The 55359-nt window shown below is 68.2% G+C and carries 58 protein-coding genes and 1 tRNA gene (2 of these 59 running past the window's edge); 21 read left to right on the top strand and 38 right to left on the bottom strand.

The genetic code is table 11. The annotated features are described in order from the left end of the window. Positions 1 to 37, top strand: partial view of a 4-hydroxybenzoate 3-monooxygenase gene (locus KIH31_RS12070; protein WP_214427389.1) — the end only. Its footprint begins 1151 nt before the window's first position; only the last 37 of its 1188 coding nucleotides appear in the window; its start codon lies beyond the left edge, outside the window; the stop codon is at positions 35 to 37. An 86-nt stretch (positions 38 to 123) separates the two neighbouring features. On the opposite strand, the gene KIH31_RS12065 is transcribed toward KIH31_RS12070, so the two are convergent. From KIH31_RS12065 to KIH31_RS12035, 7 genes are all read right to left on the bottom strand, one after another. Beyond that, positions 124 to 1221 (bottom strand): LGFP repeat-containing protein, encoded by a 1098-nt coding sequence (locus tag KIH31_RS12065; RefSeq protein WP_214427388.1) that lies wholly within the window; start codon positions 1219 to 1221, stop codon positions 124 to 126. A gap of 183 nt (positions 1222 to 1404) precedes the next feature. Continuing rightward, entirely contained in the window at positions 1405 to 2457 is a 1053-nt protein-coding gene (locus tag KIH31_RS12060; protein WP_214427387.1) for a Gfo/Idh/MocA family protein, read from the bottom strand. Then, entirely contained in the window at positions 2454 to 3365 is a 912-nt protein-coding gene (locus tag KIH31_RS12055; RefSeq protein WP_214427386.1) for an aldose 1-epimerase family protein, read from the bottom strand. The genes KIH31_RS12060 and KIH31_RS12055 overlap by 4 nt, the downstream gene beginning before the upstream one ends. After that, the gene (gene araA, locus KIH31_RS12050) at positions 3362 to 4897 is read right to left on the bottom strand and encodes an L-arabinose isomerase (RefSeq protein WP_214427385.1); all 1536 of its coding nucleotides are present in this window, start codon (positions 4895 to 4897) and stop codon (positions 3362 to 3364) included. Before araA ends, KIH31_RS12055 begins: the two co-directional genes overlap by 4 nt. A 40-nt stretch (positions 4898 to 4937) precedes the next feature. Continuing rightward, a complete protein-coding gene (locus KIH31_RS12045) occupies positions 4938 to 5618 on the bottom strand; it encodes an L-ribulose-5-phosphate 4-epimerase (RefSeq protein ID WP_214427384.1) in 681 nt (226 codons plus the stop codon). Continuing rightward, entirely contained in the window at positions 5615 to 7348 is a 1734-nt protein-coding gene (gene araB / locus KIH31_RS12040) for a ribulokinase (RefSeq protein ID WP_214427383.1), read from the bottom strand. The genes KIH31_RS12045 and araB overlap by 4 nt, the downstream gene beginning before the upstream one ends. Positions 7349 to 7510: 162 nt before the next feature. Beyond that, the gene (locus KIH31_RS12035) at positions 7511 to 8530 is read right to left on the bottom strand and encodes a LacI family DNA-binding transcriptional regulator (RefSeq protein WP_250545927.1); all 1020 of its coding nucleotides are present in this window, start codon (positions 8528 to 8530) and stop codon (positions 7511 to 7513) included. Between the two features lie 184 nt (positions 8531 to 8714). On the opposite strand from KIH31_RS12035, the gene KIH31_RS12030 reads away from it, so the two are divergent. Next, a complete protein-coding gene (locus KIH31_RS12030) occupies positions 8715 to 9965 on the top strand; it encodes a D-arabinono-1,4-lactone oxidase (RefSeq protein ID WP_214427382.1) in 1251 nt (416 codons plus the stop codon). A 67-nt stretch (positions 9966 to 10032) separates the two neighbouring features. Here the strand turns inward: KIH31_RS12030 and KIH31_RS12025 are convergent, their stop codons facing one another. The 3 genes from KIH31_RS12025 to KIH31_RS12015 form a co-directional block, all read right to left on the bottom strand. Next, positions 10033 to 10335 (bottom strand): GNAT family N-acetyltransferase, encoded by a 303-nt coding sequence (locus tag KIH31_RS12025; protein ID WP_250545926.1) that lies wholly within the window; start codon positions 10333 to 10335, stop codon positions 10033 to 10035. A 40-nt stretch (positions 10336 to 10375) separates the two neighbouring features. Next, on the bottom strand, positions 10376 to 10999 hold the full coding sequence (locus KIH31_RS12020) for an alpha/beta hydrolase (RefSeq protein WP_214427380.1): 624 nt from the start codon (positions 10997 to 10999) through the stop codon (positions 10376 to 10378). Positions 11000 to 11219: 220 nt separating this feature from the next. Further along, entirely contained in the window at positions 11220 to 11861 is a 642-nt protein-coding gene (locus tag KIH31_RS12015) for an NADPH-dependent F420 reductase (RefSeq protein WP_214427379.1), read from the bottom strand. A 338-nt stretch (positions 11862 to 12199) separates the two neighbouring features. On the opposite strand from KIH31_RS12015, the gene KIH31_RS12010 reads away from it, so the two are divergent. From KIH31_RS12010 to KIH31_RS11980, 7 genes are all read left to right on the top strand, one after another. Further along, the gene (locus tag KIH31_RS12010; RefSeq protein ID WP_214427378.1) at positions 12200 to 12574 is read left to right on the top strand and encodes a cupin domain-containing protein; all 375 of its coding nucleotides are present in this window, start codon (positions 12200 to 12202) and stop codon (positions 12572 to 12574) included. Between the two features lie 226 nt (positions 12575 to 12800). Beyond that, positions 12801 to 13058, top strand: coding sequence for a DUF6458 family protein (locus KIH31_RS12005; protein ID WP_214427377.1), 258 nt, complete (start codon positions 12801 to 12803; stop codon positions 13056 to 13058). 254 nt (positions 13059 to 13312) lie between these two features. Further along, entirely contained in the window at positions 13313 to 14101 is a 789-nt protein-coding gene (locus tag KIH31_RS12000; RefSeq protein ID WP_214427667.1) for a DeoR/GlpR family DNA-binding transcription regulator, read from the top strand. After that, positions 14098 to 15048, top strand: coding sequence for a 1-phosphofructokinase family hexose kinase (locus KIH31_RS11995; protein ID WP_214427376.1), 951 nt, complete (start codon positions 14098 to 14100; stop codon positions 15046 to 15048). The genes KIH31_RS12000 and KIH31_RS11995 overlap by 4 nt, the downstream gene beginning before the upstream one ends. Positions 15049 to 15068: 20 nt before the next feature. Then, positions 15069 to 17111, top strand: coding sequence for a fructose-specific PTS transporter subunit EIIC (locus tag KIH31_RS11990; RefSeq protein ID WP_214427375.1), 2043 nt, complete (start codon positions 15069 to 15071; stop codon positions 17109 to 17111). Positions 17112 to 17136: 25 nt separating this feature from the next. Beyond that, complete coding sequence (gene ptsP, locus KIH31_RS11985; RefSeq protein ID WP_214427374.1) at positions 17137 to 18855, top strand: phosphoenolpyruvate--protein phosphotransferase; 1719 nt, start codon at positions 17137 to 17139, stop codon at positions 18853 to 18855. A gap of 15 nt (positions 18856 to 18870) precedes the next feature. Continuing rightward, positions 18871 to 19149, top strand: a complete 279-nt coding sequence (locus tag KIH31_RS11980; RefSeq protein WP_214427373.1) for an HPr family phosphocarrier protein — start codon at positions 18871 to 18873, stop codon at positions 19147 to 19149. A 107-nt stretch (positions 19150 to 19256) separates the two neighbouring features. Here KIH31_RS11980 and KIH31_RS11975 read toward each other — a convergent pair whose 3' ends face one another. Then, entirely contained in the window at positions 19257 to 19469 is a 213-nt protein-coding gene (locus tag KIH31_RS11975; RefSeq protein WP_214427372.1) for a hypothetical protein, read from the bottom strand. Positions 19470 to 19643: 174 nt separating this feature from the next. Between KIH31_RS11975 and KIH31_RS11970 the strand changes: the two genes are divergently transcribed. After that, positions 19644 to 21191 carry an MFS transporter gene (locus KIH31_RS11970; protein WP_214427371.1) on the top strand — a complete coding sequence of 516 codons (1548 nt, stop codon included), beginning with the start codon at positions 19644 to 19646 and terminating at the stop codon, positions 21189 to 21191. A 166-nt stretch (positions 21192 to 21357) separates the two neighbouring features. On the opposite strand, the gene KIH31_RS11965 is transcribed toward KIH31_RS11970, so the two are convergent. From KIH31_RS11965 to KIH31_RS11930, 8 genes are all read right to left on the bottom strand, one after another. Then, positions 21358 to 22116, bottom strand: coding sequence for an SDR family oxidoreductase (locus tag KIH31_RS11965; protein ID WP_214427370.1), 759 nt, complete (start codon positions 22114 to 22116; stop codon positions 21358 to 21360). A 4-nt stretch (positions 22117 to 22120) separates the two neighbouring features. Further along, positions 22121 to 23170 (bottom strand): acyl-CoA desaturase, encoded by a 1050-nt coding sequence (locus KIH31_RS11960; RefSeq protein ID WP_214427369.1) that lies wholly within the window; start codon positions 23168 to 23170, stop codon positions 22121 to 22123. Positions 23171 to 23245: 75 nt separating this feature from the next. Then, positions 23246 to 24088: an amino acid ABC transporter permease gene (locus KIH31_RS11955; protein ID WP_214427368.1), complete on the bottom strand. Its 843-nt coding sequence runs from the start codon at positions 24086 to 24088 to the stop codon at positions 23246 to 23248. Further along, positions 24085 to 24732 carry an amino acid ABC transporter permease gene (locus tag KIH31_RS11950; protein ID WP_214427367.1) on the bottom strand — a complete coding sequence of 216 codons (648 nt, stop codon included), beginning with the start codon at positions 24730 to 24732 and terminating at the stop codon, positions 24085 to 24087. The genes KIH31_RS11955 and KIH31_RS11950 overlap by 4 nt, the downstream gene beginning before the upstream one ends. Before the next feature lie 7 nt (positions 24733 to 24739). Next, positions 24740 to 25711, bottom strand: coding sequence for a glutamate ABC transporter substrate-binding protein (locus tag KIH31_RS11945; RefSeq protein WP_214427366.1), 972 nt, complete (start codon positions 25709 to 25711; stop codon positions 24740 to 24742). 150 nt (positions 25712 to 25861) lie between these two features. Next, complete coding sequence (locus KIH31_RS11940; RefSeq protein WP_214427365.1) at positions 25862 to 26419, bottom strand: hypothetical protein; 558 nt, start codon at positions 26417 to 26419, stop codon at positions 25862 to 25864. A gap of 136 nt (positions 26420 to 26555) precedes the next feature. Next, the gene (locus KIH31_RS11935; protein ID WP_214427364.1) at positions 26556 to 27431 is read right to left on the bottom strand and encodes an NAD(P)H-hydrate dehydratase; all 876 of its coding nucleotides are present in this window, start codon (positions 27429 to 27431) and stop codon (positions 26556 to 26558) included. After that, entirely contained in the window at positions 27415 to 28155 is a 741-nt protein-coding gene (locus KIH31_RS11930; protein WP_214427363.1) for a histidine phosphatase family protein, read from the bottom strand. The genes KIH31_RS11935 and KIH31_RS11930 overlap by 17 nt, the downstream gene beginning before the upstream one ends. A gap of 60 nt (positions 28156 to 28215) precedes the next feature. Between KIH31_RS11930 and KIH31_RS11925 the strand changes: the two genes are divergently transcribed. Then, entirely contained in the window at positions 28216 to 28608 is a 393-nt protein-coding gene (locus tag KIH31_RS11925) for a hypothetical protein (RefSeq protein WP_214427362.1), read from the top strand. A gap of 31 nt (positions 28609 to 28639) precedes the next feature. Here the strand turns inward: KIH31_RS11925 and KIH31_RS11920 are convergent, their stop codons facing one another. After that, on the bottom strand, positions 28640 to 28939 hold the full coding sequence (locus KIH31_RS11920; protein ID WP_214427361.1) for a DUF4193 domain-containing protein: 300 nt from the start codon (positions 28937 to 28939) through the stop codon (positions 28640 to 28642). A 122-nt stretch (positions 28940 to 29061) separates the two neighbouring features. Beyond that, positions 29062 to 30423 carry an ABC transporter substrate-binding protein gene (locus KIH31_RS11915; RefSeq protein ID WP_214427360.1) on the bottom strand — a complete coding sequence of 454 codons (1362 nt, stop codon included), beginning with the start codon at positions 30421 to 30423 and terminating at the stop codon, positions 29062 to 29064. Between the two features lie 155 nt (positions 30424 to 30578). On the opposite strand from KIH31_RS11915, the gene KIH31_RS11910 reads away from it, so the two are divergent. Together KIH31_RS11910 and KIH31_RS11905 are read left to right on the top strand one after the other, a co-directional pair. Beyond that, positions 30579 to 31577 (top strand): carbohydrate ABC transporter permease, encoded by a 999-nt coding sequence (locus KIH31_RS11910; protein ID WP_214427359.1) that lies wholly within the window; start codon positions 30579 to 30581, stop codon positions 31575 to 31577. Then, a complete protein-coding gene (locus tag KIH31_RS11905; protein WP_214427358.1) occupies positions 31577 to 32530 on the top strand; it encodes a carbohydrate ABC transporter permease in 954 nt (317 codons plus the stop codon). Before KIH31_RS11910 ends, KIH31_RS11905 begins: the two co-directional genes overlap by 1 nt. Positions 32531 to 32536: 6 nt before the next feature. On the opposite strand, the gene KIH31_RS11900 is transcribed toward KIH31_RS11905, so the two are convergent. The 3 genes from KIH31_RS11900 to KIH31_RS11890 form a co-directional block, all read right to left on the bottom strand. After that, positions 32537 to 33097 (bottom strand): cysteine hydrolase family protein, encoded by a 561-nt coding sequence (locus KIH31_RS11900; RefSeq protein ID WP_214427357.1) that lies wholly within the window; start codon positions 33095 to 33097, stop codon positions 32537 to 32539. A 116-nt stretch (positions 33098 to 33213) separates the two neighbouring features. Next, a complete protein-coding gene (locus tag KIH31_RS11895; RefSeq protein ID WP_214427356.1) occupies positions 33214 to 33489 on the bottom strand; it encodes an SHOCT domain-containing protein in 276 nt (91 codons plus the stop codon). A gap of 96 nt (positions 33490 to 33585) precedes the next feature. Beyond that, positions 33586 to 33658, bottom strand: a tRNA-Lys gene (locus KIH31_RS11890). Positions 33659 to 33781: 123 nt separating this feature from the next. Here KIH31_RS11890 and KIH31_RS11885 point away from each other — a divergent pair. From KIH31_RS11885 to KIH31_RS11870, 4 genes are all read left to right on the top strand, one after another. Then, positions 33782 to 34429 (top strand): hypothetical protein, encoded by a 648-nt coding sequence (locus KIH31_RS11885; RefSeq protein ID WP_214427355.1) that lies wholly within the window; start codon positions 33782 to 33784, stop codon positions 34427 to 34429. A gap of 281 nt (positions 34430 to 34710) precedes the next feature. After that, the gene (locus tag KIH31_RS11880) at positions 34711 to 35328 is read left to right on the top strand and encodes a DUF47 domain-containing protein (protein ID WP_214427354.1); all 618 of its coding nucleotides are present in this window, start codon (positions 34711 to 34713) and stop codon (positions 35326 to 35328) included. A 1-nt stretch (position 35329) separates the two neighbouring features. Beyond that, positions 35330 to 36343 carry an inorganic phosphate transporter gene (locus tag KIH31_RS11875; RefSeq protein ID WP_214427353.1) on the top strand — a complete coding sequence of 338 codons (1014 nt, stop codon included), beginning with the start codon at positions 35330 to 35332 and terminating at the stop codon, positions 36341 to 36343. A gap of 67 nt (positions 36344 to 36410) precedes the next feature. Then, positions 36411 to 37142, top strand: coding sequence for a DUF72 domain-containing protein (locus tag KIH31_RS11870; protein WP_214427352.1), 732 nt, complete (start codon positions 36411 to 36413; stop codon positions 37140 to 37142). 74 nt (positions 37143 to 37216) lie between these two features. Here KIH31_RS11870 and pstB read toward each other — a convergent pair whose 3' ends face one another. The 4 genes from pstB to pstS form a co-directional block, all read right to left on the bottom strand. Next, entirely contained in the window at positions 37217 to 37996 is a 780-nt protein-coding gene (pstB, locus tag KIH31_RS11865; protein ID WP_214427351.1) for a phosphate ABC transporter ATP-binding protein PstB, read from the bottom strand. Between the two features lie 49 nt (positions 37997 to 38045). After that, entirely contained in the window at positions 38046 to 39158 is a 1113-nt protein-coding gene (pstA, locus tag KIH31_RS11860) for a phosphate ABC transporter permease PstA (protein WP_214427350.1), read from the bottom strand. Beyond that, a complete protein-coding gene (gene pstC / locus KIH31_RS11855; protein ID WP_214427349.1) occupies positions 39159 to 40091 on the bottom strand; it encodes a phosphate ABC transporter permease subunit PstC in 933 nt (310 codons plus the stop codon). 149 nt (positions 40092 to 40240) lie between these two features. After that, positions 40241 to 41362: a phosphate ABC transporter substrate-binding protein PstS gene (gene pstS / locus KIH31_RS11850; RefSeq protein WP_214427348.1), complete on the bottom strand. Its 1122-nt coding sequence runs from the start codon at positions 41360 to 41362 to the stop codon at positions 40241 to 40243. A 270-nt stretch (positions 41363 to 41632) separates the two neighbouring features. On the opposite strand from pstS, the gene KIH31_RS11845 reads away from it, so the two are divergent. From KIH31_RS11845 to disA, 3 genes are all read left to right on the top strand, one after another. Continuing rightward, positions 41633 to 42763, top strand: a complete 1131-nt coding sequence (locus KIH31_RS11845; protein ID WP_214427347.1) for an aromatic acid exporter family protein — start codon at positions 41633 to 41635, stop codon at positions 42761 to 42763. Between the two features lie 57 nt (positions 42764 to 42820). Further along, the gene (radA, locus tag KIH31_RS11840; RefSeq protein WP_214427346.1) at positions 42821 to 44233 is read left to right on the top strand and encodes a DNA repair protein RadA; all 1413 of its coding nucleotides are present in this window, start codon (positions 42821 to 42823) and stop codon (positions 44231 to 44233) included. Positions 44234 to 44324: 91 nt separating this feature from the next. Then, positions 44325 to 45401: a DNA integrity scanning diadenylate cyclase DisA gene (gene disA / locus KIH31_RS11835; RefSeq protein WP_214427345.1), complete on the top strand. Its 1077-nt coding sequence runs from the start codon at positions 44325 to 44327 to the stop codon at positions 45399 to 45401. A 75-nt stretch (positions 45402 to 45476) separates the two neighbouring features. Here the strand turns inward: disA and KIH31_RS11830 are convergent, their stop codons facing one another. Next, positions 45477 to 46151, bottom strand: a complete 675-nt coding sequence (locus KIH31_RS11830; RefSeq protein WP_214427344.1) for a DUF4232 domain-containing protein — start codon at positions 46149 to 46151, stop codon at positions 45477 to 45479. Positions 46152 to 46250: 99 nt separating this feature from the next. Between KIH31_RS11830 and KIH31_RS11825 the strand changes: the two genes are divergently transcribed. Next, positions 46251 to 47225 carry an A/G-specific adenine glycosylase gene (locus tag KIH31_RS11825; protein ID WP_307857650.1) on the top strand — a complete coding sequence of 325 codons (975 nt, stop codon included), beginning with the start codon at positions 46251 to 46253 and terminating at the stop codon, positions 47223 to 47225. Between the two features lie 32 nt (positions 47226 to 47257). On the opposite strand, the gene dhaM is transcribed toward KIH31_RS11825, so the two are convergent. The 9 genes from dhaM to lysS all read right to left on the bottom strand — a co-directional run. Next, entirely contained in the window at positions 47258 to 47977 is a 720-nt protein-coding gene (gene dhaM, locus KIH31_RS11820; RefSeq protein WP_214427343.1) for a dihydroxyacetone kinase phosphoryl donor subunit DhaM, read from the bottom strand. After that, positions 47974 to 48609, bottom strand: a complete 636-nt coding sequence (gene dhaL / locus KIH31_RS11815) for a dihydroxyacetone kinase subunit DhaL (protein WP_214427342.1) — start codon at positions 48607 to 48609, stop codon at positions 47974 to 47976. The genes dhaM and dhaL overlap by 4 nt, the downstream gene beginning before the upstream one ends. A gap of 2 nt (positions 48610 to 48611) precedes the next feature. After that, positions 48612 to 49613, bottom strand: coding sequence for a dihydroxyacetone kinase subunit DhaK (dhaK, locus tag KIH31_RS11810; protein WP_214427341.1), 1002 nt, complete (start codon positions 49611 to 49613; stop codon positions 48612 to 48614). A gap of 433 nt (positions 49614 to 50046) precedes the next feature. Beyond that, positions 50047 to 50223 (bottom strand): CsbD family protein, encoded by a 177-nt coding sequence (locus KIH31_RS11805; protein WP_214427340.1) that lies wholly within the window; start codon positions 50221 to 50223, stop codon positions 50047 to 50049. Between the two features lie 165 nt (positions 50224 to 50388). After that, on the bottom strand, positions 50389 to 50898 hold the full coding sequence (locus tag KIH31_RS11800; protein ID WP_214427339.1) for an amino-acid N-acetyltransferase: 510 nt from the start codon (positions 50896 to 50898) through the stop codon (positions 50389 to 50391). Between the two features lie 149 nt (positions 50899 to 51047). After that, entirely contained in the window at positions 51048 to 53534 is a 2487-nt protein-coding gene (locus KIH31_RS11795) for an ATP-dependent Clp protease ATP-binding subunit (RefSeq protein WP_214427338.1), read from the bottom strand. A gap of 362 nt (positions 53535 to 53896) precedes the next feature. Beyond that, positions 53897 to 54223, bottom strand: a complete 327-nt coding sequence (locus KIH31_RS11790; RefSeq protein ID WP_214427337.1) for an Lsr2 family protein — start codon at positions 54221 to 54223, stop codon at positions 53897 to 53899. Positions 54224 to 54335: 112 nt separating this feature from the next. Further along, positions 54336 to 54479 carry a hypothetical protein gene (locus KIH31_RS11785; protein WP_214427336.1) on the bottom strand — a complete coding sequence of 48 codons (144 nt, stop codon included), beginning with the start codon at positions 54477 to 54479 and terminating at the stop codon, positions 54336 to 54338. A 74-nt stretch (positions 54480 to 54553) separates the two neighbouring features. Further along, positions 54554 to 55359: the 3' portion of a lysine--tRNA ligase gene (gene lysS / locus KIH31_RS11780; protein WP_214427665.1), read on the bottom strand. 646 nt of this gene lie beyond the right edge of the window; the window shows 806 of its 1452 coding nt (coding positions 647-1452); its start codon lies beyond the right edge, outside the window; its stop codon occupies positions 54554 to 54556.

The following is a 55359-nucleotide window of genomic DNA, read 5'->3' as shown; positions in this document are numbered from 1 at the left end:
TCTGGCCGAGGCGTACACCGGCTGGCCCTCCGCGTAAGGAGCCTTTGAACCGGACACGCGAAAGGCCAGTTCTGGCGGGCTAGGGACTGACAAAGCCGCCGGAACTGGCCGTTCGCGGAAGCGTTACGGTGCCGGCGTCGCCGAATCCGTCGGGGCGGCGGTGGCCGTCGGGTCCGCCGTCGCCGACTGCGTCGGGGACGCGGTCGCCGTCGCGGTGTCAGTCGCCGTGGCCGTCGGGCTCGGCGATGCCGGAGCGTCCACCGGCGGCAGGTCGGTGCCCAGGATGACCTTGACTCCACCCGAACCGACCTCAACGCGTCCGCCCTCGTAATCCTGGACCAGCCCGGCAGTCGCCGACTGGTACGGATCCGTCGTCGGCAGCCCGAGGCCTTCGCGGTTGCGGCAGTCCTGGCACTGGCACGGGAAGGTGATCACGTGGGCCCCGGTGGCAGCCGACCACGTCATCCAAGTGTTCTGAAACGCCTGGAAGAGCGCGTCATCCGGTCCGCTGGATCCGGTGCCGCTCTGGATCGGGATTGCCGAGAAGAGCGCGAAGCCGTGCACGTTCACGCCGCCAAACGACTGGTACTTCTTGTACAGCTCCCCGGTGACTTCGTGGGCCCGGTGGTCGTTGCGGATATCGGGTGCGGAGCTCCAGGTGAGGATGCCGTGCTCGAACGTCTGGGTGACGACGGCAGCCGAAATCGAAGGATTCGCGGCGTAGGGCACCTTCACGGTGATCTCGCCCGACGTCGGGTACCCCAGCACGCCCTTCTCAGCACCCAATTGCGCGTAGCGTGAGCGGATCCCGCCGAGCACCGCGTGCGCACCGTGTCCGCCCGCCCAGTAGATGAAACCGCCCTTGAACTGCTGGTACACGCCGCCCGCCAGCTTGATTTCCTCGGTCAGCGGAAGGCCGAGTCCGCCGGCCTCGGACCCTTGGGTCCGGTACTCAGCCAGGATGCCGCCATGCACGCTGTGCGCCCCGGTCGCCGCGGACCAATAGACGGAGCCGTAGCGGAAGTTCTGGACCCGTCCTGTCCTGCCGCTGTACTCGTTCGAGATGGGTGCGCCGAGGGTGCCGGCGGTCGTCAGGTAGCGAACGCCGATGGCACCGCCGGTGCGGTAGGTCGCCGCATCCGCGGGGCCGGCCGCTGCGAGGGAACAGGCCGCCAGGGCCAGGGCGGCCATAGCGACTGAGAGATTGCGCTTGAGCGACACTGCGTGAGCCTCTGTTTTCTGCAGCGTCGCGCGCTGCTGCCAAGAACCGGTGTTGTGTCGGGATCGACCCGGCCGAGACAGCTGCCTCGCCTTATTTTGTTTCCCCCGGCAACAGAATACGGACGGGCACAGGCGAATTGGGTAACGAAACGGCACCAGTTTGGCGGCCCGGTGCCGGGTGGCCTATTCGAACGAGTATTTGAGGCCGAGGGCGGCGCGCCACGCGTCCAACAGGCGCAGGTTTGCGAGCGTGTCCTCCGGCGTCATCCGCGGCACGTCCGCGGAACCGCCCGACGCCAGGGAGGCGGCGGCCGCTGCGACGGCGTCGGCTTCGCGGGCGTATTCGGATCCGGCGTCAGCCTCGAGCACCTGCTGGGGTTCGCCGACCCGGCGGACAGTGATCCGGGTGGGTTCCTCCGGCTCCACCACCCAGGGCGTGTGCATCCGGATCATGCCTTCGGAGCCGTAAACCGTCACTCCCTCCTCGTCGGAGAGCCCGACGCCGCAGCGCACGTGCGCGGTGATGCCGCCGTCGAACTCCAGCGAAGCCACCGCCCACTCGTCGACACCGGTGTCCCCAACGTAACCGCTGCCGGCGAACCGCACCGGCTCGCGCGGCCCCCCGAGCGCCGCCGAGGCCACCAGCCGCGCCATGGAGACGGGGTAGCCGCCCACGTCGAGGATCCCTCCGCCGGCGAGCGCCTCGTCGAACAGCCGGCCGGTGCGCAGCGGGACCTGGAAGGAGAAGCTCGCGTCAATGTGCTGCACCGCTCCGACGGCGCCGGACGTGAGAAGGTCCAGCAGGACGTCGACCTGCGGGTGGAACCGGTACATGTAGCCCTCGAGCAGCACCACCCCGTGGCGCCGCGCGGCTTCCACGGCGGTGCGCGCGGTAGCCTCGCTAACCCCCAGCGGCTTCTCGCAAAGCACATGCTTGCCCGCTTCGGCGGCCTTGACGGTCCACTCGACGTGATGGGTGTGCGGCGTCGCGATGTAGACGGCATCGACGTCGGGGGCAGCGAGAAGCTCCTCGTAACTGCCGAACGGCACGACACCTGCCCCGAACTCTTGGGCAAACGCAGCAGCCTTGGACAGCTCCCGGCTTGCGACGGCGTGCAGCCGGCCGGTGCTGCTGTACGCCAGCTGCGCCGCGAAGCGCCGCGCGATCGTGCCGGCGCCGAGCACCCCCCAGCGCAGCGGAGCGGCCGCGGAGTGAGCCGTCCCCGGCGCACTCACGACGGAACCCCGAAGATCCGCCAGTCCGCCTCGTGCGTGGCCCCCGGCTCCAGCCGGACCAGGTCGGTGCCGCTGTTGAAGGCGTCCGGCGGGCAGGTCATCGGTTCCACGGCAAGCCCGATCCGGTTGTTCGGCAGCGGCGGCTTCTTGTCCGCGGTGTGCACCTGCAGCCAGCGGCAGGCGCCGTCCCAGGCCATGCCCACCCCGGTCCCGGACGGGTCCATGACCGTCAGCGAGGCGCGGCCGGCGTCGTCGAACGCGATGTCGGTGAAGGCGTGGTCAATTTCTGTCGCCCCGATGGCGCGCGGCACCCGGAAATCGAACTCGTGTCCCTCGACGGGCCGGGTCCGGACCGGCAGCAGCCGGTCCGGGGTCACCTCCAGGAAGGTCCGCGCCGGAACCTGCAGCGTCCAGTCGTCCAGCGGCGCCGGCCCTGCGAGCAGGTAGGGGTGCGGGCACACACCGTACGGCGCCGCCTCCGTCCCGGTGTTCGTCGCCGCCACACCACCGTGCAGCCCGTCCTCGCCCAGCCAGTAGTGCGCCGTCAGGCGCAGCGCGAAGGGGTAGCCGGCTGTCGGCTCGATGGTGCAGGAGAGCACCACCGACGTGTCGTCCCTGGCTTCCAACCCCCAGTCCTGGCTGAACGCGAAGCCGTGCAGCGCGCAGCCGCGCTCCTCCTCGTTCACCGGCACCTGGTAGTCGGCGCCGTCAAAGGAGTACCTGCCGTCCCGGATCCGGTTGGGCCAGGGCGCGGCGATCACGCCGCGGTAGTCCGGGATCGGCCCGCCCTGGGGGAACGGAACCACGAGGTCCCGGCCCTGGAAGGTGAGCCTGCGCAGGGCCGCCGCGCGTTCGGTGACGACGGCGGTGTAGTCCCCTGCCCGGATCTCGTATTCAGTGGCGCTCACAGTCCTCCAGCCAGCTTGTAGTAGGCCTGGTTCCAGCGGATTTCCTTCTTGAACTGGCCCAGCGTCGTGTCCTCGTCGATCAGCAACAGTTCAGTCTGCGCCATCTCGGCGAAGTCCTCAAAGGCTTCCGCGCCGACGGCGGTGGAGAGCACCGTGTGGTGGGCGGCGCCGGCGGTCAGCCAGGCGGCGGCCGACGTGGCGAAGTCCGGCTTCGGCTGCCAGAGGGCGCGGGCCACCGGCAGGTTCGGGAGCGGCTCGTCCAGGGCGACGACGTCAACCGAGTTGGCCACGAGCCGGAAGCGGTCACGCATGTCGGAGAGTGCGACGACGACGCCGGCCCCCGGATCCGTGTCGAACACCAGACGCACCGGGTCCTCCTTGCCGCCGATGCCGAGCGGGTGGATTTCCAGGCTGGGCCGCGAGGTGGTCAGCGAGGGGCACACCTCCAGCATGTGAGCGCCGAGGATCTTCTCCGAGCCTGGCACCAAGTGGTAGGTGTAGTCCTCCATCAGGGATGCGCCGCCGGGCAGGCCCGAGCCCATCACCTTGGCGGCGCGGACGAGCACGGCGGTCTTCCAGTCGCCCTCGGCTCCGAAGCCGTAGCCGTCCGCCATCAGCCGCTGGACGGCGAGGCCCGGCAGCTGGCGCAGCGCACCGAGGTCCTCGAAGGACGTGGTGAACGCGGCGGAGCCGTTCGCCTCCAGGAAGGAGCGCAGGCCCAGCTCGATCCTGGCGCCGTAGCGCAGCGAGTCGTGCCGGTCCGCGCCCTTGCGCAGCTCCGGAACCACGTCGTACAGCTCCTCGTACTCCGCGACGAGGGCGTCGACGTCGGCCTCCGAGGCCGCGTGCACGGCGTCGGCGAGCTCGTTGACGGACCAGGTGTTCACGGAGACACCGAAGCGCAGCTCCGCCTCGGTCTTGTCCCCCTCGGTGACGGCCACGTTGCGCATGTTGTCGCCGAAGCGGGTCAGCTTCAGGCTGCGGACGGCGGCCCAGCCGGCGGCGGCACGCTCCCAGACGCCGACCTGGCGCGCGACCTCGGGGTTGGACGCGTGCCCGACAACTGTCTTGCGGGGCACGCCGAGCCGGGCCTGGATGTAACCGAACTCGCGGTCGCCGTGTGCGGCCTGGTTCAGGTTCATGAAGTCGAAGTCGATGTCGGACCAGGGCAGCTCCACGTTGGCCTGCGTGTGCAGGTGCAGCAGCGGCTTGCGCAGCGCGTCCAGGCCGTGGATCCACATCTTCGCCGGCGAGAACGTGTGCATCCAGGCGGTGACGCCGATGACGTTGTCCGCCGCGTTGGCCTCCAGCGCCGTGCGGCGGATTGCGTCCGAGTCGGTCAGCACGGGCTTCCAGACCAGGCGCACCGGTACGTCGGAGGCCGCGTTGAGGGTGTCCGCGATCTGCCGGGACTGGTCCGCGACCTGCTTGAGGACCTCCTCGCCGTAGAGGTGCTGGCTGCCGGTGAGGAACCAGACCTCGTAACCGTCAAGGGAAAGGGATGCTGCGTTGGTCGAGGCTGCGCTGCTCAAAGTTGTCTCCTGGAAAGTGGACGAGCTGAAACGGGTCCGGCTACTGGCCGTAGACGTTCTGGTAACGGGCGTAAAGCGAGGCGATTTTGTCCGGCTCGATGGGCCGCGGCTCGCCGAGCTGGCGGGAAACGTGCACGGTGCGTGCCACTTCCTCGCACATCACGGCGGCCTTGACCGCGGCACGGGCGTCCTTGCCGATGGTGAACGGGCCGTGGTTCTGCATCAGCACCGCCGGGGAGTTCGAGTTCTTCAGTGTCTCCACGATGCCCTGGCCGATCGAGTCGTCCCCGATCAGGGCGAACGGTCCGACCGGGATATCCCCGCCGAACTCGTCCCCCATCATGGTCAGCACACACGGGATGGGCTCGGCCCTGGCTGCCCAGGCGGTGGCATACGTCGAATGGGTGTGCACCACGCCGCCGACCTCGGGCATATGGCGGTACACATAGGCGTGCGCGGCGGTGTCCGACGACGGCGCGAGCGCCGGGTTGCCCCAGCCGCCGTCGGCCGGGACGCCGTGCAGGTCCGTGACCACGATCTGCCCCGGGGTGAGGTCGTCGTAGGACACCCCTGACGGCTTGATGACCATCAGGTCCTCGCCGGGAACACGGGCCGAGACGTTTCCGGCCGTCCAGACGACCAGCCCGTAGCGGGTCAGCTCGGAGTGCAGGGCGCAGACCTCGGCACGCAGCCGGGCGACCGTTTCCAGCAACGCGCTCATGCGGAGACCTCCACGCCGGCCGCCTTGCGGATCGCGTCGCGCTGGATGGCCTTGAGCCGGTGCATCACGTCGTTGCCTCCGCGGCCGAAGTAGTCGTGCAGCGTGGTGTACTCCGCGAACAGCGCGTTGTAGGCCTCCACGTTCTCCGGGACGGGCGTGTAGACCTCGGCGGGCGCGCTGCCCATGGCGTGCGACGCCGCCGTGACGTCCGGATAGGCGCCCGCGGCGACGGCGGCGTGGATGGCCGACCCGAGGGCCGGAGCCTGGCTCGAGCCGACGGTGGACAGCGGCAGGCCGGTAACGTCCGCGTAGATCTGCATGAGCAGCTTGTTCTTCACCAGGCCGCCGGCGATCACCAGCTCCTGCACCGGAACGCCGGAGGAGTTGAACGCCTCCACGATGGTACGGGTGCCGAAGGCGGTGGCCTCCAGCAGGGCGCGGTAGGTGTCCTCGGGCTTGGTGGCGAGGGTCTGGCCGACGACGACCCCGGAAAGCTCGTGGTCCACCAGCACCGAGCGGTTGCCGCTGTGCCAGTCGAGGGCGATCAGGCCGTGCTCGCCGATCTGCTGCCGCCCGGCCAGCTCGGTGAGGTACTCGTGGACGCCGATGCCGCGCGCCGCGGCTGCCTCCGAGTAGGCCGCGGGGACGCCGTTGTTGACGAACCAGCCGAAGATGTCGCCGACGCCGCTCTGGCCGGCTTCGTAGCCCCAGCGGCCGTCGAGGATGCCGCCATCGACGACTCCGCACATGCCCGGCACATCGCTGAGTTCCGCCCCGTTCATCACGTGGCAGGTTGAGGTGCCCATGATCGCGACCATCTGGCCCGGTTCCACTGCCCGGGCCGCCGGCGCGGTGACGTGGGCGTCGACATTGCCGACCGCGACGGCGATGCCTGCGGGCAGGCCGGTCCATGCCGCGGCCTCCTCGCTTAGCCGGCCCGCGGGCGCCCCGAGATGGCCGATGCGGTGCTCAACCTTCGCGGAGACGAAGTCCTTGAATTCGGGGTTCAGCGCCGCGAGGAAGTCCTCGGACGGGTAACGGCCGTCCTGGTAGATGCCTTTGTAGCCGGCCGTGCAGGCGTTGCGGACATAGTCGCCGGTGAGCTGCCAGACGATCCAGTCCGCCGCCTCCACCCAGTGCTCCATCGCGCCGTAGACCTCCGGGTCCTCCTCCAGCAGCTGCAGCCCCTTGGCGAACTCCCACTCGGAGGAGATCAAACCGCCGTAGCGGGGCAGCCAGGCTTCGCCGCGCTCGGCGGCGAGCCGGTTGATCCGGTCCGCCTGGGGCTGCGCGGCGTGGTGGCGCCAGAGCTTCACGTAGGCGTGCGGGCGGTCCTTGAACTGCCCGAGCTCGTTCAGCGGGGTGCCGTCCGCCGTCGTCGGGACCATGGTGCAGGCGGTGAAGTCCGTCCCGATGCCAATCACCAGGGACGGGTCGATCCCTGCGTCCTGGACGGCGGCGGGGACGGCCCGGCGCAGCACCTCGCGGTAGTCGTCGGGGACCTGGAGGGCCCAGTCGGCCGGCAGCCGGTCGGTGCCGCCGGGGAGCTTGTCGGTGACAACGGCGTGCGGGTACTCGAACACTCCGGTGCCCAGTTCGGCGCCGTCGGAGACGCGGACGACGACGGCCCGGCCGGAGAGGGTGCCGTAGTCGACGCCGACGACGTACTGCTCGGCGCCGGGAGCTGTGCCGGGAGCGCCGCCGGCCGTGGCGGAATCAGCTGTTTGCATGAAGGCCTCCATCCCGGAAGGCCGTGGCCTCATTGCCGGGGATCATGAGCGTGTTGGACTGATCACAATTGTGAGCGCTAACAAACGTGGCTGTCAAGAACTGGAGCGCCAGGTTTATCGGCCTTGGTCCTTGCGTGTGGGGGCCGCGGGGCCGGCCCCGGGTCAGCCGAGCGGGGCCGACGTCGTCGCGCGCACCACGAGCCCCGGCGTCACCACGGCGGCCTTGCCCGCCCCGCCCGTCTCCAGCCGCTCCAGCATCAGCTCGATGCAGAGGCGGCCCAACTCGACGAAGTCCTGGTTGACGGTCGTCAGCGGCGGGGTGAAGTAGGCCGCCTCGGGCTGGTCGTCGTAGCCGACCACGCTGATGTCCTCGGGCACCCGCACCCCGGACTCGTGCAGCGCCCGCAGCACCCCGAGCGCCATCTGGTCGTTGGCCGCGAAGACGGCAGTGACCGCCCGCTCCGCCGCCAGGGCGAGGCCGGCGCGGTACCCGCAGCCGGCACTCCAGTCGCCCTCCAGCAGCACCGAAGCCTCGAGGCCTGCGGCGGCAAGGGCCTCCCGCCAGCCGTCAATGCGGGCCGCGGCGTCGATCCAGTCGACCGGGCCGGAAATATGCGCGATCCGGCGGTGCCCGAGCCGCACCAGATGCTCGACGGCGAGCCGCGCACCGAGCCGCTGGTCGACCGCGACGCCGCTGAGGCCGCCGTCGCCCGCAGCGCCCGCGACGACCAGCGGTACGCTCACCGTGATGTTCTGCAGCACCTCCATGATCCCGGGGTGCGGAACGACGACGACGATCCCGTCGACCGCCTGGTCCATCAGATGCCCGAGCGCGTCCTTGATCGTGTCCGGCGTCACCTCCCGCAGGCCGGCGATGCTGACGAAGTACCCGGCGTCGCGGGCAGCCTGCTGGATGCCAAGCAAGGTATTGGAGGGTCCGTACTGGGCCATTTCGGTACCCAGGACGCCGATGGTCTGTGACCGGCGGGTGACCAGGCTCCGGGCGGCCGTATTGCGGCGGTAGCCCAGTTCGGCAATGGCTTTTTCGACCCGCTCCTTGGTCCGTGCGCTGACATTGGGGTGGTCGTTGAGCACACGGGAAACCGTCTGGTGAGACACCCCCGCAACCCTCGCCACGTCCTCCATGACGGGCGGCCGCGACAGCTCTGGCCCTGTGGACATCCTCAACCCCTTGCCGGTCGGTCCCGCAACGGCTGCTCCGTTCCGCGCCACCAGCATACGGCGGGCGGCCGGATTTGCGCGGACAGCCCTCGACACTGCTGTGAACGCTCACATAGCATGGCCCGAGATCGACCCACGTTGGCGGCGCCGGAGGGCGCCGGAAGAAACATTCCGGAAAGAGCATATGAAGAACTGGGCAGGCAACCTCGACTATTCCGCAGCCGGCGTCGAACGGCCGGCCTCCGTCGAGGAGATCTCAGAGCTGGTCGCGGCTGCGGAGCGGGTGAAACCGCTTGGCACCCGGCACTGCTTCAACGACATCGCCGACACCTCCGGAACCCAGATCGTGCTCGACGGACTGGGCGGCGCCCCGGAACTGGACAGCGCCCGCGGCATCGTGAGGGTCCCCGGAGGCATCAGCTACGGCGAACTGGCGCGCTTCCTCGAGTCCAACGGGTTCGGCCTGCACAACATGGCTTCCCTGCCCCACATCTCCGTGGCCGGGGCGGTTCAAACCGGCACGCACGGCTCCGGCGTCGGCAACCGGGGCCTCGCCGCGGCTGTGAAGGCGGTGGAGCTGGTGCGGGCGTCGGGCGAGGTCCAGCGCCTGGCGGAGGCCGACGGCGAGGAGTTCCTCGGCAGCGTGGTGGGCCTGGGTGCTCTCGGGATCGTCACTTCGCTCGAGCTGGCGGTCGAACCTACGTACCAGGTGCGCCAGCAGGTTTTCGAGAGCCTGGACTGGGAGCGGGCGCTGGCCGAGTTCGACGACGTCGTCTCCGCTGGCTACAGCGTGAGCCTGTTCACCGACTACTACGGGGACACGATCGGCCAGGTCTGGCGCAAGGTGCGCGTGGACGCCGGGGAGGGACCCGCGCCCTCGGAGTTCTTCGGTGCGCAGGCGGCCACCCGCCCGCGGCACCCCCTGCCGGAGATGTCCGCGGAGAACTGCACGGAGCAGCTGGACGTTCCCGGGCCGTGGCTGGACCGGCTGCCGCACTTCCGGCACGAGTTCACCCCGAGCAACGGCGATGAGCTGCAGACGGAGTACCTGCTCCCCCGGGAGCACGCCGCCGCGGCCCTGGAACGCATGCGGGCCTTGTCGCCGAAGCTGACGCCGCTGCTGTTCGTCTCCGAGATCCGCACCATTGCGGCGGACGACTTCTGGCTTTCACCCAGCTACCGGCAGGACAGCGTGGCGCTGCACCTGACCTGGAAGCCGCGCCAGCCCGAAGTCGAGGCGCTGCTGCCGGAGATTGAGGAGAACCTCGCACCCTTCGGCGCCCGGCCGCACTGGGGCAAGCTGTTCGCCGCCGGCGCCGCGGACCTGGCACCGCTGTACCCGCGGTTCGAGGACTTCCGCGCCCTCGCCGGCAAGCACGATCCGGCCGGCAAGTTCCGCAACGCGTACCTGGAGCGGGTGCTCTTCGGCGGCTGAGTCTTCCCCGAACGGCCGGTTGTGGCGGGTTCCGGGCGCTGGAGCCCGCCACAACTGGCCGTTCGCGCTATGGGGCGGGGTGGTGCTCCGGCCACTCGACGTGCTCCTCGTACCCCTCATGCTTCTTCAGCCAGGAAGCAATGTAGGGGCAGTAGGGACGGATCCGCAGTCCGGCGGCGACCGTGTCGTCCAGAGCGGCCCGGGCCAGGATGCCGGCGAGTCCCTTGCCGCTGAACTCGTCCTTGATCTCGGTGTGGACTAACGCGCGGACGCCGGTGCCGTCGTGGTACTCGGCGAAGCCGGCCTGGACGCCGTCGACGGTGATGTCGTATCGGTGCGCGCGCTCGTCGCGGCTGACGGTGGTCTTCATGCCCCTGAGCATACTGGCCGTCCGGCCGGCCGGCCCGGCGTCACGGTTTCCCCAGTACTGTCCGGCGCAGGAACTTCGACACGTCCGCCAGCTCGTCGAATTCGATGGTGTGCCCCATCTCCGGGTAGGTGTCCGCGGTTAGCTCGGTGTTCTCCCGCAGCCAGGTCCGCGTAAACGCCACCGCGTCCGCGTTGATGACGAAGTCCGCCGTGTCCCGTCCCCAGAAAAAGGGCACGCGCCGCTCCAGCGGTTCGAGCGCCGCGAGCAGGTCGTTCTCCAGCACGAAGCCGGACAGGCCGACGACGGCGGCAAAGGCTTCAGGCCTCAGCCGGAGCAGCGTGCTCGCCATCGCCATGCCCTGCGAAAACCCGAGCAGGCTGACGCTGGTGTGCTGGGCCTTCACGGTGTCGATCCAGGCCAGCACTCCGCTGGCGGCGGCCACCACTTCGGCGAAATCGTTGGTGTGGAAGTAATCGAGCAGGAACCACCCGTAGCCGCCGTCCATCCGCCGCGGCGCGCGCAGCGACGCGCAGGTGAACTCGGCCGGCAGCACGCTGGCGTGGCGGGCCATCCGGGTTTCGTCCGTGCCGTACCCGTGCAGCATCACGAGCAGGGGCGTCCCGCGGCGCTCCGCTTCCGGTCTGGACCAAATGACTTCCGCCATGGCCCCAGCCTGCCGTGGCCGCTGGCTCCGGGCAACCGCACCGCCGCCGGTGCTTGACCTCGGCTGTGCGCTGGACCACACTTTGAGGAGTTTCTGAACTGATCGTTCGATCAAGCCGCTGCGGGTTTCGCGGGCCGCCGGCGCACGTACAGAGACTGGCCGGAGGGACAACGGCGTCCCCCCGGCTGGGTAACCCCTTCCGGTGCCTTGGCCACCGGTGTCAGGGCAGGATCTTCACCGCCGTGTTCCAGTTGTACCGGTCGTGCTCGGGATTGACCTGCAGCCCCATCACCAGGAGCATGAAGGCCTCAAGTTCCCGGGAACGGCGAAGCGGCCCGACGTCGATGGGGCGCAGGCCGCCGGCGGCCACGAGCGAACTGATCTGCCGCTTGGCGGTCTCGGAATCGCCCGCGATGAATACGTCCAGCGGCTGGCCCGCGACGGCCCCCTCCTCGAGCGTGGCGGAGAACGTGGTGTTGAAGGCCTTCACGACGTCGGCCTGCCCCTGGAGCAGGGCCGCCGTCTCCTCCGCCGCTGACGTTCCCGGCGCCGTGGTCAGCTTGTCGAAGGTCGCGTAGTCCACCGGATTGCTGATGTCCACGATGATTTTGCCCTTGAGCCCGTCCCCGTATTCCAGCACCACCGAGCGCGTCTCGCTGTGCGGGACGGCCAGGAACACGACGCTGCCGTCGATGGCGTCGCCCACCGATCCGCCTGTCGCCCCCGCACCCAGCGACTCGACGAGGGCCCGTGTCTGCTCCCCGTTGCGGCCCAGGAAGTGGACGGGCTGGCGGCCGTGCAGCATCCGGACTGCAATCCCGCGGGCCATCTTGCCGCTGCCGATGATGTTGACCAGAGTCATGGCGTTCTGCCTTTCCGTTCGCGGTCCGGCGTGCGGGACCGGCCGGGTGCCGGGCACCCTTGTTCAGTAGGCCCAGTAAAGCCCCGTCCGCAGCCGGTGTCCTGAGTCAATAGTCCCGAAACGCGCCCCGGGACAGCTGCCGCCTCGGCCCTCGCGAGGGGCCCCGGGCCGCCCTTGACACCCCGGGCGGAGGATCTACGCTGAAGGTGTTGCTTGAGTCCGCCGTGTCCTGCCCGCCGCTGGGGGGACGGCCGGAACGGCATCGGAGTCCGACGGCGGGAGGGGCCCCTCCCCGGACGCGTTTTCCTTGCGGCCCCGCGCTCCGGAAGAAGAGTGCCATGTCAACGAATGTAGTGACTCGGCTTGAGGTCAAGTCGCATGATGATCCCGACGAGAAGCGGCGCCCGGACAAGTCGGAGATCGATGTGGTCACCGTCGGTGACTACACCATCGGCCGCCTCTCCTTTGAGAAGGGCTGGCGCTGGTCCGAGTGCATCAAGCCCGTGGTCCACACCGACACGTGCCAGAACAACCATGTGGGGTTCTGCATTGCCGGCACCCTGCAGGTCGAACTCGCTGACGGCGGCTCCGCCACCATCAAGGCCGGGGACTCGTACACGATCCCACCGGGCCATGACGCCTACGTGGTGGGGGACGAACGGTTCGTCAGCATTGAGTTCGTCAGCGCCGCGGACTATGCCAAGCCCGTCTAAAGTCCTCGCGTGACCACGGGGCCCCGAACACGGGGGCCTGACCCTGCGGAGGTCCCGGCGCACTGACTGCCGGCGCCGGGGCCTCCGCTTTGACCGCCGCTGGCCCGCCGAACCGGCCCGGGTTGTTGCCCGCCGGGAACGCCGACTGTACGGTGAGCGATAGCAAGCATGCTGAGCAGTACCCCTTTCGCCGCCCTCCGGCGGCCCCACAGGAGGTTATTCGCACATGAGAATCGGATCTTCGATCTTCCTGATCGCCCTGGGCGCCATCCTGGCGTTCGCCGTTGCAGCCAACCCCATCCCCTATGTCGACCTGCACCTGATCGGCTACATCCTGCTGATCGTCGGCATCATCGGCCTGGTCGTCTCCCTGTTCATGGCCGGTCCGCGCCGCCAGCGCCGCGTCACCGAGAGCCGCTCGATCATCGATCCGAACACCGGCGAGCGCGTCACGCGCAACGTGAGCCGCGACGACGGCCTGTAGGCCCGCCGCCAACTCTGCCCGCGGACCCCTCCCCGGAGCCGGCTCAACCGGCTCCGGGGAGGGGTCCGCGGCGCGTTAACGGGCAAAGTTGCACCCGCGTCGTGCGCGGGCGCCAGCACACCCCCGTATATCTGTGTTTATGTTGATTTATGTTGACAAGTGAAGCCGGTCACAAGTAAAGTCAATGCATTCACAGATTCGGTGTGATGGGCGTCACGAGCTGGCGCTGCATCTGGCAACGACGGGAGGACGGCATGTTTGCTGAGGAACGCCAGCGGCTGATCGCCGATCTCGCCGCCTCCCAGGGCCGCGTGGCCGTCAGCGATCTGGCCGAGCGGTTCAAGGTCACCTCGGAAACCATCCGCCGCGACCTCGCCGCCCTGGAAGCGGACGGCTCCCTGCGCCGGGTGCACGGCGGCGCAGTCCCCGTTGACTCCACCACGACCGTTGAGCGCAGCCTTGAGGAGCGCCAGACGGAGCACCAGCAGGAGAAGCTGCGCATCGCCCAGGCGGCTCTGAAGCTGATTCCGGCCAGCCGCACCGGCTCGGTGCTGCTGGACGCCGGCACCACCACCGAGCAGCTCGCGGACCTGCTCGTGCACTGGCAGCCGGCCACTCCGGACGCCGAACTGCTCGCCATCACCCATGCCGTCCCGATCGCCAGCAAGCTCTCCAACGGCAGCGCCGTCCAGCTCCAGCTGCTGGGGGGCAAGGTCCGCGGCCTCACCGCTGCCGCCGTCGGGCCCTCCACCGTGGAGCAGCTCGGCGCGCTGCGGCCGGACATCGCCTTCGTTGGCGCCAACGGCGTGCACGCCCGCTTCGGCCTGAGCACCCCCGACTCCGAGGAAGCCGCAGTCAAGTCGGCCATCGTCCGCTCCGCCCGGCGGGTCGTGGCGCTGGTCGATGCCTCCAAGCTCGGGGAGGAAGCCCTGGTGCGCTTCGCCGGCCTGCGCGACATCGACACGCTCATCACGAGCTCCGAACCCCCATCCGACCTGGCCGCCGCCCTGCGCGACGCCGAAGTAGAGGTTGTGATCGCATGATCGTCACATTCACCGCCAACCCGAGCCTGGACCGCACGGTCGAACTGCCCTCGGCCCTGCGCCGCGGCGAGGTCCAGCGCGCCACGGCCGTCCGGCGCGAGCCCGGCGGCAAGGGAGTCAACGTCTCCCGCGCCCTGGCCGCCTCCGGCCTGGCAGCCATCGCGGTTCTCCCCGGGGACGACGACGACCCGGTCGTCACAGGCCTGCGCGGCGAGGGCATCAACTACCTGAACCTTCCGGTCGGGCAGGCCCTGCGCAGCAACATTGCGCTGACCGAGCCGGACGGCACCACCACCAAGGTCAACGAGCCGGGACCGACGCTGAGCCCCCAACAGCAGGACCAGCTTCTCGCCGCCCTGCTCGAGCACGCGCGGGGCGCGGCCTGGCTGGTGCTCGCCGGGTCGCTGCCGCCCGGCGTCCCGGACGACTTCTACGCCCGCGTCACCGGAGAGATCCGGGAGCGCCTCGGTGCGCAGGCGCCGCGGATCGCCGTCGACTCCTCAGGAGCGCCGCTGCGCGCGGCTGTGGCGGGCGAAGCCGGGCCCGACCTGCTCAAGCCGAACGCGGAGGAGCTCGCCGAGCTGACCGGCATCGGCGACGGCGACGGTCTCGAAGCGGACCCGGTCCTCGCCGCCAAAGCCGCCCACACACTTGTTTCCCGTGGAGTAGGGGCCGTCCTGGCGACCCTTGGCTCCAAGGGCGCCATTCTGGCCACCGCCGCCGGAAGCTGGCACGCCACGCACGCGCCCATCACTGCCCGCAGCACGGTCGGAGCGGGCGATTCCGCCCTCGCCGGCTACCTGCTGGCGCACACCGCAGGCTCCGCCCCCTCGGACTGCCTGCGCCAAGCTGTCGCCCATGGAGCGGCCGCTGCATCCCTCCCCGGTTCCACGGTTCCCACCGTGGACCAAACATCCCCCAACGCCGTCACCGTCGCGGCACTCTAGTTATCCGCAGGAGGATAGCCATGTCACAGTTGATCACCCCCGAGTTGGTGAGCCTGGATACGAACCTGGGCGCCGATTCGGCTGCTGTCATCCGCCAACTGGCGATGCGGGTTGCCGGCCAGGGCCGGGCATCGGAGGTCGAAGGTCTGTACGCCGACGCCGTCGCCCGCGAACAGAAGACCGCCACCGGCGTCCCCGGCGGCATCGCCATCCCGCACTGCCGCTCGACCTCGGTCCTGGAACCGACCCTCGCCATGGCCCGACTGGCCGCGCCCGGCGTCGACTTCGGCGCCAAGGACGGCCCCGCGGACCTGGTGTTCTTCATCGCCGCACCGGAAGGCGCGGACCAGGAGCACCTGAAGCTGCTCTCGAAGCTGGCGCGGTCCCTGATCAAAAAGGACTTCACCGCCGCCCTGCGCGCTGCCCGCAGCCCGCAGGAGGTCGTCGACCTGGTCGACGGCGCACTGAACCCGGCGCCGGCGCAGCCCGCCGCGCCTGCCGCGGAAGCCGCCCCGGCCGCTCCCGCCGCCGCGGCACCCGCCCGCGGGCCGAAGCGGCTGGTCGCCGTGACCGCCTGCCCCACCGGCATCGCCCACACCTACATGGCCGCGGACTCGCTCGTGGCTGCCGCCAGGGAGGCCGGCGTCGACCTGCAGGTTGAGACCCAGGGTTCGGGCGGCTCCACCCCGCTCGACCCGGCCGTCATCGCCGCGGCGGACGCGGTCATCTTCGCCGTCGACGTCGACGTCCGCGGCAAGGAGCGCTTCGCCGGCAAGCCCGTGATCAATGCCCCCGTCAAGCGCGGCATCGACGAGCCCGATGTCATGGTCCAGGAGGCCCTGGCCGCCGCGGACAACCCGCATGCGCGCCGGGTCCCGCACTTCGGCGCAGAAGAGCAGCAGGAGGCAGCCGCCGAGGCCGCGGGCGAGCACATCGGCCAGAAGCTGAAGAAGGCACTGCTCACCGGTGTCAGCTACATGATCCCGTTCGTCGCCGGCGGCGGCCTGCTGATCGCGCTGGGCTTCCTGATGGGCGGCTACCTGATCACCAAGTACGCGGACAACATCGTGGTGCAGAACAGTCTCTGGAACCTGCCCACCCAGTTCCCGGACAACGCCTGGGGCCCGCTGGGCGCCTACCTCGGCGCGGTGCTCTTCAAAATCGGTGCCCTGTCCCTGGGCTTCCTCGTCCCGGCACTGGCGGGCTACATCGCCTACGCCATCGCCGACCGGCCGGGCATCGCCCCGGGTTTCGTTGCCGGCGCGGTGGCCGGGTTCATGGGGGCCGGCTTCCTCGGCGGCATCGTGGGCGGCCTGCTGGCCGGTTACATTGCGCACTCCTTCAGCCGCCTGAACGTCGCCCGCTGGCTGCGCGGCCTGATGCCGGTGGTCATCATCCCGCTGCTGGCGTCCCTCCTCGCCTCGGGCCTGATGTTCCTGATCCTGGGTGCGCCCATCGTCTGGGTCACCAAGGCGCTCAACGACTGGCTCTCCGGCCTGACCGGTGCCGGCGCGATCCTGCTCGGCGTGATCCTGGGCCTGATGATGTGCTTCGACCTCGGCGGTCCGGTCAACAAGGTGGCGTACTCCTTCGCTGTCGCCGGCCTCGGCGCTGCGTCCATCACCAACCAGGCGCCGTGGCAGATCATGGCCGCCGTGATGGCCTCCGGAATGGTTCCCCCGCTGGCCATGGCCCTGGCCACCGTGCTGGATAAGAAGAACTTCAGCCTCGCCGAACGCGAGAACGGCAAGGCCGCCTGGCTGCTGGGCGCGTCGTTCATCTCCGAGGGTGCAATCCCGTTCGCGGCGGCCGACCCGCTGCGCGTCATTCCGGCGAGCATGCTCGGCGGCGCCGTCACAGGTGCCATTTCGATGGGGACCGGGGTAGGCTCAAAAGCCCCGCACGGCGGTCTGTTCGTCTTCTTTGCCATCGACAACTTCGCTATGTTTGTCGTGTCGATCGCCGTCGGCATGGTGGTGACGGCTCTGTCGGTCATCGCCTTGAAGCGGATGGCCGCCAAGCCGGAGGAAGCGCCCGCCGAGACGGTCCCGGCCGTCGTCTAGGCGTCACGAGGAGAGGGAAAGAACGATGCAGAAATTCTCGGGAGTGGGCGTCAGCCCCGGCCGCGTCCTCGGGACGGTCCGCCAGATGCCGGCCCCGGTCACCGAGCCGCAGGCCGGGGACCAGCGGCCGGCCGACAGCACCGCCGAGCAGGAGGCTGACCGGCTCCGCAGCGCCTCGAAGTCGGTGCAGGCCCAGCTCAAGGCCCGCTCGGACGCTGCGGCCAAGGCCGGCAACGACGAAGCCAAGGCCGTGCTGGAGGCCACCGCCCTGATGGCGGCCGATCCGATGCTGATCAAGTCGGCCGTCAAGCTCATCGAGAAAGGCATCTCCGCCGAGCGTGCCGTCTGGGAAGCCGGCGGCACGGTCGCCGAGACCCTCAAGGGCCTCGGCGGGTACATGGCCGAGCGCTCCCAGGACGTGCTGGACGTCCGGTCGCGCATCGTGGCCGAGCTGCGCGGCATGCCCGCCCCCGGAATTCCTGCCTCCGAAACCCCGTTCATCCTCGCCGGGATCGACCTCGCTCCGGCGGACACGGCCACCCTCGACCCGGCCCTCGTCATCGGCCTGGCCACCAGCGAGGGAGGCCCGCAGTCGCACACCGCCATCCTGGCGCGTGCACTCGGCCTCCCCGCGGTGGTCGCCGCCCCCGGTGTTGAACACCTGCAGGACGGCGTCGAGGTCTTCCTCGACGGCGCTGCCGGGGTGGTCGTCACGGAGCCCGGGGACGAGGAACGCCGCCTCGCGCAGACCTGGAAGGAGAAGGCCGGCGCCCTGCCCGCCTTCGACGGCCACGGCCAGCTCGGCGACGGTCACCGCATCCCTCTGCTGGCCAACATCGGCGGGGCCTCGGACGCCGTCGTCGCAGCCGAGGCCGGCGCGGAGGGCGTGGGCCTGATGCGGACCGAGTTCTGCTTCCTGGACCGCGACACGGAACCGACGGTCGAGGAGCAGGTCGCCAAGTACCAGCCAGCGTTCGAGGCCTTCGCCGGCAAGAAGATGGTCGTGCGCACGCTCGACGCCGGTGCCGACAAGCCCCTGCCGTTCCTGACCGACGCGAGCGAGCCCAACCCGGCCCTGGGCGTGCGCGGCTACCGCACCCGCCGCACGGACCCCTCCGTGATCGACCGGCAGATCCAGGCGATCGGGGTCGCTGCCGCCGCTGCGGAGAAGAACGGCAAGGGAGCCGATGTCTGGGTGATGGCGCCGATGATCGCCACGGCCGAGGAGACGAAGGAATTCGTCGGGCTCTGCCGCGAGGCGGGCATCAAGTCCGCCGGCGTGATGATCGAGGTGCCCTCCGCCGCCCTGACGGCCAAGAGCATCCTTTCCATTGCCGACTTCGCCAGCCTCGGCACGAACGACCTCACGCAGTACGCGATGGCGGCGGACCGGCAGCTCGGTTCGCTCGCGGCGCTGAACGACCCGTGGCAGCCGGCCGTGCTCCAGCTGGTGGCGGCGACCGTGCTCGGCGCCCGTGCGGCGTCGGACGACGTCGCAAAGCCGGTGGGCGTGTGCGGCGAGTCGGCAGCGGACCCGGCCCTCGCCGTCGTGCTCGCGGGCATCGGTGTCTCGACCCTGTCGATGACCTCCCGCGCGCTGCCCGCTGTCAGCGCGGTGCTGCGCAGCGTTACCCTTGCGCAGGCGCAGGAGCTGGCCCAGCTCGCGCTTGGCGCCCTGTCGGCAGGTGAAGCCCGCGCCGCCGTGCGCGCGAAGCTGCCTGTCCTCGAAGAACTCGGCCTCTAACTAAAGGAGTTATCCATGCCCGAACGTAAAGTCACCGTAGCCAGCCGTGTCGGCCTCCACGCCCGGCCCGCAGCCATCTTCGCCGAAGCTGCCGCTGAACAGCCGGTCGAGGTCACCATCGCCATGGACGGAGCGCCCGAAGACGAGGCCATGGACGCCTCGAGCATCCTGTCGCTGATGAGCCTGGGCGCGAGCCACGGCGACGTCGTCGTCCTGCGGGCCGACGGAGCCGGAGCGGACCAGGCCCTCGATGCGCTGGTCAAGGTCCTCGAGACGGACCACGACGCCGAGTAGCACGACGCGCAGCACGACGCCGCGCAAACAGAGGCCCGGGCCGGGTGTTCTCCGAGGAGGACGTCGGCCCGGGCCTTTGTGCTGTCCCGGAAAGAGTGTGCCGGCCCCTACCAGCGGTTCTTGCGCGGCCGCGGACCCTGCTTGCCGCTCTCGTGGGTCGCCTTCACGTGGTGCTCGGTGCTGTGGCCGGTGGGCAAGCTGGTGTAGGCCGTTCCCGGCGCCTTCCTGTACTTGCCCTCCTCGTGCAGTTTCTCCTCCGAATCGGGGTCGAGATGGATGCCTTCCGGCTCAGGAATGTGGGGGCTCATGCGGTCCTTCATGGCGGCACTCTAGTGGCCGCGGAAGCGCCCGGTAAGGGCCTTTCGGGCCGGATTATGTCACACCGATCCGGGCGCCGAATACAAGCTTGCTGATTGTTGCGGTAAAGTAGATGGCCTGCCCGAAGCGGGGCAACTGTAAGTCGCAAGCAAATGACCTCCACGGGAGAAGCCCAAATGCCCACAGACCGAAGCCAGACCGCATCTTATCCCGGTGCCCAACCCCCTGCCGGGGACCCCGGCAAGGCCCCTCGCAAGCCCCTGCGGCTGCGCAAGCGCAAGCTTGAAGTCGGCGACGTCAACGTCGTGGACAAGCCAATGTTGAAGAAGGCCGTCGCCGGCATGGTGGTCGGCAACACCATGGAATGGTTCGACGTCGGCGTCTACGGATACCTCGCCGTCACCATGGGAAAGGTGTTCCTCTCGGACGCCGCTTCTTCAGTCCAGATCATGTTCAGCCTCGGCGTGTTCGCGGTGACCTTCGTCGCCCGTCCGCTGGGTGGTGTGGTCTTCGGACGTCTCGGCGACAAGCTTGGCCGGCAGAAGATCCTGGCCCTGACGTTGATCATGATGGCTGCTTCCACGTTCCTCATCGGCGTGCTGCCCGGCTATACCACCATCGGCTTCCTGGCTCCGGTGCTGCTGGTGCTGCTGAAGCTGGTCCAGGGTTTCTCCACCGGCGGCGAATACGCCGGTGCGACCACCTTCGTCAGCGAGTACGCCCCGGACAAGCGCCGCGGCTTCCTGGCCAGCATCCTGGACTTCGGCTCCTACATGGGGTTCGCCGTCGGCGCGGCTGTCGTGTCCGTCATGCAGCTCACGCTCGGTGACCAGGCCATGCTCGACTGGGGCTGGCGTCTGCCGTTCCTCGTGGCCGGCCCTCTGGGTGCCATCGCCATCTACTTCCGTCTGAAGATCGAGGAGTCCCCCGCCTTCCAGGCGACTCTGGATGCCCAGGAAGCCTCCACCAAGGAGGCCGAGGGCGACGCCGTGACGCACGGCCCGATCGGCATCGTGAAACTGTACTGGCGCCAGATCCTGCTGGCCATGGTCCTCGTGGCCGCAGCCAACACCGTGGGCTACGCGCTGACCTCCTACATGCCGACCTATCTCACGGACTCCAAGGGCTATGACGCCATTCACGGCACCCTGCTGACCATCCCGGTGCTGGTCGTCATGTCCGCCTGCATTCCGCTGACAGGCCGTCTCTCGGACCGCATCGGGCGCCGCCCGGTTCTGTGGATCGGCGCGGTGAGCACCATCGTGCTTTCCATTCCGGCATTCCTGGTGATCGGCATCGGGACCATCTGGTCGACGCTGCTTGGCCTGGCCATGATCGCGTTCCCCGTCACGTTCTACGTGGCCAACCTGGCCTCGTCGTTGCCGGCGCTGTTCCCGACCGCGAGCCGGTACGGCGGCATGGGCATCGCGTACAACTTCGCGGTCGCCATCTTCGGCGGTACGACGCCGTTCATCATCGAGGGCCTCATCCAGGCCACCGGCAACGACATGATGCCGGCCTATTACCTGGTCGGAACGTCCATCATCGGCGCCATCGCGATCTTCTTCATGAAGGAATCGGCCCAGCGCCCGCTGCCCGGTTCGATGCCGAGCGTGGACACCATGGCGGAGGCCCGTGAGCTGGTCGCCACCCAGGACGAGAACCCGCACCTCGACGTGAGCGAGCTGCCGCTTCCCGAGGTGGCCGTGCCCGCCAAGGCATAGGGCGTCAGCGCCCGCGGCTGACCGGTTTGGTCATCAAGGCCTCCGGGACCACGGCAGGGATTGACTTCCCTGGCCTTGGTCCCGGGGGCCTTCGCCTTGGCCGGAGAAAGCCCGGCCGGCCGGCAGTATCCGGCACCAGTGGGGGCGACGGCTGCGGCGCCCGGTGTCAGCGCCCGCGGCTGGCCAGTTTGGTCATCAAAGCCTCCGGCACCACGGCAGGGATCCTGGCGAGCACCTTGTAGCGCTTGGAAGGAATCGAAACAGACTTCCCTGCCCGGGCATCGCGCAGGCCCTCCCGCACCACGCGCTCGGGCCACAACCACATCCAGGACGGGACGCCGCCCATGTCCGCCCCCATGCGCTGGTGGAACTCGGTGTGGACGAAGCCGGGGCAGACCGCGGTCACGTGAATGCCGTGCGGGGCATAAAAGTTGTTGGCCCAGCGGCTGAAGTTGATCAGCCATGCCTTGGCCGCCGAATAGGTGCCGCGGGGCAGGAATCCCGCCACGCTCGCCACATTGATGATCCGGCCGGCGCCGCGGCGCTGCATGGCCGTCAGCGCGGCGTGGCACAGCTCCATCGGCGCCTGTACCAGCACCTTCAGATGCGTGCGTTCGTCCTCAACCGGGTTGTCGGTGAACCACTTGGCGAGGCCGAAGCCGGCGTTGTTCACCAGCAGCGTCACCGGCTCCTGCTCGGAGCCCAGCCGGGCCGCCACCGCGGCGATCCCCTCCTCGGTGGACAGGTCAGCCGGCAGCACCTCGGTTTCCACACCGTACTCGGTGGAGAGCGCGGCGGCCTTCTCCCGGAGCCGGGCCTCGTCGCGCGCCACAAGGACCAGACGGTGGCCGTCGGCGGCGAGCTGGCGGGCAAACTCGGCCCCAAGGCCCGCTGTCGCCCCGGTGATCAAAGCTGTATCAGTCATGCAGCTATCCTGCCTTGGCGGAGAGCTTCCGGAAACGCTCCTCCACCGGCCACTTCACTTTGGTGGCCCAGCCGAACTTCTCGAAGAACCAGATCAGCCGGGCGGAGATGTCGATCTGGCCTTTATCCACGCCGTGGCGGGCACAGGTGGGGTCAGCGTGGTGGGAGTTGTGCCAGGATTCGCCGAACGAGGCGATGGCGAGCGGCCAGAAGTTCCCGGCCTTGTCCCGGGAGTGGTAGGGACGTTCGCCAACCATGTGGCAGACGGAATTCACGGACCAGGTGATGTGGTGCAGCACTGCCACGCGGACGAGCCCTGCCCAGAAGAAGGCCGTCGCCGCACCCCACCAGCTCATGGTGACCAGGCCGCCGACCACCGCCGGCAGGAAGAGCGTGACTGCGACCCAGAGGCCGAACAGCTTGTCGATGCGCAGGATCATCGGGTCCTTGAGCAGGTCGGGGGCGAAGCGCACCCGGTTCGTCAGGTCGCGTTCGAAGAGCCAGCCCATGTGCGCGTGCCAGAACCCCTTTGCCAAGGCCCACGGGGAGGTCCCGAACGCCCACGGCGAGTGCGGGTCGCCGTCCGTGTCGGAGAAGGCGTGGTGCCGGCGGTGGTCCGCCACCCAAGTGATCACCGACCCCTGCACCGACAGCGAGCCGGCCAGGGCGAGGGCGGCGCGCAGCGGCTTGTTGGCCTTGAACGAGCCGTGCGTGAAGTAGCGGTGGTACCCGATTGTCACGCCGAGTCCGCTGACCAGGTAGAAGGCAAACGCGATGATCACGTCGCTCCAGCGCAGCCCCCAGCCCCAGGCAAGGGGCACCGCTGCAACCAGCGCGGCCAGCGGCAGCAGCACCCCGATGTAGACCGCGATTTGCGCACTCGTGGTGCGGGGACCGTCGAGGATAGGCCGGGGGCCCGTGAGCTCCGGGTGGTCCCGCGCATAGGTGACCAGGTCCACCGCGGCGTCCTGTTTTGCCGGCCGGAACCCCGGCCTGGTCCGGCCGGTGGCCGGGGCGTCTCCGGTGGCTGAGTCAGGGGCCTGCTGCGAAGTCATGGGCGCGTCCTTGCGTGGTAGGGATGAACCTACGCAAGCGTAACTTACGGCCGGGTAAGCGGGCTACGGACGGAGTCAGCCGATGCCGGCGCCCACTGCCGACCGCCCCAACCGGGCGGACCTGCCCGAGAACCGGCTTTCCAGCCAGCGGGCAAAGTGGGAGATAAGCACGTTCGTGACCACGTAGACGGCGGCAATGATCAGGTACGTCTGAATCAGGTGGTTGGTGTACGCGGTGAGGTTGTTGGAGGTCTTCATCAGCTCCGGGTAGCTCACCGCATACCCGAGGGTGGTGTCCTTCACGAGCACCACCAGTTGCGCCACCATCGACGGCACCACGATCCGGATCGCCTGGGGCAGCACGATCGCACGCGTGACCTGTCCGCCGCTCAGCCCGATGCTCAGGCCGGCCTCGGCCTGGCCTGACGGCAGTGCCGTGATCCCGGCGCGGAAGATCTCCGCCATCACCGCGGAACTGCACAAGGTGATGGGTATGACCAGCTTCCAGAAGATGTCCGGGTTGATGCCGTACTGCGGCAGGCCGCTGACAAAGATGTACACCACGAGCAGCAGGGGCACGGACCGGAAGCATTCAATCCAGACCGTGCACACGCGGCGCAGGATGCCACCTTTGGAGAGCCGGCCCAGCGCAAGGAGCAGCCCCAGCGGCAGCGCCAGCACCGCGGAAGCGGCCGCCGCCACGGCGGTATTCCCCAAACCTGCCAGCAGGAACAACAAGTACGGGCCCTGGGTGAATTCAGCCCAGCGGTCCGCAGCGAGCTGACCGGCTTGGGCGAAGCGCAGCACCACCAAGGCGGCCACCGCTGCGATCACCAACAGGCTGACCAGCGTCGCGATCCGGATGCGCCGCCTCGCCCGCGGGCCTGCGACGTCGAACAGACTGTCCTGGGTGCTCATCGGAGCACCTTCAGCCGCTGCTCGAGCCGGCTGCCCAGGCCGCCGGCCAGGAGAGCGATGACAATGTAGGCGAATGCCGCCAGCAGGTACGTGGTCAACCCAAGCGCCGCCTTGTTATTGATCTCGGACACTTGGAGGGTCAGATCCTTCACGCCGATCACGCCGGCGAGCGAGGAGCTGAGGAGGATTCCGATGAAGACATTCACGATGGGCTGCACCACGCTGCGGAACGCCTGCGGGAAGAGCACATGGCGCAGCACCCCGAAGAAGTCCAGCCCGACGGCGCGGCCGGCCTCCACCTGCCCGACGGGCACGGCGTTGACGCCGCTGCGGATCGCCTCGCAGGTGAACGCCGCGCCGAGCAGCACCATCGAAATCGCCGCGCAGGTGAAGAGGTCGAACGTGACGCCGACGTCGGGCAGGCCGAAGGTGACCACGACCAGCAGGCTGATCAGCGGGATGTTGACGAACAGCTCGACGTAAAACCTTCCCAGCGCGCGCAGGGGCGCCACCGGACTCACCCTGAACGCGGCAACGACAGTGCCGAGGACAAGGGAGCCGGCAAACGCCACCGCGGTGAGCCGCACTGTCATCCAGAGTCCCGCCAGCAGGTCGCCGAGGTAGGTGGTGAACAACTGGTCCATAAGGGACTCAGGCGTTGATGGCCGGCGGCTTCGGCGGCTGGGTCTTGAGCACCTGCCCCACGGTCGCCTTCCACAGCGCGTCCCACGAGCCGTCCTGCTCGACGATCTTCAGCCACGCGTTGACGAAGGCAAGCGCGTCGCTGCCCTTGTGCAGGCCGATGCCGTACTTGTCGCTGCTGCCGAAGGTGTCACCGACGATCTTGACGTCCTTGTTCTTGGCAGCGTCCGAAAGCAGGATGGACTGGTCAATCACATAGGCGTCGACCCGGCCCTGCTGGACGGCGGCAAGGCACTTGGGGTTGTCGTCGAAGGTCTGGACGTTGGCCTTCGGGGCGACCTGTTCGAGCAGCGTCACGCCGGTGGAGGCGCTCTGCGTGGCCACGTTCTTGCCCGCAAGGTCCGCGACGGAGTTGATCGAGGTGTTGTCCGCCTTGACCAGAATCGCCGACTTGGACTCGTAGTACGGGCCGCCGAAGTCTACTTTCTCGGCGCGCTTGGGGGTGATGGAGTAGGTGGCGAAAATGACGTCCACCGAGTTGTTCTGCAGCAGCGTCTCACGCGTGTCCACGGTGACCTGGGTGAGCTTTTCCTTCGGCTGGCCGATGATGTACTTCGCCAGCAGCTGGGACATCCCGGCGTCGAACCCGGACACCTTGCCGGTGGCCGGGTCGCGGAGCGAGAACAGGGTGGAGGTGTCCGTGCCGCCGCGCACGAGTTCGCCCTTGGCTTTGATGGCCTTGGCCCAGGCGTTGGCCTGCACCAGCGCGTCGCTGGCAACAGCGCCCTTCGCCAGCACTGCGTCGAACGCCGCCTGGTCGATCACCGAGCCGCCCGCCGAGGCGCTCCCCGAGGCTCCCGCGGGCAGCGACGGCGAACCGCCGCAGGCCGCGAGCGCGCCAGCGCCCACGGCGCCAAGACCGAGCGCAAGCATCCCTCTGCGGCTCAGCAGTTGCTTGGAAAACCTTTCATACCCCGACATGCTTGGGAGTCCTCTCGTGCCCGGCGACACCGCGCCGGCCGCCGTCCTGCCTCCCAACCTACGGTGAAACGTTCAACAATCCGAAGGTTTCAGCCGGAAAATTTCCTGATTGTAATAATTGGCGCCCAAGGAGCCGCAGGGGAGGCGTTTTCAGCCGCGCGATTCGTACACGCCGGCGGCGCGCTCGGCGTCGCCCAGTGCGCTGCGCAGACCCGTGAGGGCTGCGCCGTACGCCGCGCTATCGTCGGCGGCGCGAAGGTCGGCTGCCCGCCGGATCGCTTTGATCATGGCGGCCGTCTCCGGTCGCCTGACGTCGGACATCGCCGGGAAGTCGATTTGCCGGGCAGGATCCAGTTCGTAGGCCATCCACCGGCCCAGCAGCTCATCGTGCACGGACTCGACGGCGAGCCGGCGTGCACCGTTCCGGGCGCGGCGACGGCGGCTCCGCGACGCACGGTCACCGAGCAGCAGTACGGCGGCCGCGGCCGCTGCAGCGGCGAGCGCGACGCCGGAAAGCAGCGCACCAGCGGCGGGCTGGGTGGCGGCTGGCACCAGGACCGCCGGCAGCAGCAGCGCTCCGCCTCCGAAGGCGGTCCAGAAGGTTGAGTCGGCGCCGCGACGGGCCGCCCGGACCAGCAGCCAGGCCGTCGAAACGACGATGAGCACAACCGCAGCAGCCCACCAAACCAACGGCTCCGCGCTGTTCATGGCCGGTCCTTCCAGACGACAACCCCCCTACTGCCATTGGAATCCCGGGACAGGGGATAGTCAAGGGCCGGCCAGGGGCGGAGCCGGCCGTAACGCGGGCGCCCACCGGCCGGCCACCCGCCGCGCCTGCCCGGCGTCAGGCGGTCAGTTCAGCCAGCACCCGGGGCAGCTCGTCGAGCAGTTCGCGCGCAAGGTAATTCAGCGGCCCGACGCTGGCGCCCAGCCGGTCCCCGGCGGTGGCATGGGCGTAGGTTGCCCAGCACGCGGCCTGCGCGGGCGCGGCTCCGCGGGCCAGCAGCCCGCCCGCAGCGCCGACCAGCACGTCGCCGCTGCCCGAGGTCCCCAGCCCGGCGCTGCCGGCAGGAACCTGCCAGATGCCGCCGTCGGCGTCGGCCACCGCCCCTTGGACGGAAACCACAGCCGCGTACCTGCGCGCAATGGCCACTGCCGCCGCCGATAGATCCTTGCCTGCTGCAGCCTTCCCGGCAAGCAACCGCTGGGCCTCGGCCGGATTCGGAGTGAGCAGCAGCCGGCCGGCCCACTGCGGGTAAAGGTCCTCCAGCCCGGGCAGCACCCCGAGCGCGTAGGCGTCGAGGACCACCAGGGTGTCGCCGCCGATCGCGGAGGCGAGGCTACGCAGCAGCGCCGCCGTCTGCCCTGCGTCGTCCAGGCCTGGGCCGACGAGCACGACGTCGGCCCCGCCCAGTTCGTCCGCCGCGGCGGAGAGATCCGACCCGAGCACCGACCCGGCTGCGTTCTCGGGCAGGCCGATCACCCCGGCCTCGGGGAGCGCGACGGCGGTTGCGACCGCGGTCGACTCGGCGACGGCAAGTGTGAGCCGTCCCGCGCCCGCGCGCAGCGCGGCGAGCCCGGCGAGCATCGCTGCCCCCGGCGTGCGCCGCGCTCCCCCGACCACCAGGATGGAGCCCCTGTCGTTCTTGCTCTCTGCGTCGCGCGGCACCTGCCAGCCGCGCAGCAGCGCGGGCGTAACGACTTCAGCGCGGGTGGACATTGGTGTCTCCCGCATGGTCGGTCACCGGAGCGCCGCCGGCTTCGAGGTGGTCAACCTCGTTGAAGGATTCAAGCTCCCAGAGCCCTTTCCCTGAGGGCCGCACCAGCCGGGTCACCGAGCCGTTGCGCACGGTGGAGGTGGAGGCAATCGAGAGCAGGTGCTCCTCGGTCAGGCCTTCACAGACGTAGCGGAGCAGCAGGATCACGGCGTCGTGGCAGACCACCGCCACCCGCCGGCCCTCCTCGAGCTGGTCCAGCTCGGCCAGCAGGGAACGCAGCCTCAGCGCGACGTCCGCCCAGGACTCGCCGCCGGGCGGACGGTAATAGAACTTGCCCAGCCACTCCCGGCGCCTGGCCTCCTCCGGGTACCGCGCCTCGACACCCGCGCGGGTGAGCATGTCCAGCACGCCGAGTTCGCGGTCGCGGAGGCGTTCATCGAGCCGCATCCCGAACTCCGGTTCGAATTCGAGTCCGGCAAGCTCCGCCGTCTCGCGGGCCCTTCGGTAGGGCGAGCACCAGGCGGACTGCGGAAACTGCGACGGGGCCAGCGAAGAGAGCCATTTCCCCACGGCTTCGGCCTGGCGCCGCCCGGCCCCGCTGAGCGGGACGTCGGCGTCGCGCCGGTCAGTGTCAATGGTCTCGGACCCGGCGGCCTGCGCTGCGGTCGCGACGAGATTGCCTTCGCTCTCGCCGTGCCGGACCAGGATTAGTTCTACTGCTCCCATTTCTCGACTGTAATACTAAGCAGCCTTGGTTTCACGTCGGAGCGCACCTAGGCTGGGGCCATGACGTCGCATGCGTTCCGTTATGACCGCCGCTTCAGCCCGCTGCTGCGGCTCTGGGGAGTGAATGTTGCCCGGGCGTCCGTCGTCGTCGACGACGGCGAGGGCGAACTGGCGGTGCTTTTTGGGCCGTGGGGTCTGCGGACATCGCTGGGGAACATCGAATCGGCCGAGCAGAGCGGTCCGTTCAAGTGGTTTCGCTCGGTAGGAATCAGGCTTTCCCTGGCAGACAAGGGCATCACCTTCGGCACAGCGGCGGACCGCGGCGTGTGCATGGTGCTGCGGTCCCCGGCGTCGGTCACCTTCCGGGGCCGGCCGCTGAAGCTGCGCCACCCCAACATCACGGTGACTGTTGAGGATCCGCACGCGCTAGTGGCAGCGGTGTCCGCCGTCTAGGCAGACACCGCCGTCGGACGGTTTGTCCCTCTTATCCTTCGCAGTCCTTGCAGTAGACCTTGCCGTTGCGCTCGGCCGCCCGCTGCGAGCGGTGGTGCACGAGGAAACAGGAGGCGCAGGTGAACTCGTCAGACTGGACCGGAACCACTCGGATCAGCAGCTCCTCGCCGGAGAGGTCGGCGCCGGGCAGCTCGATGCCCTCGGCCGTGTCCGCCTCGTCCACGTCGATCAACGCAGTCTGTGCACCGCTCCGCTGCGTCTGAAGCGCCTCAATGGACTCGGTCGACTGCTCGTCGTCCTTGGTGCGCGGCGCGTCGTAATCAGTTGCCATGTAAGTGAAATTGCTCCTGCTGGGTTCGGTTGTTGTTTGCTGAATCAGCGAGTATCTCAACGTGCCGGAAGCGCAAATAATTCCGCGTCCCGGCGAACCGGACCCAGCAGGAGGAGAGCACGCTAGCCGACCTGGTCGTAAGCGCGCTTGGCGGCGGCCTGCGCGTCCGCGAGCGCCTTCTCGGGGCTCTTGGACCCAAGCAGGGCGGACGCGATCGCGTTGTTGACTTCGGTCTTGATGGTCTGCCCGGCCGGCGACGCCCCGAGGGACTTTCCGGAGTTCAGAACGTCATAGTAGGTCGAGATTGCCTGGTCGAAGCCGGTGTTGCCCGTGGTCTTCACGAACTTCTCGCGGACCAGCTTGTCCGCCGAGGGAGAACCGGTGAAGAGACCGGTGTTGATGCCGCCAGGGGTGGAGGAGATCTTCTGGGCACGTGCCGCGCCGGCAGCTGACCACGCCTCGTCGGTGACCAGCGACGTCATCCAGGCGCACGCGGCGTCCGGGTTCTTGGCACCCGCCGGGATCACGAACGAGGTTCCGCCGGCAACCGTGAACGGTTTCCCGTCCTTGTCCTTGAACGGCACAGCGGAGATCTTCAGCGTCTGCGAGTACGGCGACAGCACATTGACGTACCACTGGGCATCAACCTGGGCTCCGACCTGCTTCTTGACGAACTGGTTGTCTTTTCCGAAGGTGTCGAAGGCGTCGCTGAAGCTCTTGGCCTTGGCGTAGCCGCCCTGCGCGTCGTAGATGTCCTTGAGGAACGACAGTGCCTTGACGTTGGCCGCGTCATCGAGGGTCGGCGCGCCCTTTTCGTCCATCAGCCGTCCGCCCTGGCCCAGGATCCACAGCTCAGCCTGGCCAGCCGCGACCGGGTCAAAACCCAGGGTGACCGGGTTGCCGCCGTTGGACTTGTAGGTCTTGGAGATGGCATTGAGCAGCTTTGCCTTATCCGAGGTGTCGATATCCGCTGCCGAAACGCCTGCCGGCTCGAGGACGCTTTGGTTGAGGATGATCGCGGCCGGCTGGTAGAACTGCGGAACCGCCCAGATCTTGTCCTGGTAGGTGACTTGCTGCGTGACGGCCGGGTAGAACTGCTTCGCAGGGTCCATGCCGTGCGCGCTGAAACACTTGTCCAGCGGCTTGATGAGTCCCTTCGCGGCGTACGTCGCCACGAACGCCCGGTCCATCTGGACGACGTCGGGCACCTCGCCGCTGGCGGCACGGGTGGTGAACTTCTGCGCGTCGAAGGGGGTCTGGTCCATTGTGATCTTGACGTTCGGAAGCTGGTCGGCGGCGTACTTCATCCGCGCCTTACCGACGTCGTCGGCATTGTCGAAAGCCCACGCATTCAGCGTGCCGGACGCGTCTTTCTTGAATTCCGCAGTGTCCGACGACGACCCGGTGCCGTTGCCGCCGCCACAGGCGCTCAGTCCCACCACCGCCAATGCGAGAACCGCCAGCCTTTTGTTCCGAAGACGCATCTTCTTCCTTTCCCCACTCCATTTAAGCCAGTGCTGCCAGTAAAACCGTCACCCAGCCGCTACTGTAAGTATGCTTGCTAATCCGAAAGCTAGCGGAAGCCGCAGGGGGGCGCAAGGAAGGGCCACCGGTGCACGTTTCGTGTCCGATGTGGCGGATGGTGTGGGAATTTGAGAACGGGGTGCCCTTGGTGGGAGCAGAAGTAACGGCAGGTGCCGCATCCGCCGGAGCCACCAGCAGGCCGAAGCGGGCGAGGAACAAATACAACCGCCGCGAGGCGCTGGCGGGCTACTTGTTCATTTCGCCCTGGATCGTCGGCTTCCTCGTCTTCATGCTCGGCGCCATGGCATACAGCCTCGTGATCTCTTTCAGCCACTACAACCTGGCCACCAACGTGGCCAAGCCGGCGGGCCTGAAAAACTACGCACTGCTGTTCGAGGATCCCAAGGTCGCCACGTCGCTGGCGAACACACTGTTCTACGCCGTCCTGGCCGTGCCGCTGGAAATCTGCGTTGCCCTTGGGCTCGCCCTGCTGCTGAACCGGGTCGGCCGCGGAGCCGGTTTCTTCCGCACGGTGTACTACCTTCCGAAGATGACGCCTTCGGTGGCAACCGCTGCCGTGTTCCTGCTGCTGCTGAACGGCAACACGGGGGCCATCAACCAGGCACTCGGCTTCTTCGGCATCACAGGGCCGCAGTGGCTCATCGACCCCGCCTGGGTGAAACCCTCCATCGTCCTCATGACGTTGTGGGGGGTCAGCGGCACGATGGTGATCTTCCTGGCGGCGCTCAAGAGCGTTCCCCGGGAGCTCTATGAGGTCGCCTCCCTGGACGGGGCGGGCCCCGTCCGCAAGTTCTTCAACATCACCCTGCCCATGATTTCCGGTGCGGTGTTCTTCAATGTGATTGTCCTGACCATCGCCGCGCTCCAGGTCTTCGACCAGGCCTACCTGCTGTTCTGGAGGGACCAGACCAACGCTTCACCCGAAGCGTCCCTGTTCTACGGGATCTACCTTTTCCAGCAGGCTTTCCGCGAATTCAATTTCGGCTTCGCCGCGGCAATGGCGTGGGTCCTGTTCGTCCTGATCCTGCTCATCAGCCTCATCCAGGTGAAAATCGGCAACAGATTCGTCTACTACGAGGGGGAGAAGCGCTAATGGCGACGACCAGGATTCCGCCAGCCGGCCCTTCAGTGCCCGTCCCGGCCCCGCCAGCCGGGCGCCGGGATACGGCCGCGACCCCGCCGCGGCGCCGGAAGGCCCTAACCCCGCGCTCCCGGGCGGGCCGGGTGCTCCTCTGGACGGTGCTGGCGCTGGTCAGTGCCGCATTCCTCTACCCCTTGGCGTGGCTGCTGGCCGCAAGCCTCAAGCCCCGCGACGAGGTCTTCGACAACGCACTCATCCCGCGGACGTTCTCCCCGCAAAACTACATCCAGGTGTGGGAACAGCTGCCGCTCGTCAGCTGGGTGACCAACAGCTTCCTGATCGCCATACTGGCTGCCACGCTTGTCACCGCCTCCAGCGCGCTCGTGGCCTTCGGCTTCGCTTACTTCCGGTTCCCGGGCCGCAACTTCCTCTTCGGGCTCGTCCTGGCCACCATGATGCTGCCCGGGGCGGTGACCATGGTTCCGCAGTACCTGATCTGGAAGAACCTCGGGGTGCTCGGCACCTGGATCCCCCTCTTCGGGATGAACCTCTTCGGCTCCGCTTTCTACATCTTCCTGCAGCGGCAGTTCTTCCTCGGGCTGCCCCGCGAACTGTTCGAGGCCGCGCGAATTGACGGGGCAAGCTACTTCGGCCTCTTCCGCCGGATCGCCCTGCCCCTGTCGATTCCTTCGCTGGTGGTGATCTTCATCTTCGAATTCCAAGCCAGCTGGAACAACCTGCAGTCCGCACTCATCTACCTGAACGCCGGATCCGTCGACGGCTTCACCGCCCCGCTCGGAATCGCGTACGCCATGACCAAATACAGTCCCACCAACGGCGGCCAGGGCGATTACCAGTACGTCATGGTTGCCACCCTGCTCATCACGTTGCCCATGCTCGTGCTGTTCGCGTTCGGGCAGCGGCACTTCATTGAAGGCGTCGCCACGGAGGGCCGGAAAGGGTAGGCCCTTTTAGGGCACCTTGGCCGAAAGCAGATCAGCGATTTCGGCGACCGAATGGCTGCGCTGCCGGTACTCCCGCTGCAGGATGGACAGCACCGCCTCGGCGGACCCGGCATCCTCGGTTCCGATGGCATCGGAAGCGTAGATCACCCGGAAATTGTTGGCGAAGGCATCCGCAGCTGTCTGTGCCACGCAGTTGTGCGCGGAGATTCCGGCCAGCACGAGCGTGTCGACCTGAAGGTTCCGCAGCCGGAACAAGAGGTCGGTGCCGAGGAAGGCGCTGTCCCGGGTTTTCGTCAGCTGCGGAAAGCAGCCTTCGTCGAGGCCGGGAACGAGTTCGGCCTGCTCGCTGCCCCTGAAGATGAACCCTTGGTCGTCGTCGAGCATGTTCAGCGACCACGTGGACTTGTCACGCTCATGCTCGGTCTTGATGAAGAGAACCGGTGAGCCCGAAGCCTCGGCGGCCGAGATGAGGAAATTGCAGGCCCGGACCAGGTCCTCCTGGCTCTCCCGCATGACCGGATCCTCAAAAAAGGCGTTTTGCATGTCGATCACCAACACCGCAATCACGGTACCCCTCCCCGCCCGCAGAACGGGCCGATTGCTGCAACCACGACCAATGATAAGCCTACTGATCGATGGGCGCTGGCGGGGCTACGGTGCGGTCCCGGGTTTGGATGAAGGTTCTAGTCCTTGCGGCGGAGCGCTGCGCGTCGTGCCGTGAGCTCGGTCTCGTCGATCTCCCCGCGGGCGAACCGTTCGTTGAGGATCCGCTCGGCTTCCTCGTGCGGGGCCCCGTAAGGACCGGGGGCGTGCGGGCCGGGCGCGTGGGGCCCCGAGGCGCCGGCACGCCGGATCAGCAGCACCACAACCGTGATCACGCCGCCCCAGAAGATGAGCATCAGCAGGCCCATCGCTATCCAGCCGCCGATTCCCCAGCCGCCGTCCCATCCGTACATCATCTCGGACCTCCTTGAGAGGAGTGTCCACCCGTGGCGGGGATGTGCAAAGAGGCGTTGGTCCCGGCGGCCGCAAGGGGAAACCGCAATGAAGATGGGTGGGCCCTGTGGGGCTCGAACCCACGACCCACGGATTAAAAGTCCGATGCTCTACCAACTGAGCTAAAGGCCCCAGACGTCCACCCGAAGGTGCACCGTATCCACTTTAGCGCACCGCCCGGGCGCACTCCACAGGGCCCCGCGGCCGGTCCTGGGCGTACTCGACCGCCGCAGGGCTGAGGAGTAGTGTCGGGGCATGAGCGAACAAGCAGGATCAAGTGCTCCCAGGCACCACAAGCCGAAGCCGTTTGCACCGGTCGATTTCGAACCGTTTGCCGGCGGCGCAGACCCGGCGCGTGTCTCCGAAGCAGCCCATCTTGCCGCCCACGCCCTCATCAGCCACGGCCGCAAAAGCGATGATCCGGCGGTCACGAAGCGCCTGATCAAGCTCGCCGACAAGGAGGGCCTCGAGGCCATCGCCGAAATGTGGGCCGAAAGCCCTCCCCGTTCGCTTCCGGGAGCCCTTTGGCGGCTCTACGCGCTGCGTGCCGCAACCCAGCAGAACCCCGACCGCATGGCCGCTTTCTTCCAGGCCGGCAAGGACACCGCGCAGGTGTCCCACGTCGTCGCCGGCGTCGCCGAGCCTCCCGGCGCGGACGAGGTCAGGCACATGGCTGATGCCATCCTGTCCGGGGCCTTCGACGGCGACTTCGACGTCGCGCTCGAACGCTCGGCCGCGTTCTGCCGGGTGGTCGCCCTGGGCCAGGCGCGGTTCGCCGACGACTCGGAACACAGCAACGAAAACCGCAGCTCGAAACTGACGAAAAACTCCCACCAGCTGGTCAAAACCGCCGAGGATCTGGAGGCAGCCGCAGCTGCCTGGCGCCGCGGCGAACTGGACTAGCCGGGCGCCCCAAGCCGCCCCGGGAAGCCCCCAAATGTCAAGGCCCGGCTCAGGTTGACACTGGCCGCAGCGGGGTGAAGACTGAAATCGGTGTCGGACCGTGGAAGCCCCGGGCTCCAACTAATAGCCGCTTCGAGCGGCCATACGCCGAGAGGCGCTCCCGGTTCGGCACCATTTTTTTCGCCCTAAATCCACCCGGTAAAGTTGGCATCGCTGCATGCCGCCGGACAGCGCGCAGACGGCACCGTTTCCTGTCTCTGCCTACCGAACCGTGGTGACGCGTGAAGTTTCGACTATTCCCCCAGGAGACCGCCGGCCTGCGCCTGCTCTCCCGAATGGCCGAACAACTCGTGGCCGGCGTCGCCACCCTCTCGGAACTGCTTGGCGCACCCGCGGAAGCGTATGACCGCCTCGCGGAGCAGCTGCACCAGCAGGAGGCCGAAACCTCGCACCTGCACTTCGCGCTGCTGACCCACATGCGCACCAGCTTCGTGAATCCGCTGCCGCGCGAGGACATGTATGTGCTCTCCCGGTTCCTCAACGAAGCCATGGAGAAACTCGACGCCGCCGCCGAGCTGATCGCCCTGTACAAGCTCGCCCGGCTGTCCAAGCGGGCTTCCGAGCAGCTGGAAATCATCGCCCGGCAGGCGGAGCTGACCGTGGACGCGATGGCCCGGCTGGACAACCTCGACGACCTCGAGGATTACTGGATTGAGATCCTGCGCCTGTCCAAGCGCGCCGAGCGCACCCACCGCGTCTACGTCTCCGAGCTGCTCGCGGACCACAAGCCGGCCAGCTACGCCAAGCACCGCGACATCGCCAACCAGCTGGTGGAGGTCACCAAGGACATGCGGCGGGTAGCTACCCAGGTGGGCAGCATCATCGTCAAGGAATCCTGAGGTGACCACCCTCCTGTTGGTGCTGGTGGTCCTGCTCACCGGCGCCTTCGCCTTCCTGAACGGCGCCCGCGACGTCTCCAACGCGGTGGCCGTGACCGTGCGCGCCCGCTCGCTCACCCCCACCGTCGCCGTCGGCCTGGCGGCCCTGTTCAACCTGATCGGCGCCTTGATCAGCACCCCTTTCGCGCTGGCCTTCAGCGACCGCCTGCTCGGCATCCCCGCGACCCGCAATGAGCTGCCCCTGCTGCTGGCAGGAGTGCTCAGTGCCTGCCTCTGGGGCGCGTACCAGTGGCGGCGGGGGCTGCCGTCGTCGTCCACGCACGCCCTGGTCGGCGGCCTTGTCGGGGCCGCAGCCGCCTCCACGCTGCTTGGGCACCCAGTGATTTCCGGCCTCGGAGCATCCCTGTGGCTGCAGGTGTTCCTGCCGCTGCTCGTCTCGCCGGTGATCGCCTTCACCGCCGCACTGCTGTTGACCTACCCCGCCGTCTGGGCGGCCCGCTATTCCCAGCCGAGCCTGGTGCACCTGCGGGCACGGAGGGCGCTGTCCGTCAGCACGGCCGCCGTCGCTTTCGGCCACGGCCTGCAGGACGCGCAGCGTTCCACGACCGTCATCCTGCTGGCCCTGGCCGCGTCGGGAGCAGCGGCCGACGGCGGCCAACCTGGCTGGGTGGGCATCTTCATCGCCGTGCTCCTCACCGGGGGCACTCTGGTGGGCGGCTGGCGGATCTCGCACACGCTCGGCTTCCGCCTGGTGCGGGTGGATCCGCTGCGCGGCTTCGTCGCCCAGCTGCTGAGTTCGGCGATGCTGTTCATCGGCGCCATCGGGCTGCACCTGCCGCTCTCCACCACCCACACGGTCACGTCCGCGATCGTGGGAACCGGCTTCGGCCAGCGGTTCGCGGCGATGGACCGGCGCACCTGGCTGCGGGTCCTCGCCGCCTGGGTAGTCACACCGCTGGCGACCGCGGCCGCCGGGGCGGTCTTCTTCCTCGCCCTCTCCCCGGTCACGGGCTAGGTACTGCCCGGCCGCCACGGGCCGGGCAACATCGCCGCGCCCGCCGCCGGGCCGGTAGCCTGACCCCATGGAGGTTCACATCGGCACCTCAGGGTGGAGCTACGACCACTGGAACAACGTGCTCTACCCCGCCGGCACGCCCTCGGCGAAGCGGCTGGAGTACTACACCGGCAACTTCTCCACGGTGGAGCTCAATGCCAGCTTCTACCGGTGGCCGCGGGACACCACGTTCGCGGGCTGGCGGGACCGGCTGCCGGAGGGCTTCCTGATGTCCGTCAAGGCGCCCCGGGGACTCACCCACGCGAAGAAACTCCTCGAACCGGAGGTCTGGATCGAGCGGATCTCGGGTGCCTGGCACGAGCTGGACGGCAAGCGCGGGATCCTGCTGGTGCAGCTGCACCCGGCGCACGAGCGCGACGACGCGCGGCTGGACTACTTCCTGGGCCGCCTTCCGGAGTGGATCAGGGTGGCGGTCGAGTTCCGGCACCCGAGCTGGCATGATCCGGCCGTCTTCGACCTGCTGCGGCGCCACGGCGCGGCCTACACAGTGATGAGCGGGGCCGGGCTGCCCTGCGTGCTGGAGGCAACCGCACCGTTCGTGTACGTGCGCTTCCACGGCCCGGACGAGCAGTCCCTGTACGCGGGCTCCTATTCCGACGCGGACCTGCACTGGTGGGCGGACCGGATCAACGAGTGGCGCAGCGGCGGCCGGGAGGTCTTCGCGTATTTCAACAACGACGGCGGCGGGAACGCGGTCCGCAACGCGTGGACCCTCCGGTCGATGCTGGCCCAAACGTAGCGCGAGCGGCCAGTTGCGGCGGGCTCGCGCGCCGCGAGGCCGCCACAACTGGCCGCTCAGCCGGGCGAAAGGGCTTATCCGAAGCGGCCGGAGACGTAGTCCTCGGTGGCCTTGACGGACGGGTTGCTGAAGATGGTCTGCGTGTCCGCGTACTCGATCAGCTTGCCGGGCTTGCCCGCACCGGCGATGTTGAAGAACGCCGTCTTGTCCGACACACGCGCCGCCTGCTGCATGTTGTGCGTGACGATCACCACGGTGTAGTTCTCTTTGAGCTCGTTGATCAGGTCCTCGACCGCGAGCGTGGAGATCGGGTCCAGCGCCGAGCAGGGCTCGTCCATCAGGATCACGTCCGGCTGCACGGCGATGGCCCGGGCTATGCACAGGCGCTGCTGCTGGCCGCCGGAGAGCCCGGAGCCGGGCTTGTTCAGCCGGTCCTTGACCTCATTCCACAGGTTCGCGCCCTGCAGCGACTTCTCCACCAGGGCATCGGCGTCCGACTTGGAGATGCGGCGGTTGTTCAGCTTGACCCCTGCGAGCACGTTGTCGCGGATCGACATCGTCGGGAAAGGGTTCGGCCGCTGGAAGACCATGCCGATCTGGCTGCGCACCGTCACCGGGTCCACGCCTTGGGCGTACAGGTTGTCGCCGTCGAGCAGCACCTCCCCCTCCACCCGGGCGCCGGGCAGCACTTCGTGCATCCGGTTCAGGGTGCGCAGGAACGTGGACTTGCCGCAGCCGGAGGGGCCGATGAAGGCAGTGACGGAGCGGGCGTCGATGTTGATGTTGACACCCTCCACGGCGAGGAACTTGCCGTAGTAGACGTTCAAGTCCTTGACGTCGATTCGCTTGGACATTTTCTTCCTTTGCTTCGCCCGGCGTGCGCCGGGAAACAGGTACGGAGGCCTAGCGGCCGGTCTTGGGGGCGAAGAACCGCGCCACCAGACGGGCACCGAGGTTCAGCAGCATCACCATGATGATCAGCACCAGGGCCGCGGCCCAGGCACGCTGGACGCTGGGGCCGGGATTGGCCGGCGACGTCGGGTTCAGGATCTGCGTGTAGATGAACGTGGGCAGCGAGGACATCCAGCCGGAGAACACGTCCATGTTGATCTTGGTGGCGAACCCGGCGGTGACCAGGATCGGGGCGGTCTCGCCGATCACCCGGGCGATCGCGAGGGTTACGCCGGAGGCAATGCCCGAGATCGCCGTCGGGATGACGACCTTCAGGATGGTGCGCCACTTGCGCACACCCAAGGCGTAGGCGGCCTCGCGAAGCTCGTTCGGCACGATCTTGAGCATCTCCTCGCTGGAGCGCACCACCACCGGGATCATCAGCACGGACAGCGCGACGGCGGCCACGAAGCCGGTCTTGGTGCCCGGGCCGGAGATCGCCGCGAAGAGCGCTGCCGCGAACAGGCCGGCAACGATGGAGGGGATGCCGGTCATCACGTCGACGAAGAAGCGGATGGCCCGGGCGAGGGCACGGTCGTTGCCGTACTCGACCAGGTAGACCGAGGTGAGCAGCCCGATCGGCACGGAAATCACTGTCGCCCACAAGGTGATCAGCAAGGTGCCCATCAGGGAGTGGTAGATGCCGCCCAGCACGCGGCTGCCGGTGTTGACGCTCGTGTTGTCCTGCAGGCCGCTGATCCCGTTCATCGACGTGCCCAGGAAGCCGGGCGTGACAAGCCCGGGCAGGCCGTTGACCAGCACGATCCACACCACGGATACGAGCGGCAGGACGGCGATGAGGAAGGACCCGACTACCAGGCAGGTGGCGAGCTTGTCCTTGGCCTTCCGGCTGCCCTCGGCGGCGGCGCTCCAGGTCACCAGGCCGATGGTGAAGAGAACGGCACTGAGCACGCCCCAGCCCAGCGCATTGAAGCCGACCAGGGCCATGATGGCGGCGGCGAGGATGACGGCGGCGGCGACGACCGCCCAAGGCGCGTACGAGGGCAGCTGGCCCCTGGTCAGGGCCGACCGTTTGCGGGCAATCGTGGTTGTGGCGGTAGCCATTTAGTTCGCTCCCGAGAATTCTTTGTGCCGGCCGACGATCCAGCGGGCAAGCATGTTCACCGCGAGGGTGATGACGAACAGCACCAGGCCGGCGGCAATCAGCGTGCTCAGGCTCAGTCCGGTCGCCTCAGGGAAGTTCAGGGCGATCTCCGCGGCAATGGTCTGGTTGCCGGAGCGGATCAGGCTGGCGATGAGCGGGCCGGAGGAGAGCACGAGGGCGACGGCCATGGTCTCGCCGAGCGCGCGGCCAAGGCCCAGCATGATCGCGCTGACCACACCCGGCCGGCCGAACGGGAAGACAGCCATCCGGATCATTTCCCAGCGGGTGGCGCCGAGCGCCAGCGCGGCCTCTTCGTGCAGCTTGGGCGTCTGCAGGAAGATCTCACGCGAGAGCGACGTGACGATCGGGATGACCATCACGGCCAGCACGATGCCGGCGGTCAGGATGGTCTTGCCGGTGGCCGACGCGGGCCCGGCGAACAGCGGGAACCAGCCCGCGTTGTCCGCCAGCCACTGGTAGCCGGGGGCCATCGCCGGGGCCAGGAACGCGACGCCCCAGGCGCCGTACACCACCGAGGGGATGGCGGCGAGCAGGTCGATGATGTAGCCGAAGCCCTGCGCGAGCCTGCGCGGGGCGAAGTGCGAGATGAAGAGGGCCACCCCCACCGAAACCGGCGTCGCAATGAGCAGGGCGATCGCCGCCGCGATGACCGTGCCGAGGACCAGCGGGAGGATGTACTTCCAGAAGCCCTCCCCGCCTGCAACCTCTGAGGGGTTCGCGACGAAGGTCGGGGCCGCCTGCACGACCAGGAAGGTCGCCACGCTGAACAGGACCAGCAGGATGAGGGCTCCTGCTCCGAGAGCAAAGCCCGAGAAGACTTTGTCGCCGGTCCGGCCCGACGCGCCGGCCGAAGTCAAGGAATTGGATGACACTTTCAAAACCCTTCGAAAGGGGGTAAAAACCTGGCCTGATTCCAGCACCAGTCTGGCTGATGGGTGCGTCCTGGACAATTCAGGGCCGCACGCCCAACGGCGTGCCCCGGCCGTGAGGCCGGAACACGCCGTCCGGAGTGAGGTGCTGGTTAGCTCTTGACCTTGATGGCCTCAACGGCAGCCAGGGCCTTCTGGGCCAGGCTCGAGGAAAGCGGCGCGCTCTTGGCGGAGCCGGCAGCAGCCTTCTGGCCCTCGTCGCTGAGCACGTACTTCTCCCAGCCCTTGACCAGGTCCGCGGTCGCCTGGTCCTTATAGGTGGTGCAGACCACGTGGTAGGACACGAGGACGATCGGGTAGGCCGACGGGTCAGTCGGGGTGCGGTTCAGGTCCAGCGCGAGGTCGTTCGCGGCGCGGCCGGCAGCCGGCTTGGACAGTTCCACGGCCTTGGCAGCCGCGTCGGCGGACAGCTTGACCCAGCTGCTGCCGACCTTGACCTTGGCCACGCCCAGGTCGCCGCCGACGGCGGAGTCATCCGCGTAGGCCAGTGCGCCTTCAGTGGCGGTGACGGTCTTTACGACGCCGGAAGTTCCTTTGGCGTTCTCGCCCGGCAGGGAGGAGGGCCAGGTCTGGGCGCCCTTGTCCTTCCAGACCGAGGGGGCGGCCTTGGCGAGGTAGTCGGTGAAGTTCTGCGTGGTGCCCGAGTCGTCGCTGCGGTGCACCGGGGTGATCTTCGTGGCCGGCAGCGTCACTCCGGGGTTGTCCGCGGCGATCGCCGGGTCGTTCCACGTGGTGATCTGGCCGCGGAACATCTTGGCGATGGTGTCCGGGGCGAGGTTGAGTTCCTTCACGCCGGAGAGCTTGAAGGTCACGGCGATCGGGGAGATGTAGACCGGCAGGTCGATCGCGCCGTCGGGCCCGCAGAGGGTCTTCGACTGGCTGATCTCTTCGGGCTTCATGGCGGCGTCGGATCCGGCGAACTGGGTGGCGCCGGAGAGGAACGCCTTGCGGCCTGCGCCGGAGCCGTCCGGGGAGTACTGCACGTTGACCTTGGGGTTGGCGGCGGTGAAGCCCGACTTCCAAGCGTCGATCGCGGCACCCTGGGCGCTGGAGCCCGTGCCGGTCAGGGTGCCGGTGAGGTTGCTGGATGCAGCAGATCCGCCGGCCGAAGGCGAGGTCCCGGTGGCGTTGTCAGAACCGCACGCGGACAGTGCCAGGGCACCGGCGGCAATGACGGCAACGGCCGCGGACCGGCCAAAGCTAAGAGCCTTCACGAAAATTTGCCCCTTTCAGGGAAGGACTTGGGAGTCGGCACCGACGGCGCCGTTCATCCTGTACGCGAACTTGTACATTGCTGACGCTAAGCGTCCCAAGTAAAGAGACTGGAGGCGCAAAGTGAACGGAGGGTTAACGGAAGCCGGACATTCGGAAACACCCGGGCCCGGCGTATTGCCTTTCGGGCCCGCGCGGACGTAAAACGTGGGCAGGTGTGTCTTCTGCCACGGACTCCGGGGACGGCTTCCGGCAGGCCCTAGACTGACCCCATGGTGTCCTCGTCCCCGGCCTACCGGCGCGCCGCACGTTTCCTGCGCCGGCGCACACGGACGGGGCTGAGGCGGAGCCGCAAATCGCTGGTTCCCGCGCTGCAGATGACCATCTGCGCGGTGGGCGCCTACGCCTTCGCGGAGTACATCCTGGGCCACGCCGGACCTCTTTTCGCTGCGACGTCGTCGCTGATTGCTCTTGGTTTTTCCCGGGACCCCCGGCTGCGGAGGGTGATCGAGGTCGGGGTGGGCTGCACCCTCGGCATCGCTGTCGGGGACTCCCTGCTGCACCTGTTCGGCACAGGCATCTGGCAGGCGGCACTGGTGCTGTTCCTTTCCATTATGCTCGCCCGCTTCCTGGACAGCGGCGTTATTTTTACCACCCAGCTGGCCCTCCAGTCCCTGCTGGTGGTGCTCCTGCCCGCGCCGGCAGGCGGCCCTTTCACGCGGAGCCTGGACGCCGTCATCGGTGGCTCCATGGCCATGCTGGTCACGATCCTGATGCCCCGTGACCCGCGGCGCGAGCCGCGCCAGGACGTACGCAAACTGCTGCACGAGCTCGCCGAGGTGCTCCGCGAATGCGCGGCGGCGCTGAGCTCGCACGATTCGACCGCCGCCTGGCACGCCCTCGTCCGGGCCCGCAACTGCCAGCCGCTTGTCGACTCCATGCGCACCTCGCTGCGAAGCTCCGGGGAGGTGGCAAGGATCTCCCCCGCCCACCGGCGCCACCGGGATGAGCTGCTCCGTTTGGAGCACTCGCTGGACTTCATCGACCTCGCGCTGCGCAACAGCAGGGTCTTCTCCCGCCGCCTCACCAGCGCGATCAACAACGCCGCCATCTCGGACGAAGCGGTGCTGGGCATCGCGACCGTGCTGGAAGAGACCGCCGACGCCGTGGACGAGCTCTCCCTGGGACTGGCGGATCCGGCGGACTCCTCCCGGGCCGTTCACCTGAGGCACGCCCGCCAGGACTTCGCAGCCATTGCCAACCGGCTGCACCCGAGGATGCTCGGCGTGCACCGGCTTGAGGGCGAAACGGTGGTCATGCTGTTCAGACCGCTCGTGGTGGACATGCTCGAGGCCACCGGGGTGGGCCATGATGAGGCCGCCGACTACCTGCCGGAGCTCTGAGGCGCGCCACAGACCAGCGGGCCGGTTCTGTCGGCCGTCGTCGTTAGGCTTGCGTTCATGAGTGCCAAAACCGCCCGCAGCAAGACGCCGGCCTACAAATGCGCCGAATGCGGCTGGACCACCGTGAAATGGGTGGGCCGCTGCGGCGAATGCCAGGCCTGGGGCACGGTCGAGGAGACCGGGGCGGTGACGGCGCGGACGACGGCCGCCGCGACCGTGGCAGTACCGGCGCAGCGCATTGCCGACGTCGACGCAACCACCGCCGCTTTCCTGCCGACCGGCGTCGACGAGCTCGACCGCGTCCTTGGCGGGGGCCTGGTCCCGGGCGCTGTCATCCTGCTGGCCGGCGAGCCGGGCGTCGGCAAGTCCACCCTGCTGCTGGACGTCGCCGCGAAGTTCGCGGGCACCGGCCGGGACGTGCTGTATGTGACCGGCGAGGAGTCGGCCGCCCAGGTCAAGCTCCGCGCTGAGCGCATCGGCGCGGTGGCCGACTCGCTCTACCTGACCGCCGAAACCGACCTGGGAACCGCGCTGGGGCAGGTCGAGAAGATCGAACCGGGCCTGCTGGTCGTGGACTCGGTGCAGACCCTGAGCAGCACCGCGGTGGAGGGCAGCGCCGGCGGCGTCACCCAGGTCCGGGAGGTGGCTGCGTCGCTGATCGCCGCCGCGAAGCGCCGCAACATGACCACGCTGCTGGTGGGGCACGTGACCAAAGACGGGTCCATTGCCGGCCCGCGGGTGCTCGAACACCTGGTGGACGTGGTCTGCCAGTTCGACGGCGAGCGCCACTCCCGCCTCCGCCTGGTGCGCGCAGTGAAGAACAGGTACGGGCCGACCGACGAGGTGGGCTGCTTCGACCTGAACGAGGACGGCATCATCGGCCTGGCCGACCCGAGCGGCCTGTTCGTCTCCCGCACGAAGACCCCTGTCTCGGGCACCTGCATCACTGTCACTCTCGAGGGCCGCCGCCCGCTGCTGGCCGAGGTCCAGTCGCTGCTGGCGGAAAGCCCGAACTCGCAGCCGCGCCGCGCCACCAGCGGCCTGGACAGTTCGCGCGTGGCGATGCTGCTGGCGGTGCTCCAGCAGCGTGCCGGCTGCCTGCTGCACAAGGACGACAGCTATGTGGCCACCGTGGGCGGGGTCAGGCTCAGCGAGCCGGCCACGGACCTCGCCGTCGCCCTCGCCGTGGCATCAGCGAAGGCCAAGGTGGCGCTGCCGCAGCGGCTGATCGCCTTCGGTGAGGTCGGACTGGCCGGCGAAGTAAGGCCGGTGCCAGGGATCAACCGCCGGATCCAGGAAGCGCACCGGCTCGGCTTCACGCACGCCGTCGTCCCGGCCAGCCCCAACGGCGCCGGGCCCGTTCCCGCGGGTTTCTCAGTGCGCGAGGTGGGTCATCTGGCGGAGGCACTGGACCTGCTGCTCACGGATGCCAAGCCCGAACGGGCGCTGCGATCGATACCGAACAGCTAGCCCTGTTTGTCAAGACGGCACACCAATCCCACTAGTATGGGCGTAGTGATCAGTGCTGGCGTGTCCGCCCGCACGCTGAAAGGGATTGACGATGGTTCGAACCCCTGAGGAGGCACTGAAGGCCACATTGGCCAAGGTGGCACCGGGGACTGCTTTGCGGGACGGTCTGGAACGTATTCTGCGCGGCCGCACGGGCGCGCTGATCGTGCTCGGCTCCGACAGGACGGTCGATTCGCTGTGTTCGGGCGGGTTTGAGATCGGCATTGAGTTCTCGCCCACCCGGCTGCGGGAGCTGGCCAAGATGGACGGCGCCATCGTCTGCGACAAGGACGCCTCCAACATCCTGCGCGCCGGCGTCCAGCTGGTGCCGGACCCGAGCATCGAGACCTCCGAATCGGGCACCCGCCACCGCACCGCGGAACGGGTCGCTAAACAAACCGGAGTCCCGGTGATTTCGGTGAGCCAGTCGATGCAGATCATCCAGCTGTATGTGGACGGCCTGCGGCACGTCCTCGAAGGCTCCGAACCCGTGCTCGCCCGCGCCAACCAGGCCTTGGCCACTCTTGAACGCTACCGTTCGCGCCTTGACCAGGTCAGCAGTTCGCTCTCGGCCCTGGAGATCGAGGCCATGGTGACGGTCCGTGACGTGGCCGTCACGCTGCAGCGCCAGGAAATGGTGCGCCGCATCTCCGAGGAAATCTCCCAGTACGTGCTCGAACTCGGCGTCGACGGCCGGCTGCTCTCGCTCCAGCTCGAAGAGCTCAGCGTGGGCCGCGGGCCCGGCAGCGACATGATCATCCGCGACTACGCGAACGCGTCGACGGACTCCGACGGCATCGACAAGGCAGTGCACTCCTTGATGCAGCTCGGCCCGGCGGAGCTGATCGACCTGTCCAGGATCGCCAACATCGTCGGCCTGACGTCGGGCCAGGATTCGCTGGAGGCCGTGGTCCAGCCGAGGGGCTACCGTTTGCTCTCCGGCCTGAAGGCGGTGCCGCGCGCCGTCGCGGACCGTCTGGTGGAGCACTTCGGCGGCCTGCAGAACCTGATGGCCGCGACCATCGATGACCTAATGACGGTGGACGGCATCGGCGAACAACGCGCCCGCACCGTGCGCGAAGGTCTCAGCCGGATCGCCGAGGCGAGCCTGCTGGACCGTTTCCTGTAACGGAGGGCTTCCTCCAACGGAGGGCCCGTCCAACCGAGGGCCCGTCCAACCTGGGGGTCCGTCCAACCCGGGGAATCAGCCGAGCTGGAAAACGGTCTTCGCGCTGGTCCGCGACCCGAGCTTGGTCACCAGCACGTAGGTCGCCCCGCCGGCCCCGGGCGAGGAGGTCGTCCGCTCACAGCCCGGAAGGGACCGGGTCCGGGTCCAGGGGAAGTTCGCTGTTTCGCTTTCCCCCGGCGCAAGCACCTTGATCAGGTCCTGGCTGGAGTCCTGGCAGTCCTTGGAGGAGAACACCCGGTCCCCGCCGCTGGTGACGAGGAACTCCATCTGGCTGGTGCCGAGGTTGACCTGGCACGGCTTGGTTCCGCGGTTGGCGACGGTCAGGCTGAACACCGGGTCCTGCCTGCCCTTGTAGACCGCCGCGTCGGTGGAAGCGGTGACGACCACCTTGCTTTGATCGCAGCCGGGGGTGCTCGACGGGGTGGGCGCCGCGGTCGCCTGCGTGGCGGCCGGAGACGGAGCGGAGGCGTCAGCGGCCGCCGCCGGGGCGGGCCCGGAAGAGCCGCCGAGGGCCGCTGCGATGGCAGAAACCCCGCCGACGAGACCGCCGAGGATCAGCAGCACCAGGGCGCCGAAGACGATACGGCGGCGCCGGTACACCTCCGGGCTGTGCCTCCGCTGCGGCTGCCTTGCCGGAGCTGCCGCACCTTTCTGCGAAGACGAACCCTGAGCGTTACCCTGCCTAGCCATGCTTCTAGGCTAGGCAACGGCGGGGCTGACGGCCCGGTGCCACGCCGCCGGGCCTGCCCGTTGGCGTGCACCGGCCCGGCTTCCCCTACAGTGGTGTGCATCGAAAATCTTCTTTCCGCCGACGCGCCGGCGCCTCGGGATGCCAGCACCGCCCGGCTGCACGAGCTCGTTCTGGACTGGTTCGCCGCCACGGCCCGTGACCTCCCCTGGCGCCGCGACGACTGCTCCGCCTGGGGAATCCTGGTCAGCGAGGTCATGCTCCAGCAGACCCCCGTCGTCCGTGTGCAGCCCGTATGGGAAGAGTGGATGCAGCGCTGGCCGACGCCTGCGGCTTTGGCGGCAGAACCCAGCGGCGAGGCGGTCCGGGCGTGGGGCCGGCTTGGCTATCCGCGCAGGGCCCTGCGGCTGCACGCTGCCGCCTCGGCGATCACCACCGGCCACGGCGGGCGTGTGCCCTCCTCCGTTGACGAGTTGCTCGCCCTGCCGGGGATCGGCACCTACACCGCGGCCGCCGTCGCCGCCTTCGCGTACGGCCGGCGCGAAGCGGTAGTGGACACCAACATCCGCCGCGTACACGCCCGGCTGGTCTCCGGCAGGGCCCTCCCCGCGCCGGCGCTCAGCGCAGCCGAACTGCGCCTCGCCGCCGGGATGCTGCCCGAAGCCGCAGCCGACTCCGTGCGCTGGAACGCCGGTGTCATGGAACTCGGCGCGCTCATCTGCACGGCACGCTCGCCCAAGTGCGGCCAGTGCCCGGTCGCCGCCGAGTGCGCGTGGCTCGCGGCAGGCGAGCCCGCTCCGGACTACAACCCGAAGGGCCAGGCCTGGCATGGCACCGACCGCCAAGTGCGCGGCGCCGTGATGGCGGTGCTGCGGGACGCCGAGCACCCGGTGCGGCGGGAGCTGTTCTTCGAAGCGCCGGTTGACCTTGGCTTCGAGCCCGGCTCGGTGTCGGCCCACCTCGCGGCCCTGCACGCGCTGAACGCCGAGCACTCCCAGCTTGAGCGTGCGCTGGCGGGACTGCTCGAGGACGGCCTGGCCGAGGCCGTTCCGGAGGGGCTGCGGCTGCCCCGCTGACCTGCCCGCGCACCCCGGCGGCTACAGCCCGCCTACAGCTCGCCGAAGCCGGCCTCCACCTCTCGCCGGATCAGGTCCACGGCCAGCCGGCGCTGCGGACCTGTCGCGCTCACCTCCAAGGTGCTGCCCTTGCCGGCGATCAGGGTCATCAGCAGCATGACGGACTTCCCGTCGACGCCGTTGATCGTCACCTCGGCATCGAGCGGGGTCAGGTTCTTGGCCAGCACGGCGGCGGGGCGGGCGTGCAGGCCCAGGTCGTTGATCAGGGTGAAGCTGCCGGTGGCCGCCGGAGCGCCCGCACCATATGGCTGGGGCGCCGCGTAGGGCTGGGCCGCCGCGGGCTCCCCAGCCGCCGCCGCTGTCCTTGCCAGCGCTGCTTCCGCGGCATCCCGGACGGCCTGGAGCGTGGCACCGGTCTGGGCGGCGACTGCCGCCGCCACGGCCCCCTCCACGAGCGGGGCGTCCGCCAGCAGGAGGCGCTCGGGCTCGGGGGCGAACTCCAGAGCGGTCTCCGCCGTCATCACCGCCGAACCGAGGTCCGCCAGCACCACGACGCCGTCGCCGCTGTCCGCCGAGGCCAGCGCGTCCTGGATCTTCTCCAGGCTGGTGCCGATCCCTGCCGTGCCGTCGGGCCCCGGACCGGTGCCGCCGGCGGGAGCGAGAACAACGTCCGGCGCCATTTGGGCAGCCAGTTCGACGACGCCTTCCGCCAGCTTGGCGCTGTGCGAGACGATCACGAGGCCGACCGTCATGCCTGCGCCACCGTGTCCGCGGCGGCCTGCAGGATCAGCGCCGTCGACACGGCGCCCGGGTCCCGGTGGCCGGCGCTGCGTTCCCCGAGGTAGCTCGCCCGCCCCTTCCGGGCGACCAGCGGATCAGTCGCGACGGCGCCGTCCTGGGCCGCCTTCGCTGCCGCCTCGAGGACCTGCAGCGGCGCGCTTCCGGCCTCGGCTGCGGCGCGCGCAGCGTCCACCGCAGGCGTCCAGGCGTCCACCATCGTCTTGTCCTGCAGCTCGGCTTTGCCGCGGGCCACGATTCCGTCCCTTGCGGCGGCAAGCGCTTCGGCCACCTGGCTGCCGTCCAGCTCGGACGCTTCCCCCAGCGCCGTCGCAGCCCGCAGAAAGGCCGTGCCGTAGAGCGGACCGGCCGCTCCGCCGACCTTGGACATCAGCGTCATGGCGGTCAGCTTCAGCGCCGCACCGGGCGTGGCCGGGGGCGCCTCGTCGAGTTTGGCCAGCAGGGCCTGGAAGCCCCGGTCCATGTTCTCCCCGTGGTCGCCGTCGCCGATGGCCCGGTCAAGATCGCAGAGGTAGGCGCGCTGGTCGGCCAGCACGGCCGCTGCCGCCCGCAGCCAGGACATTGCCCAGTCAGCGTCCAGACCCATGCTCAGATCCCCCATCGCAGGGCCGGCGTGTGCACGGGAGCATCCCACAGCTGGATCATTTCGTCATCGAGCCGCAGCACCGTGATGGAACAGCCCTGCATCTCGATGGCCGTGATGTAGTTGCCCACCAGCGAGCGCTCCACGGTGAAGCCCTTCTCCGCGAGCACCTTGGCCGCGCGGCGGTACACGATGTAGAGCTCGCTTAGCGGGGTGCCCCCCATGCCGTTGACGAACAGCAGCACCTTCTCGCCCTGATTGAGCGAGAGGTCGGTGAGGATGGCCTCGAGGAGCCTGTCGGTGATGCCGTCGGCATTCTCCATCGGGATCCGGTGCCGCCCCGGCTCCCCGTGGATGCCGATGCCGATTTCGATCTCGTCCTCGGCCAGCTCGAAGCTGGGCACGCCGGCGTGCGGAACGGTGCAGGCGGCCAGCGCCATGCCCATGCTGCGCACGTTCGCGTTGACCCTGCTCCCTATCGCGGCGACCGCGTCGAGGTTGTCCCCGCGGTCCGCCGCGGCTCCGGCGATCTTCTCCACCAGCACGGTGCCTCCCACGCCGCGCCGGCCGGCGGTGTAAAGCGAGTCCTCCACGGCGACGTCGTCGTTGACCAGGACAGTGCGGACCTCCACACCTTCGGCCTGTGCCATCTCCGCGGCGGTCTCGAAGTTCAGCACGTCACCTGTGTAGTTCTTCACGATGTGCACGACGCCCGCGCCGCCGTCCACTGCGAGGGTGGCGGGGATGATCTGGTCCGGCGTCGGCGAGGTGAAGACCGCTCCGGGAACAGCGGCGTCGAGCATTCCCTTTCCGACATAGCCGGCGTGCAGCGGTTCGTGGCCGCTTCCACCGCCGGATACGAGGCCGACCTTGCCCTTCACGGGGGCGTCCGCGCGCGTGATGAACAGCGGGTCGGTGTGGACGGTGACCAGGTCCCCGTAGGCAAGGCCGAAACCTTCGACCGATTCGTCGACAACTGCGCGGGGGTCATTGATGAGCTTCTTCACGGCGACTCTCCTTTAGCTGAAGGCGGCCATGCGCTATCGGATGAGACCGTCGATGGCCACTGGAATGAAACCCTACCGCCCGCGCTGCGCCATGGATAGCGTAGCCCGTTGCTCTTCCGGGGGCTGGGCCGGCGGCGGTTCCCCGTCCCGGCGGCCCAGGCCCCGGTGATGCCGCGTCACACCCCGGCGGCAACTTTTTACACGGCTGGGTCCCCCAATTGAACCCAGTCGCTTGTCAGTCCCGCATCCGCTGGATGCCGCGGCTCATGCGGGATCGCTCCCAGATTACGGTCCGGACACCTAAAATCCAATCGCTGGATAAAAGATGTCACCGATTCGTGACCTCGCGGCCCAGGGCCGCCCGCTGAGGGAATCCGGGCAGGAAAAAGGCGGGACCCGTTCGCTGATCCCGCCTCTTATCCTGCCGCCAGGACTAGTCCTTCCTGAACTCGTCCTTGACGTTTTCGCCCACCTGTTTGGCGTCGGCCGCTATTTGGTCCTTTTGCCCCTCGGTGGTCAGTCTTTCGTTGTCAGTAGCCTTGCCTGCGGCTTCCTTGAGCCGGCCCTCGGCATGCTGTGCGTCATTCCGAAGTCTGTCGTCAAGTCCCATAACCAGGCCCCGCTTCCGTCTCGGGCTTCGCACCGGCTTCCCGGCAGATTTGCTAAGCACCCTTATCGTAAGCATGCTGTGCTTCTCCTGCCAACCCCTTGGCCACCTGCTTGCGTGAAATGTGCCGGCCTGAAACAGGCACGGTTCACCTCAAAGCTGCACGGTTCAGAGGTAGCGGATCATCCGGGTGTTGCCCAACGTGTTCGGTTTGACGCGGGCCAGGTCGAGGAACTCCGCCACGCCCTCGTCATGCGAACGAAGCAGTTCCGAATAGACCTCGGGATCGATGGCACCCTGGTTCTCCATCACGTCGAAGCCGTGCCGTTTGAAGAAGTCGACCTCAAAGGTGAGGCAGAAGATCCGTTCGACGCCCAGGTTCCGGGCGTCCGCGATCAACTGTTCGACCAGGGCATGGCCGACGCCCCTGCCGCGCCAGTCGTCGGAGGTGGCCAGCGTGCGCACTTCGGCCAGGTCCTCCCACATGACGTGCAGCGCACCGCAGCCGATGATCTGACCGTCCTCTGCCTCGGCGATCCGGAACTCCTGGAGACTTTCGAAGTAGGCCACGGCCTCCTTCTCCAGCAGCACGCGGGCGTCGGCCAGGGGCCGGACGAGCCGCCGGATGTGCGCGACGTCGGACGTGCGGGCAGGACGGATGCGGAAGGATGCACTCACAGGCCCAGTCTAGGGGGCCTTGATCGCGGGTCGCGGACCCCGGGACCGAGCCGCACGGGATGGCAGAACGGACGAATGCCCCCGGATTTCCGGGGGCATTCGACCGTCGTTGCGTCGTCGGGCCGCGGGGCGGGCCTGCTTGCGTTGTGCTACTGAGCCGGTGCGATCTCCGGGATCTGCGGCTTGGCGGTTCCCTCGAAGGTGAACTTGGCGTTGTCGCCTTCACCCTCGACGTCGACCACCACGATCTCGCCGGCCTTCAGTTCGCCGAAGAGGATCTTCTCCGAGAGCTGATCCTCGATCTCGCGCTGGATGGTCCGGCGCAGCGGCCGGGCACCCATGGCGGGGTCGTAGCCGCGGGTCGCCAGGAGCACCTTGGCCGCGGGAGTGAGCTCGATGCCCATGTCCTTGTCCTTGAGGCGCTGCTCCAGGCGGGTGACCATCAGGTCGACGATCTCGATGATCTCGTCCTGCGTCAGCTGCGGGAACACCACGACGTCGTCAACACGGTTGAGGAACTCCGGACGGAAGTGCTGGCGCAGCTCCTCCGTCACGCGGGCCCTCATCCGGTTGTAGCCGGTCTGGGTGTCCGTGCCGGACTGGAAGCCGGTGGCCACGCTCTTGGAGATGTCGCGGGTGCCAAGGTTCGTGGTCATGATGATCACGGTGTTCTTGAAGTCCACGACGCGGCCCTGGCTGTCGGTCAGGCGTCCGTCTTCGAGGATCTGCAGCAGCGAGTTGAACAGGTCCGCATGGGCCTTTTCCACTTCGTCGAACAGCACCACGGAGAACGGGCGGCGGCGGACCTTCTCGGTGAGCTGGCCGCCCTCTTCGTAGCCGACGTAGCCGGGAGGGGCACCGAACAGCCGGGACACGGTGTGCTTTTCCGAGTACTCGGACATGTCCAGCGTGATCAAGGCGTCCTCTTCGCCGAAGAGGAACTCCGCGAGGGCCTTGGCCAGCTCGGTCTTGCCGACACCCGTGGGCCCGGCGAAGATGAACGAGCCGCCGGGACGCTTCGGGTCCTTCAGGCCGGCACGGGTGCGACGGATAGCCTGCGAGAGCGACTTGATCGCCTCGTCCTGGCCCACCACACGCTTGTGCAGTTCCTCTTCCATCTTCAGCAGGCGCGTGGACTCTTCCTCGGTCAGCTTGAAGACCGGAATGCCGGTCGAGTTCGCCAGCACCTCCGCGATGAGCTCCTCGTCAACCTCGGAGATGTCGTCCAGGCCGCCGGACTTCCACTTGCGTTCCTTTTCCGCACGCTCGGCAATGAGCTTCTGCTCCTTGTCGCGCATCGAGGCGGCGCCTTCGAAGTCCTGCGCGTCGATGGCGGATTCCTTCTGCCGCTTGATCTCGGCGATCCGCTCGTCGATCTCCTTCAGCTCCGGCGGCGCGGTCATCCGGCGGATGCGCAGCCGCGCCCCTGCCTCATCAATCAGGTCGATCGCCTTGTCCGGCAGGAACCTGTCGCTGATGTACCGCTCGGAAAGCTGGGCAGCGGAGGCCAGCGCGCCGTCGGTGATCGACACGCGGTGGTGTGCCTCGTAGCGGTCCCGCAGGCCCTTGAGGATCTCGATGGCGTGCGCCACCGACGGTTCCTTGACCTGGATCGGCTGGAACCGGCGCTCGAGGGCGGCGTCCTTCTCAATGTGCTTGCGGTACTCGTCCAGCGTGGTCGCGCCGATGGTCTGCAGTTCGCCGCGGGCCAGCATCGGCTTCAGGATCGACGCGGCGTCGATGGCACCCTCGGCCGCACCGGCGCCCACCAGCGTGTGGATCTCGTCGATGAACAGGATGATGTCCCCGCGGGTGCGGATCTCCTTCAGCACCTTCTTCAGGCGCTCTTCGAAGTCGCCGCGGTAGCGGGAGCCCGCCACCAGGGACCCGAGGTCGAGCGTGTAAAGCTGCTTGTCCTTGATGGTCTCGGGCACGTCGCCGCGCACGATCGCCTGCGCGAGGCCCTCGACGACGGCGGTCTTGCCGACGCCGGGCTCGCCGATCAGCACCGGGTTGTTCTTGGTACGGCGCGAGAGGACCTGCATGACGCGTTCCATCTCTTGCTCGCGGCCGATCACCGGGTCCAGCTTGTTCTCGCGCGCGGCCTGGGTCAGGTTGCGGCCGAACTGGTCGAGCACCACCGAACCGGCCGGCGTGCCCTCCTGGGCGTTGCTGCCGGTGGTCACCGGCTCCTTGCCCTGATACCCGGACAGCAGCTGGATGACCTGCTGGCGCACGCGGTTCAGGTCCGCCCCCAGCTTCACGAGGACCTGGGCGGCAACGCCCTCGCCCTCGCGGATCAGCCCGAGCAGGATGTGCTCGGTACCGATGTAGTTGTGGCCCAGCTGGAGCGCCTCCCGGAGCGAGAGCTCCAGGACCTTCTTGGCACGCGGGGTGAAGGGGATGTGTCCGCTCGGGGCCTGCTGGCCCTGGCCGATGATCTCCTGCACCTGCTCCCGCACACCATCAAGGGAAATGCTCAGGGATTCCAGGGCCTTCGCGGCAACGCCTTCACCCTCGTGGATGAGGCCGAGCAGGATGTGCTCGGTGCCGATGTAGTTGTGGTTGAGCATGCGTGCCTCTTCTTGGGCAAGCACGACGACTCGACGGGCACGGTCGGTAAATCTCTCGAACATTTCGCCACACTCCTAGCTACGACGTACTTTGATGCTACGTGGCGGACCGGGCCCGCGGTGGCTTGTTCGCCATAGGCGAGAACGGGTACCTGCGGCCTCCCCCGGCGAAACCCTGGTCGGAGCCCTCGGGAACCCTGGCGGGCTGGCAACGCGGGAACCCTGGCAGGCGGCAACGTGGGCAACCCGGACGTGCCGGATAGCAGGCCGGACCGGCGATAGGGAAATACTCCTATCGCCGGTCCGGTTTGCTATCCGATGTTTATGGCCGCGCTGGTTTGTCGCACGGATTGCACCAATCGGGGCGAGCTGCGGGCCGGAATACGGCCCATGCCTATTGGCCGGGAATCCGAGCCTGCAGGACCTCAGGAATTGGCTTTGTTGAATGCTTCGATAATTTCGGCCTGAATGCGGCCGCGGCTGTTTACCGTGTAGCCCTTGTCGCGGGCCCACTGGCGGATGGCGGCAGTGTCCTGTCCGGACGACGCAGCTGCGCGGGTGCGTCCGGGACGGGCGGCCTGGGAGCGGCGGGCGACGGCGACGAAGGGCTTGAGCGCCTCGCGGAGGCGACCTGCATTCTCAGTCGACAAATCGATCTCGTATGCCGCACCGTCCAGACCGAAGCGGATGGTTTCGTCGGCGCTGCCGCCGTCGAGGTCATCAACGAGGATGATTTTGACTTTCTGGGCCATGGGAATCTCTATTTCAATAGAAAATTTCGCTAAAAGCAGGTCAATTACTTTTAGTATTCCCTATGCGCAGCACCTTCGTCAAAGGCTCCGGCTACGCGGATTAGGCCGAACGTTATTCGGCGGTCTTTTCCGCGTCGCGTTCAGCCGCGGCAAGTGCTTCGCGTTCGCGGCGGTCAGCGTTGAAGATCGATTTCATGGCGAAGTAGAAAATGGCGCCCACTCCGACGGAGGGCAAAAGAACTGCTAGATAATCCACGGTTCCGATTCTATCGCTGAAAGCCTGGGAGCTTCCGGGGAGTCCCGGAAGCTCCCAACTGGTTCCGTCCCGGCTCAGGCCTCGGGCTTGAGCAGGGGGAAGAGGATCGTCTCGCGGATGCCCGTCTGGGTGAACAGCATGACGAGCCGGTCGATGCCAAGGCCGAGCCCGCCCATCGGCGGAGCCCCGTACTCGAGGGCGCGCAGGAAGTCCTCGTCGAGCTGCATCGCCTCCACGTCGCCGGCCGCGGCGAGCCGGGATTGTTCGGTGAGGCGTTCGCGCTGGATGATCGGGTCGATGAGTTCGGTGAAGGCGGTGCCGCGCTCCATCCCGCCTATAATAAGGTCCCACGCCTCGATCAGCCGGTCGTCCTCGCGGTGCGGCCGCGCCAGCGGTTGCGCCGACGGCGGGTAGTCGCACACGAACGTCGGCTGCAGCAGGGTCGGTTCGACCAGCTCGCCGAACAACTCGACGACGAGCTTCTCGGCATGCCACTTCGGGTCGAACTTCACGCCGCGCTCGGCGGCGATGGCCTGCAGCTCGGCCTCGGTGGTGTCCGGAGTGATGTCCCGGCCCACCGCCTCGGACAGGCCCGGGTAGACGGACAGCCAGCGCCATTCGCCGTCGAGCTCAATGGTCCCGGCCTCGGTCTCGATGCTGCGCGTGCCGATCGCGTCCGCGCAGGCCAGGATGATGCGCTGCATCAGGTCGGCCATGGTCTTCTGGTCCCCGTACGCCTCGTACGCCTCCAGCGTGGTGAACTCGGGGCTGTGCGTGGAGTCCACCCCCTCGTTGCGGAACACGCGGCCGATCTCGAAGACCTTCTCCACGCCGCCGACGACGGCGCGCTTGAGGTAGAGCTCGGTCGCGATGCGCAGCG

It is taken from the genome of Paenarthrobacter sp. DKR-5 (assembly GCF_018531425.1).
GTDB lineage: Bacteria > Actinomycetota > Actinomycetes > Actinomycetales > Micrococcaceae > DKR-5.
The sequence above is the reverse complement of the archived record's forward strand: the minus strand, read 5'-3'. Positions and strand labels throughout refer to the sequence as shown.

Excerpts from the sequence above, each read along its gene's own strand:
- KIH31_RS12020 (WP_214427380.1), bottom strand. The coding sequence starts at position 10,999 with ATGGCGGAAGTCATTTGGTCCAGACCGGAAGCGGAGCGCCGCGGGACG.
- pstB (WP_214427351.1), bottom strand. The coding sequence starts at position 37,996 with ATGTCCAAGCGAATCGACGTCAAGGACTTGAACGTCTACTACGGCAAG.
- radA (WP_214427346.1), top strand. The coding sequence starts at position 42,821 with ATGAGTGCCAAAACCGCCCGCAGCAAGACGCCGGCCTACAAATGCGCC.
- KIH31_RS11895 (WP_214427356.1), bottom strand. The coding sequence starts at position 33,489 with ATGATGTACGGATGGGACGGCGGCTGGGGAATCGGCGGCTGGATAGCG.
- KIH31_RS11830 (WP_214427344.1), bottom strand. The coding sequence starts at position 46,151 with ATGGCTAGGCAGGGTAACGCTCAGGGTTCGTCTTCGCAGAAAGGTGCG.
- KIH31_RS11915 (WP_214427360.1), bottom strand. The coding sequence starts at position 30,423 with ATGCGTCTTCGGAACAAAAGGCTGGCGGTTCTCGCATTGGCGGTGGTG.
- KIH31_RS11965 (WP_214427370.1), bottom strand. The coding sequence starts at position 22,116 with ATGACTGATACAGCTTTGATCACCGGGGCGACAGCGGGCCTTGGGGCC.
- pstA (WP_214427350.1), bottom strand. The coding sequence starts at position 39,158 with ATGGCTACCGCCACAACCACGATTGCCCGCAAACGGTCGGCCCTGACC.
- KIH31_RS11870 (WP_214427352.1), top strand. The coding sequence starts at position 36,411 with ATGGAGGTTCACATCGGCACCTCAGGGTGGAGCTACGACCACTGGAAC.
- KIH31_RS12030 (WP_214427382.1), top strand. The coding sequence starts at position 8,715 with ATGAAGAACTGGGCAGGCAACCTCGACTATTCCGCAGCCGGCGTCGAA.
- disA (WP_214427345.1), top strand. The coding sequence starts at position 44,325 with ATGGTTCGAACCCCTGAGGAGGCACTGAAGGCCACATTGGCCAAGGTG.
- ptsP (WP_214427374.1), top strand. The coding sequence starts at position 17,137 with ATGCAGAAATTCTCGGGAGTGGGCGTCAGCCCCGGCCGCGTCCTCGGG.
- dhaM (WP_214427343.1), bottom strand. The coding sequence starts at position 47,977 with ATGACGGTCGGCCTCGTGATCGTCTCGCACAGCGCCAAGCTGGCGGAA.
- dhaL (WP_214427342.1), bottom strand. The coding sequence starts at position 48,609 with ATGGGTCTGGACGCTGACTGGGCAATGTCCTGGCTGCGGGCGGCAGCG.
- KIH31_RS11950 (WP_214427367.1), bottom strand. The coding sequence starts at position 24,732 with ATGGACCAGTTGTTCACCACCTACCTCGGCGACCTGCTGGCGGGACTC.
- KIH31_RS11980 (WP_214427373.1), top strand. The coding sequence starts at position 18,871 with ATGCCCGAACGTAAAGTCACCGTAGCCAGCCGTGTCGGCCTCCACGCC.
- KIH31_RS11975 (WP_214427372.1), bottom strand. The coding sequence starts at position 19,469 with ATGAAGGACCGCATGAGCCCCCACATTCCTGAGCCGGAAGGCATCCAT.
- KIH31_RS11990 (WP_214427375.1), top strand. The coding sequence starts at position 15,069 with ATGTCACAGTTGATCACCCCCGAGTTGGTGAGCCTGGATACGAACCTG.
- araB (WP_214427383.1), bottom strand. The coding sequence starts at position 7,348 with ATGCAAACAGCTGATTCCGCCACGGCCGGCGGCGCTCCCGGCACAGCT.
- KIH31_RS12010 (WP_214427378.1), top strand. The coding sequence starts at position 12,200 with ATGTCAACGAATGTAGTGACTCGGCTTGAGGTCAAGTCGCATGATGAT.
- KIH31_RS11805 (WP_214427340.1), bottom strand. The coding sequence starts at position 50,223 with ATGGGACTTGACGACAGACTTCGGAATGACGCACAGCATGCCGAGGGC.
- KIH31_RS11910 (WP_214427359.1), top strand. The coding sequence starts at position 30,579 with ATGGTGTGGGAATTTGAGAACGGGGTGCCCTTGGTGGGAGCAGAAGTA.
- KIH31_RS11930 (WP_214427363.1), bottom strand. The coding sequence starts at position 28,155 with ATGGGAGCAGTAGAACTAATCCTGGTCCGGCACGGCGAGAGCGAAGGC.
- KIH31_RS11905 (WP_214427358.1), top strand. The coding sequence starts at position 31,577 with ATGGCGACGACCAGGATTCCGCCAGCCGGCCCTTCAGTGCCCGTCCCG.
- KIH31_RS11885 (WP_214427355.1), top strand. The coding sequence starts at position 33,782 with ATGAGCGAACAAGCAGGATCAAGTGCTCCCAGGCACCACAAGCCGAAG.
- KIH31_RS11925 (WP_214427362.1), top strand. The coding sequence starts at position 28,216 with ATGACGTCGCATGCGTTCCGTTATGACCGCCGCTTCAGCCCGCTGCTG.
- KIH31_RS11935 (WP_214427364.1), bottom strand. The coding sequence starts at position 27,431 with ATGTCCACCCGCGCTGAAGTCGTTACGCCCGCGCTGCTGCGCGGCTGG.
- KIH31_RS11955 (WP_214427368.1), bottom strand. The coding sequence starts at position 24,088 with ATGAGCACCCAGGACAGTCTGTTCGACGTCGCAGGCCCGCGGGCGAGG.
- KIH31_RS11940 (WP_214427365.1), bottom strand. The coding sequence starts at position 26,419 with ATGAACAGCGCGGAGCCGTTGGTTTGGTGGGCTGCTGCGGTTGTGCTC.
- KIH31_RS11845 (WP_214427347.1), top strand. The coding sequence starts at position 41,633 with ATGGTGTCCTCGTCCCCGGCCTACCGGCGCGCCGCACGTTTCCTGCGC.
- KIH31_RS11790 (WP_214427337.1), bottom strand. The coding sequence starts at position 54,223 with ATGGCCCAGAAAGTCAAAATCATCCTCGTTGATGACCTCGACGGCGGC.
- KIH31_RS11960 (WP_214427369.1), bottom strand. The coding sequence starts at position 23,170 with ATGACTTCGCAGCAGGCCCCTGACTCAGCCACCGGAGACGCCCCGGCC.
- KIH31_RS11995 (WP_214427376.1), top strand. The coding sequence starts at position 14,098 with ATGATCGTCACATTCACCGCCAACCCGAGCCTGGACCGCACGGTCGAA.
- KIH31_RS12005 (WP_214427377.1), top strand. The coding sequence starts at position 12,801 with ATGAGAATCGGATCTTCGATCTTCCTGATCGCCCTGGGCGCCATCCTG.
- KIH31_RS11970 (WP_214427371.1), top strand. The coding sequence starts at position 19,644 with ATGCCCACAGACCGAAGCCAGACCGCATCTTATCCCGGTGCCCAACCC.
- KIH31_RS11920 (WP_214427361.1), bottom strand. The coding sequence starts at position 28,939 with ATGGCAACTGATTACGACGCGCCGCGCACCAAGGACGACGAGCAGTCG.
- KIH31_RS12000 (WP_214427667.1), top strand. The coding sequence starts at position 13,313 with ATGTTTGCTGAGGAACGCCAGCGGCTGATCGCCGATCTCGCCGCCTCC.
- KIH31_RS12015 (WP_214427379.1), bottom strand. The coding sequence starts at position 11,861 with ATGACTCTGGTCAACATCATCGGCAGCGGCAAGATGGCCCGCGGGATT.
- KIH31_RS11945 (WP_214427366.1), bottom strand. The coding sequence starts at position 25,711 with ATGTCGGGGTATGAAAGGTTTTCCAAGCAACTGCTGAGCCGCAGAGGG.
- KIH31_RS12025 (WP_250545926.1), bottom strand. The coding sequence starts at position 10,335 with ATGAAGACCACCGTCAGCCGCGACGAGCGCGCGCACCGATACGACATC.
- KIH31_RS12035 (WP_250545927.1), bottom strand. The coding sequence starts at position 8,530 with ATGTCCACAGGGCCAGAGCTGTCGCGGCCGCCCGTCATGGAGGACGTG.
- KIH31_RS12045 (WP_214427384.1), bottom strand. The coding sequence starts at position 5,618 with ATGAGCGCGTTGCTGGAAACGGTCGCCCGGCTGCGTGCCGAGGTCTGC.
- KIH31_RS11795 (WP_214427338.1), bottom strand. The coding sequence starts at position 53,534 with ATGTTCGAGAGATTTACCGACCGTGCCCGTCGAGTCGTCGTGCTTGCC.